This is a genomic window from Rhizobium giardinii bv. giardinii H152, from assembly GCF_000379605.1.
GTDB lineage: Bacteria > Pseudomonadota > Alphaproteobacteria > Rhizobiales > Rhizobiaceae > Pararhizobium > Pararhizobium giardinii.
Window position 1 is genome coordinate 111,755 of record NZ_KB902602.1, and the last position, 56,031, is coordinate 167,785.

Consider the following 56,031-nt stretch of genomic DNA (forward strand, 5'->3'; position numbering starts at 1 on the left):
CGATGTTGGATTGTCTCATCCTTCGCTCCGTCAGATCGTGCTTGAGTCTTGTACGCCCGGCAATCAGCGTCGCAGGGAGACCCCGCAAAACGCAGTCAGGAAACGGGGCGGCCACCTTGTTTGAAAGGCGACCGCCAACCGCCGGGAGGTACGGTTTTTTTACTTGCGGTAGCCGAGCTTCACGAGCTCAGCTTCGGCTGCGGTGGCGGCCTGGTCCAGCGCGTCGTCCGGCTTGATTTCACCGACGATGGCTTTGTAGATGAACGGCGCGACGACCTGCAGAACCTGCGAGTGGAACGGGAACGGCGGAGCACCGGCGAAAAGCTTTCCATCCTCACGCATCAGCGTGTAGTAACCGTTCATCTTCTTGTCCTGCTCGACGATCTTGGGATCGTCGTAGGTCGAGTTCATGACGATGCGGGAGCCGGCCAGCGCCCAGTCGGTCTGCACGGAAGCCTGCCCGATATATTGCAGGAAGAGCAGCGAGGCGTCCTTGTTCTTGGACGAATGCGGGATACCGAAGGCGCCGCCGTCGTAGTAGCCGATATATCCCTTGCCGGATTCGGCCGCTTCCATCACTCCCGCCTCAACCGGAGGCAATGCTACGCCCACCTTGCCGACGACAGTCGATTTGCTTGAATCGGTCGCGATCCAGGCAGCGTTTTCACCGTAGACGAGGCCTTGGGCTGCACGACCGGCGGCAAATGTCCCGGCGACCTCGTCCCAAGTGGACGACGTCGATTCCGGCGGCGCGTATTTCAGGAGGTCTACCCAGTAGTTGAGCGCCTTCTTCGCAGCGGCGGAGTTCATCTGGCCGCCGTTCACTTCGGTGGCCGCGAAGGTCGTGCCATCGATGCCCCAGTTGTACACGCCGAAGGTCGGCGCGACCGATTCGAAGAATTCGTAGAAGGCGGCGGGGTGGCTCGACGAGGCCTGTACGGTGGTTCCCCAGAGCTCCTTGTCTGCGCCGTATTCGGTGAAGAACTTGGCGATTTGGGTATATTCTTCATGTGTCGTTGCGGGCTTCAGATCCGCACCCGTGGAATCCTTGTAAGCTTTCTGGATCGCCGGATCGTCGAAAAGGTCCTTGCGGTAGAGGTAGGGCTTGATGAATGCTTCCATGGGGACGCCCATGACATTGCCCGACTTCGGATCCTTGAAATAGTTCAGAAACGTGGTGAAAGTCTCCGGCTTGAAGTCCGGCGAAGCGATCTTCGTGTTATCGGCGAGCGACTTGGTGATATCGACGAGGAAGTCGCGGGCCAGATACGTATAGACGATGTCCTGCTCGATGTAGACGAAGTCATAGATGCCGGTATTGGCTTCCATGTCCTTGATCGCCTTGTCGTACATCTGGTCCCAAGACGTGGCTTCGAATTCGACCTTGATGCCGGTCTCTTCCGTGAATTTCGGACCGAGTACCTGCTCGACATATTTCGATGCGGGGGTCGATTCCGAAATGCCCCGGATTGTCGCGCCCTGATAGGGCTGGGCGGCAGTTTTCCACCAGGAATCCTGAGCAAGAGCGGTCGAGCTCCAAAGGCCAAGCGAGATGAAGCCGACGCCCACGGCTTTGACGAAACTGTTCATTGATCTCCTCCATTTGGATCGCAAAATCGGTCCGGTTGTGCGTGCTAAACTCTCCTCCGGCACGCTCAACGGACCTCAATAGTTGAGGAAAGAAGGGGTGGACACAAGCGCGGCCGTTGCGCGATACTGATACTCTTATGCGCGAAATGCCGAAAATATCCATGAAATCGTGTGTGCATTGCACAATCTAATATTGATTGTCGGTGCAACGAGCATGCCGGGAAGCAGGGGAGGATATCTGCAATGTCGATTATTTCGCCAACGGTCGCGAGATTTGAATATGTCTTGACAGGCGCGGAGGAGTCCTTCCTGTGGCGCCGGGACGACTACCCGTGGGAACGCAATGTCTGGAATTTCCATCCGGAGGTGGAGATTCACTACATCCCCAACGCCAGCGGCGTTCTGCTAGCGGGCGATCACGTCGGCGCGTTCACACCTGGCCATATTTCGGTCATCGGCAGCAATCTGCCGCACGACTGGGTGACGCCACTTGGGGCGGACGAGCGCATTCCGGGACGCGACATCGTCATCCAGTTTCTGCCGTCCAAGCTGGAGCAGGCTTCGGCCTTCCTGCCGGAACTGGCGGGGCTGTGTGATTTTCTCACCCGCGCGCAACGGGGCCTCTCTTTCAAGGGCCGGGCGCGGGAAAGGGCGGAGGCGCTGATACTCGACATGGAGTTTCAGACCGGCTCTGTGCGGCTTTCGACCTTTCTGTCGTTGCTCTCGCTACTGCGCGATACGGACGAGTTCGATACGCTGTCTTCGGAAGCCTATGTGCCGGACCTGAGCTATGGCTCGCTCGAAGCCCTGCAACAGGTCTTCGCGTATCTATTTGCCAACCTGTCGGAAGATATCCGGTTGCCGGATATGGCGCGCATGGTCGGCATGAGCAACAGCGCTTTCTCGCGGTTCTTCAAGAAGAACAGCGGCCACAGCTTCACCGACCACGTCAATAAGCTTCGTATCTGGAAGGCAGGTCAGCTCTTGACCGATACCTCTATGCCGATAACCGACATCTGTTTCGAGGTGGGCTATCGCAATTTATCAAATTTCAACCGGGTGTTTCTACGCCACCACAATTTAACGCCGACAAGGTACCGGAGACTGTCCACCAACCGCAGAACCTTTCCATTACCTCAGACGGTGATAGACCGTATGCGTGTGTGACCAGTGCAGAAGGTAGATTTTGAGCTCTCGTCCGCTTATGTGTTGTCGACGCCTGAAAATTGCCATTCCGGTCTCGTGAAGAGTTTCGGGCGCCGGCAGGCGTACGAAAGTCCCCGAGGAAGGAACCCGCGGGCCACAGTTGAAGGCTATGGAGATTTCAATCTGCAGCTTATATCCGCGATCGCACGATCGCAGCCAGTGAGCAGGATTATGGACACTGACAGGCCGCTTCGTTGTACGTATGCGTGGTTTTTCTGACCTGTCACTACTTTCGTCACGACCCTGTCGGCGGCAATGATCGCCGCCGCCCGGAACGATCATGTGCACATGCGGATGGTGCGTCATCGCCGATCCCCAGGTGTGGAGCACGGCGGTGATGCCGATGCGCGCGCCGAGATGCTTGCGATTGGCGGCGATGGTCAGCATCGTCTCCGCCGCCGCCTTGAACAGCAGGTCGTAGACGAGCGCCTTGTTCTGGAACGCTATGTCGGCGACCTCGGCCGGCAGCGTGAACACGACGTGGAAATAACCGACCGGAAGCAGATCGGCCTCGCGTTCGGCAAGCCATGTCCGTGCCGCTACGCCCTGGCACTTTGGGCAGTGCCGATTGCGGCAGGAGTTGTAGGCGATCTGCCATCGGCCGCAGTCCTCGCAGGCCTCGACGTGACCGCCGAGGGCCGCAGTGCGGCAGTTCTCGATCGCCGACATCACCTTCAGTTGCGGCAGGCTCATATGTTCTGCATGCGCGCGCCGGTACGCCGCGCCGGCAGCACGGAAGATGTCGGCGACCTCGATCGAGGCACGCAAGGCTCAACCGTCGGGGAAGGACTCTTCCGGCTTGAACAGGCCGAGCTTGTCGAGCGGACTCGTAACTGTGCGGACCGTCCTGGTCGCCACCTTGGCGTAGAGGGCGGTGTTGTTGAGTTTTGCGTGCCCGAGCAGGACCTGGATGATCCGAATGTCCGTGCCGTCCTCCAGCAGGTGGGTGGCGAAGCTGTGGCGCAGCGTATGCGGCCGACCCTCTTGGCGATGTCGGCGGCCTGGGCCGCCTCAACGACGATCCGATAGAGCCGCCGCGTGCTGATCGGCTTCATTGCGTGCTGGCCAGGGAATAACCAGCCGTCGCGAGGCATAACACCCTGCTGCCGCCCCACCTTCCACCACTGGCGCAGCAGGGTAGCAGGCCCTCCGAAAGCATGGCATTGCGATAGCGCCCGCCTTTGCCACGTTCGACGCGCAGCAGCATCCGCTCGCTGTCGACGTCGGCGACCTTCAGCATCGACACCTCCGCAACACGTAGGCCGGCGCCATAGGCCACCGACAATGCTGCCTGGTGCTTGAGGCAGGTGGTGGCATTGAGTAACCGGGCAACCTCGTCGCGGCAGGCGCCAAGGTCATTGTTATCGGTTCCGACGAGGGCCGTGCCGAGCGTGCGGCTATCGACAACGGTCTTCATGGCTGGCACGCTGCTGACGTTACGAATAGCGAAACGATCCATGCTGCTCTAAAGGATATTGAGCGCGTCGATCATCTTGTTTTGCTCGCAGGTTCGTTCGTCGCCGAAAAGATCGTGGACAGCGATGTCACTATTTGCGCAGAGCCTTCGACGAACGGGTAGGCCTGCGGTCCACGCCATACGCGCTCTTGGAGACAGACTTGCCGAGGATGGCGCGATCACTCTGATCTCTGGTGCGTTGGCCGATCGTCCGAATGCCTATGGAACCGCCTTTCTCGCAACCGCTTCCGCTGCCATGGATGCCCTTGGACGTGGACTCGCGCTTGAACTTGCGCCACGTGCGGGTGAATACGATTTCGCCAGGGCCCAATCGACACGCCCATTCTGTCGAAGACACTTAGGCCTGAAAAAACTCCCCCTGCATCGTTCTGGGCACGGCTGCTGAAGCCGGAGCCGCGGTTGTCTTCCTCATGGAGAGTTGCTGGATGAACGGCACGACCCTCAATGTCGATGGCGGCTCGCGCCTCGTCTGATAAGCGCGTAAGGGTTCACTAATGACCACTTTGTTCGATCCCAGCGAGGTCGGTGCGATCTCCGCAGCCAGCTAGCGCGACTAGGTGAGGAACCCATGCGCAAGACTATAACGATAAGGCGCTGTGATTTGAGATCGTGCCTTTGATCCGTGCTCTTCCTAATGCGCTGGCCGGCGGCTTAGACCACATCAAGATGCCGCCCTCCTCTTTAGCCAGCTTGGCACAGAATAAGACGCACCTGATCAGGCCTTGCAAAGCGTCCGTCGGGTGCTGGACCGGCAAGCGCCGGAGTATCGTGATTGACCCGATGAGAGGCGATGCATCTTGAATCTCGCCTTTCCTCTCTTCTCCGAGTCAGGGCGTTCCTTTCAGCAGCGGCGAATTACCCAGTGTCGCGACCATATGTTCGATGAAAGCACGAACACGGTGGGGCAGGGGGCCGCCGCCTACATAGACGGCATGCACTTGCTCAAGGTCGCCCGGATTGAAGTCTTCGAGCAGTGGAACTAGCCGCCCAGTCGCAATCTCATCGGCCACGTGGAATAGGCCCACTCGGGCCACGCCGGCACCTGCCAGTGCCATCTGCTTCATCGTCTCACCGTTGTTCACCACGATGCTGCCTTTGACCGGTTGCGCTATTTCCCGGTCTCCGTCGCGAAACGGCCAGGACGGCCTTGCGCGCCGGAAATTGAATGTCAGGCAGTCGTGATGCTCAAGAGCCGCGGGAGTTTCCGGGGAACCTCGGCGCGCCAAGTAGTCGGGAGACGCACAGACCACGCGCCGACTCTGCCCGAGCTTTCGGGCGATCAGCCCACTATCCGGCAGGTTACCCATGCGGATGGCGACGTCGGTCTTCTCCGCAACCAGATCGACAATGCCGTCGGTGAAGCTGAGATCGACGATCAAATCGGGATTGCGCGCTATAAAATCCGGCATGGCCGGTGCCACGAACATGGTCCCGAAGGGTATCGTCGTGTTGATTCTGAGCCGTCCGCGAACCGCTCCTCCCGCAGCCTCTTGATCCGCATCATTCAACTCCTGCAGAATCCTTAGGGCCGCATGGTGATAAGCCTCGCCCTCCTCCGTTAGCGTCAGAGCGCGGGTTGTCCGCACCAGAAGGCGTGTGCCAAGCCTGGCTTCCAGACGTGCGATCAGTTTGCTGACCGCCGACGGGGTGATGTAGAGATTACGGGCGGCGGCAGAGAAGCCACCGTCTTGTACAACGCGTGCAAACACTTCCATCTCACCGGAGCGCTCCATCAGGATACGGGGCATTGATGATCCTCATTCACAGGTGCATGTCTTTTGCGGGCAATAGTGCTCCGTGCTCCTAAATCATAAATTGTCTCCAGCAACAATCTGGAGATAGACATGGATCTGCAACTCAAAGGCAAGACCGCCCTTGTTACCGGCGCCACCGCTGGCATTGGGCTCGAAATCGCCCGCACGCTCGCGGTGGAAGGCGCGCGTGTCATCATCACAGGACGCGACCGCGCAAAGCTCGCCAGCGCGATCGCTGCCGTCGGAGCATCGGGCGGATCGGATATCACGGGAGTTCTGGCAGACGCTGCTAGCGCCGAGGGCGCCGCGATCATCGTCAAGGCCGAACCTTCGGTCGACATCCTAGTCAATAATCTCGGCATCTACGAGAGCAAGGCCTTCGGAGAAATATCGGATACCGACTGGAGCCACCTGTTCGACGTCAATGTCATGAGCGGCGTACGCCTGTCACGAGCCTATCTTCCAGTCATGCTGGAACGAAACTGGGGCCGGATCATCTTCATCTCCAGCGAAGCAGGTCTCGCCATCCCCTGCGATATGATCCACTACGGAATGAGCAAGACGGCGCAGCTTTCAGTTTCGCGCGGTTTGGCGCAGATGACCCGCGGCACTAACGTTACCGTCAATTCCGTGCTGCCTGGACCGACCCGCTCGGAAGGGATCGAGGCTTTCCTGCGCAGCCAGGCAAGCGACCCGTCCGCAACGATCAATCAGATAGAGGCTGAATTCTTCGCCAAGGCCCGCTCTGCTTCGATCCTCCAGCGCATGGTCGAAGCGGAAGAGGTGGCAAACCTCGTTGCCTATCTCGCCAGCCCCCGCTCATCCGCCACGAATGGTGCAGCGCTGCGCGCCGAAGGCGGCCTTGTCAACACCATCGCCTGAGAAGGTTTTCCCATGTCAAATACGCCTCTGACCATCATCGCCATTACCACTGCCAAACCCGGCAAGGAAACGGCGCTTGGTGCCGCACAGGAAAAGCTGGTTGCGGAGACTTTGGTGGAAGACGGCTGCCTTCGTTACGAGCTGCATCAGTCGCTCGATGATGGACGTGTTCGCATCTTCGTCGAGAACTGGGCAAGCGAACAACAGTGGCGCGCCCATATGCAGGGTGAAGCCATGCAGCGTTTTCAGACGAGCGGCGTGGGCGAATACTTCGCTGACTTCGCACTGCACCGGTTGATCAAGGTCGCCGGGTGAATTGCGCCCGTTTTTCATTTTCAATTTTCTCACATTCGGGGATAAGCCCATGAAATTTCTGCGCAGTCTCGCTATTGCCCTCGCGCTCGGTGCGAGCACCATCAGCGCCCAAGCTGGAAACGTGCTGATCGTCCTGTCCGACTCCGATCGTCTCGACCTGAAGGACGGTAAGGTGTTCGAGACCGGCTTCTATCTGAACGAGCTGATGCAGCCGGTGCAGGCACTGCTCGATGCCGGACATGAGATCACGTTTGCGACGCCGAAAGGTACAGCGCCATCCGTCGACAGAACCTCCATTGACAAGATGTATTTCGGCGGTGATGAGGCCGCCATGAAAGCCAGCGAAGCACGGCTGGCGAAACTCAACATCCTGTCGCGCGAAACGTCGCCGGTCATCAGCCTCGCTGGCGTCGAACAGATCGGCTACGACCATTTTGACGCCGTCTATGTTCCGGGTGGGCATGCGCCCATGCAGGATCTTTTGGTGAGTTCCGAACTCGGCAGGTTGCTCACCCATTTCCATGAACTGGGCAAGACGACAGCCTTGGCCTGTCATGGGCCTATTGCATTGCTTTCGACGCTCGCTGATGCGCCCGGATTCGTTGCGGCATTCGAGACGCAAGCAACCGCGAAGGTGCAATCCGACTGGATCTATGCCGGCTACAAGCTGACCGTCTTCAGCAACCGCGAGGAGGAAATGGCGAAGGGATTGTTGAAGGGTGGCGAGATGAAGTTCTATCCACAGGATGCGCTTTTGAAGGCAGGTGGTGAGTTCAGCCAGGCTGAGGTTCCTTTTGCCAGCCACGTCGTCGTCGATCGCGAGCTGATCACCGGCCAGAACCCCGCGTCGGCGCTCGCCGTGGCGCAGGAGTTGCTCCGCCGGCTGAAATAGCACGGTAACGAGACGGCAGAATCTGAAAACGGAGGCCCTCCGTGTGTCGAGATGCGGAGGGTTCGGAAAATGAGGTGCGGCGCCGGACAAGCCATCGCCGGCGCCGGGCGCCACCGCGCGATGACGCCTCGATCTCGCCTACCGCGCCTTCCTCGTCGCCAGCCAGGTGAACACGGTGGCCATGTCAGGATAGCGCACATCAAGCACTTCATGGTTGCTTCCGACGTTCGAGATTTCTGAAGTGAGTCAATAGACCAGTTGCGCTAAACGCGAGGAAGACCAGGACGGACGGTCGTTTGCCCAAAGCCTATATAGAAATCGAAGATGCCGACCTCTTCGCTCAGTTAAATGAAATGCGGGATTATACACCAAAGAAACGTCGGCATGACATTGAGTCTCACACGGCTCCAAGCAGTTGAAGTTGTCGACCATTCCCGCTTTGGACGATGGCAGCCTATGACACGACGTTACGAACGAACTTGACTAGTTCTGAATGCTTGTTGATGTAGGAGTATTCCTGAGCGGACTGATATATGGCGAACGTTCCCGCGGGAAACTCCTTCTCGCTTCCACTCAATACCAAGGTCAGAACACCCTCGATGACTAAAAGCATTTCATGCCAGCCTTCTGGATCTGGCTCAGCGTCGTAACGTTCGCCACTTTCCAGTGACCAAATCCACATCTGGGTCTCGTGTCGGGCGGGGGCGGTTCCCAGAAAAACACCTTTGCTGTTCGGTCCGCTTCCCCGCCATGCAATTTCACTGACATCGATTGACGACTGTCTTGACGGATCTCTGACAAGGTCAACGAAACTCACACCCATCGCTGCAGCCAGCTTGTCCAAGCTGGACAGGCTGATGTTCGCGTCACCCGCCTCGACTGCGATAATCATCCGCCTGCTTACGCCTGAAGCATTGGCGAGCGCTATTTGACTCAAGCCCGCCCTCTGTCGGAAGCGCCGAAGATTTCCCGACACATGGGCCAGGACACCATCTCTGTCGTCGCTGTGCAATATACTGCTCATATTTTCTCATCGCGCGGTTGACTGTGCATTATATTGCACATATGATCCATCTACTCCTAACGGGCAGACTGTTCAATAGCGAATTCCGCCGCGTCTCACGGACACGCCGCTGGTCCCCTTCGTCTCGATTCTGCCCTGCATGTAACGGCGAGGTACTCAATGATGGAACCGATCGTTTCGACGAACCAGCGTCGAGCCGGGAACGACCCTCCTTCTTCCTGTCCATTGGATTAGGACTCGAGGACATCGCCGCAGTCCTTGCCACCCCGCGTGCCTGAGCCAAACCACCGAGGAAAACCACATGAAAATTCGTGATTTCGGCGTTGAAATTTGGATGAACAAATATGAGACGAAGTGCGAACTCAATCTAGCCGAAACCTGCGTCGAATCCCTGACCGTCGCAGAACTGCTGGACATGGCGGGCACGAACGATATCGCCGAAGAAATCCGTCCTCTCAAGCTGACATATGGCGAAATCGAGGGGAGCGTGCGTCTGCGTACGCTCATCGCCGGCATGTACGAGAAACAGCAGATCGAAAACGTCATCACCACCCACGGTGCAATCGGTGCGAACGCGCTCGTCCATCAGACGCTTGTGGAACCCGGCGACCGGGTGATCTCCGTACTTCCGACATATCAGCAGCACTACTCCATTCCGGAAAGCGTCGGCGCGGATACCCAAATCCTCAAACTGACGGAGAAAACCGGCTTCCTGCCTGATCTGGAGGAATTGAAAAATCTTGCGGTCACCGGAACGAAACTGATCGCGATCAACAATCCCAACAATCCGACCGGTTCCTTGATGAACCGCGCGTTTCTGGAGAACATCGTCGAAATCGCCCGCAGTTGCGGCGCCTGGATTCTCTGCGACGAGGTGTATCGCGGGACCGACCAGGACAGCCAAACAGGTATGACAGTCTCGATCGCGGACCTCTACGAGAAAGGCATCAGCACCGGCAGCATGTCGAAGACGTTCTCCTTGGCAGGCCTTCGGCTCGGTTGGATCGTCGCACCTGCCGAGTTGATCCATGCGGTTTCCATCCACAGGGACTACAATACGATTTCCGTCGGAGTGCTCGATGACTATTTCGCGTCGATCGCACTGGAGAGCAAGGACAAGATCCTCGAACGCAGCCACAAGATCACCCGGACGAACTTGGCGATCGTTTCCGAATGGCTTGACGGCGAATCATTGCTCTCCTGGGTCAAGCCGAAGTCCGGCACGACAGCTCTTCTGAAGTACGAGCTGCCGATCTCATCGGAGGAATTCTGCATCCGTCTCCTCGAAAAGACGGGCGTGATGCTCACGCCCGGCAGTGCGATGGACATGGAAGGTTATCTCCGCATTGGCTACACCAACTGCGAAGAGATTCTTCGTGAAGGCCTGAAACGGATTTCGCATTTTCTCAAGGAAAGCGCCGCTTCGGCCGCCTGACTCCCATCCATTCATCTCCAGGAGTTCATGGTCGCTCCTCCCGGAGCGGGCGGCGAGGCTCTTTGCATCGGCACCAGCACTGACGACCAGCCATGGGAATCGCTCGATGCCAGCGGTGGTGCGCAGCGGTTCGTATCCTATCAACAGCCTCAGTATTCGCGTATGGTCGCGGCTGCCGAGGTCCTCTTAGGTGGCATTTTGTCATTGGCGAAAACCCTATAATGCCACAACTCGGTTACCAGGGTTGGGGCCGTCCTTCAGACGGATAAGCGCGTTGGGCAGATCGCCGAACTCTGCGATCTCGATGACTTGAGGATCGAAGCTCCCGCAGGCGATCTTCTTCGCGATCTCGTTCCCAGAAGCGACGAGGCGGCCCCATTGGCGGTCGCAGGCGTGAGCGTGCATCGCGTTCAGGCCTACTTCGTGCAGTGAGATCGTTGTTGAAAAGGCGGGAAGCGGCGCAGTTTCCTGCCGATCCTGAATACAGACCAGATGGCCGTTTGCGGTCAGGAGCGGCGCAAGGCTGGTCGCGTGGGCGCCGCTGACCATGTCGAAGACCGCGTGCAGCGGCTGATTCTTCGCCCGCCGCGCCCAGCCCTCTTTCCAGTCCTCCGTGCGGTAATCCGTGACCGTTGCGGCGCCGAGGCGATGCAGGCGCTCCGTTTGCGCGGCCGCACCGACGGCATGGATGACCCAGCCCCGTTCGCACGCAAGCTGAAGCAAGGCGCCGCCGACTGCGCCGGAGGCACCCGTGACCAGAACATGCGCGCCCGGCCAGAGCGCGACCTTGTCCACTGCCTGCCGCGCCGTCAGGCCGGGGCAGGGGATTGCGGCGGCAGCGGTAAAGGGCAGGGTGTCCGGCAGGGGAATGGCGGCGCGCGCCGGAATCACCGTATACTCGGCGAAGGAGCCCGGTTTCAGCAGGTCGTTGTGATAGGCGACGCGCGCTCCTGGGGCGATGTTGACAACGCCGTCACCAAGTGTTTCCACTTCGCCCGCACCATCGACGCCGGGTATGTGCGGCCATTCCCAGGCATGGTGACCCCAGAGAATGAACTTCCAGTCCACCGGGTTGAGGCCGATCGCGCGGTTACGGATCAGAAGCTCGCCCCGGCCCGGTTCCGGTTTCGGCCGGTCGCGAAGCTGCAGGACATTCGGATCACCGGTCTGTTCGTGAATCCAGGCCTTCATCTCATTTCTCCTCAGCAGATCGAATAGCCGCCATCGATGGGGATCATGGTGCCGGTCACGTAGCCCGCGTCGTTCGACAGAAGGAAGCGGACGACAGACGCCACTTCAGCGGGTTTGGCCCAGCGCCCCATTGGAATGCGGGCGTTGATGCGCTCGGCCCGTTCGGCATCGGTGCGGGCCCTTTCCGAAATGCGTGTTTCCACCCAGCCCGGTGCGACGGAATTGACGCGGACCCCGCGGCTTGCCCAGGCGACAGCCTGGGAGCGGGTGACGGCCGCTACGGCCGCCTTGCTGGCGGTATAGGCCGGCGCGCCGGGGGAACCGAAGATGGCCCACATGGAGGCGACGTTGACGACCGCGCCCCCGACCTGTTCGAGCCGGTCGACAAGGGCGTTGGCGAGCGCGAAGCCGGCGGTAAGGTTGACGCGCATGACCTGTTCGAAGGCGTCGGTCTCCCACTCCTGCTGGTGCCGAAGCATGCCTGCACAGTTGACGAGCGCCGAAACGGGCCGCCCCTCCGGCAGGGCCGCGACACTTGCCGCCGTCTCAGTAATATCGACGGTGTGGAAGGTGATGGCCACGGGCAGATCGACATCGCGATCCAGACCCAGCGCAACCACCTCATAGCCGCTTTCGGTCAGGAGTTGCGCGACGGCACGGCCTATCCCGGTGCCGCCTCCGGTCACGACTGCAAGGGGCGTTTCCCTGTCCTTGTTGGGCATTTTGTATTCCTCCTCAGTTGGTTGCGGCAGGGCGCCCAATGGCCTCCGCCTCGATGGCGAGCATGGCGTCCACCAGATCATCGACGGTCAGCGGCCTTGGAAAATTGAGGATGTGCGGCACGGCGATCGACGCTTGCGCCATGTCGATCAGCTGCGATCGGTCGATCTCGGTGGCCGTCAGGTCCGAAAGACAAAGCGGCAGCCCCGCATGGTGGTAGAGCTCGACTAGCGCGGTGGGCATGGCTTCACCGAGCAGCCGGTGGTGGACGACCAGCCCATAGGCGACCTGCAAGCCGTGGGGCCGCGATGCGATGCCCGGCAGCAGCGACAGGCCGCGTGTCAGCGCATGGGGTACGGAAAGGCCGCCGCTTTCAAAGCCGAGGCCGGCCATCAGGATCATGGCTTCGACGGCGGCTTCAAAGGATTCGGTCACCTCCCCGGTGCCGGCGGCGTCATAGGCGGCCCTGCCGTGCGCGATGAGCGTGTCGTAGCATGCCGCAGCAATCGTGCCTGCAAGCAGAGTCGGACGCGACCTGAACATGGTGACGCCCTTGCCAGAGGCGCAGGCAAGCGCTTCGGCCCTCTTGGAAAGTGCATCGCCAAGCCCGGCGGCGAACATCGATTTTGGCGCGCCCGCGAGAATTGCGGTATCGGCGATCACGAAATCCGGGTTGCGGGCAAGATGCCGGACCTCGAGAAGCACCTCGTGCTCGTCGTAGAGCACATAGTTCTTGCTGGTCGGCGCATCGTTCGAGGCGACGGTGGGAATTGTGATCAGCCGCAGGGAGCGCGTATCAGCCAAAGCCTTGCCCGCGTCGATCGCCCGGCCGCCGCCCGCCGCCATGACGATAACAGGCGTCTCCTCGCCGAGCATGGCAGCAAGCTCGCCGCCGGTCAGCGGACCCAGGCGCCCCTTGAAGGGGAGCACAACGAGGGAAACGCCGTGCTCCCGGCAGGAGCTACGAATGGTGTGTTCCACGAGCGGCAGGATGTAGGCGTCGGCCACCAGCACCGCGCTTCGGCCGATCTGGCGCGCGAAGCCTCCGATGCGGTGAAGGATCGCAGGCCCTTGCACATAGCGGCCTGGACCCCCGAAAACCTTGAGTTCGGCGTCGAAAATATTCAAAGGGGAGTTCATGTTCATGTCTCTATGGATATTTCATATATCATATATTATGTAGTTCGGCGTGCAAGCACCTTCTTTGTCATTTTAAGGATTTCACCCATGATTACCGGTTACACCCGCTTCGTTCCTCTGCTCGCCCATCCCTGCCGCCATGTGCGCACACCACCGCTGTTCAATGCAGAATGTGAACGTCAGGGCGAGGACATCGTCATGGTGCCGCTCGATGTCGCGCCGGATAGGCTGCGGAACACCGTCGAGAGCTTCCGGGCGATCGAAAACGTCGCTGGCATGGTGATCACCATTCCACACAAGGGCGCGGTGGCGGCACTTTGCGACCGCCTTACCGGGGCGGCCGAGCTTGTCGGCACCTGCAACATCGTGCGCCGGGAGAAGGACGGCAGCCTCACCGGCGGCATGTTCGACGGCGAAGGGTTCGTTGCCGGTCTTTTGCAGCGGGGACACGATCCGGCGGGCCGGCGCGTGCTGCTCGTCGGTGCAGGCGGCGCGGCGGGCGGCGTCGCGCATGCGCTGCTCGGAGCGGGTGTGGCGAGCCTGACGATCGCGAACCGCTCGCCCGAAAAGGCCGAGGCGCTGGCGGGCCGGTTGCAAGGTATCTTCCGCGATGCCCAAGTGGAGGTCGGCGCGCCTGATCCGCGCTGTTTCGATATCGTCGTCAATGGTACCGCCCTCGGCATGCATGCGGGCGATGCGCTGCCGGTCGATATCGACAGGCTCGACGCGGGAACGGTTGTTGCCGAGGTGGTGATGCAGCCGGACGTGACGCCGCTTCTTGCGCAGGCAGAGGCGCGGGGATGTGTCGTTCACAAGGGGATCCATATGATTGAGCAGCAGGTGCGCCTGCTCGTTGATTTCCTGAAATGAAAGAAGGTCCGCATCGCCAAGCGATGCGGACCAGTTGCGCGGGCGGGGGGATCACACGCGTCGCTTCGCCCGGGCGCCGATGCCCTGCATCAGCACCGCGAGAATGATGATGACACCCTTGATGATCTGCTGCGGATATGCCGGAACGCTCATCAGGTTCATGATATTACCGATCAGGCCGAGGATCAGCACGCCGATCATCGTATTCGTCACGGTACCCCGGCCGCCCGACAACAGCGCGCCGCCAATGACGCAGGCCGCGATCGCATCAAGCTCAAGGCCAATGCCGGTGACTGGTGTGCCGACGGCGGTGCGGGACGTCACGAAGATGCCGGCGAGCGCCGAGAGGGCGCCGCAGAGCGTGAAGGCGAGGAACTTGTAACGCCAGACGGGCAGGCCGGCGAGGCGGACAGCGTCCTCGTTGCTGCCCGTGGCGACCGTCAGCCTCCCCCAGTTCGTGCGGCGCAGCAGGAAGACGAAGAGCACGATAACGACCGCGACGGCGAGAACCGGCCAGGGCAGGCCGATGCCCGGCAGGCCCTTGCTGCCGAAGCCGGTGAGGATCTGCGCGGTCGGCAGGTCGCGGGGAAAGCGCACCGGCTGGCCGTTCGACAGCATGTAGGCAAGGCCGCGGGCCATGGTCATCATGGCGAGCGTCGCGACGAAGGAGGCCATGCCGAATCCTGCCACGAGCGCGCCGTTGATGGCGCCGAGCAGCGCGCCGAAGAGCACCGCGCCGAAAACGCAGATCGTCAGCGCCGCGACGCCGTCGAAGGGCAGGGCTGGCATTGCCATGGCGACGCCCATGCCGCCGATCGCCGCGACGGAGCCGACCGAAAGGTCGATGCCGCCCGTGAGGATGACGAGCAGCATGCCGATGGAGACGAGGGCGAGCGGTGCCAATTGTCTCAGCAGGTTGAAGAGGTTCTGCAGCGTCAGGAAATGTTCCGACAGCAGCGTGGAAATGACCACCAGTGCAATCAGCATGATGTAGGTGTTGTAGGAGACGAGGATGGAAACGAGGCTTGGTGCCTTCGGATTAGTGGACATGCTTGCGCCCCATTGCCAGTTCGATGATGCCTTCTTCGGTGAGCTGCGGCCCGGAGAGTTCGCCGGCGAGGCGACCAGCGCGCATGACGATCACCCGGTCGCACATGCCGATCAACTCGAGCATCTCCGAGGAGACCATGACGATGGCAGCGCCATTGGCTGCCAACTCGTTGATGACGCGGTAGAGTTCGACTTTCGCGCCGACGTCGACGCCGCGGGTCGGCTCGTCGAGAAGCAGGATCTCGCAGCCGGACACGAGCCATTTCATGATCGCGACCTTCTGCTGGTTGCCGCCTGAAAGCGTCCCTGCCTCTGCGTCGATGCTTGCGGCCTTCAGGTTCAGGCGGGAGCGCAGGGCTTCCGTCGCGCCGCGCTCGCGCGCATCGCGAATAAGGCCGAGAAAGCCGAGATGCGGATTGACGGGCGTCAGCATCGCATTGTTGAGGATCGGCATATGAAGCAGGCACCCCTGCTGCTTGCGATCCTCCGGTACAAGGCCGATCCCCGCACGCACCGCGTCGCCGGGCGAGCGGATGGAGCGCGTCTCTCCGTCGATACGTATCTCACCGCGGGCGATCGGATCCGCGCCGAAGATCGCGCGCAGCACCTCGGTTCGTCCCGCGCCGACGAGACCGCCGATCCCCAGCACCTCCCCGCGACGTACGTTGAAACTGATGTCAGAAACGAGTGCCCCTGCCGCAAGCCCGTCGACTTCGAGCGCCACAGCGCCGGGAGTGGCGTGGCGTTCTGGAAAGAAGTCCTTCAGTTCGCGACCGATCATCAGGTTGACCAGCGTCTTGTGATCGAGCACCGCCGTCTCCCACGTTCCGACTGTCGCGCCGTCCTTCAGGACGGTCACGCGATCGCAGAGGCTAAAGATCTCGTCTAGGCGGTGCGAAATGTAGATGATGCAGACACCCTGATCACGCAGCCGCCGCACGAGATCGAAGAGCTTTTCCGTCTCGTGGGTGGTGAGCACCGCCGTCGGCTCGTCGAGCACGAGGATCGAGCAGTCGCGCGACAGCGCCTTGCAGATTTCCACCACCTGCTGGCGCGCGATGGTCAGCCCGCCGGCGATCTCGCCGGGTTGGATGTCGTCGAAACCCATCCGAGCGAGGAGTTTCTCGGCGCGCGCATCCATCGCCTTCCGATCGACGAACAGGCCGTGCCCGAGCGTCTCGATCAGGATGTTTTCGGCAACCGTGAGGTCGCGGGCGAGCGAGAATTCCTGATAGATGATCGACACGCCGTTGCGGATCGCATCCTGCGGGTTCATTATGCTGACGGCTTCGCCACCGATGCGGATCTCGCCGCCATCATGGGTATAGGCACCGGCGAGGATCTTCATCAGGGTCGATTTGCCGGCGCCGTTTTCGCCCATGAGGGCGTGTACTTCGCCTGCGCGTGCTGAAAATTCGGCACCGCTAAGCGCAGCGATGCCGCCGAATTCCTTGGAAATCTGCCGCATGTCTAGGCGGTTCATCTCTGCCTCCCTCCATTGCGGCGGACCGCGCAAGGCCCGCCGCTCCTCAGTTCGTGGTGGCGATCAGCTCCTGATGTCGCCGATCGTCTTGAAGGCCGGGACCGTGTAGCGGAAGAACGGGTTCGCCGTGTCGGGATCGATGAACTCGTCGGCGTTCTCTTTCGTCACGACCCGCGAGGGGTAGTAGGAGCCGAGCGGCAGGTTGTTGGCATCGAAACCCTTGTCGAAGATCTGGTTGATCAGGGTGATGACGCCTTCCCCGGTATGCGAGCCGGAGCAAAGGCCGGTCACCAGCATGTCGCCGGACTTGACGAGATCGAGCGCGGTGCGAAAGCCGTCCGCCGCATTCGCGACTTGGATCTTGCCCTTGAGCCCCTGGTTTTCGAGCGCGCGCAGCGCGCCCATGCCCATGAAGTCGTTCTCGGCAAGGATGATGTCGAGCTTGGAGGAATGCGCAGTCAGGATATCCTCCGCCGCATCGAGGCCGCCTTCCTCCGTCCAGAAGCCAACGCCCATCGAGACGACGCTGAACTTCACTTCCGGATAGTCGAACGCACCGCCGGTCTTCAGCTCCTGGAATTTGTTGAAGCCGGCGAGCATGGCGTCTTCCTTGGAAAGGTTGAGGCCGAGCTGCTGGGCACGTTCGTAAATGATGCCTGTGATCATGCCGTTGACGCGGCTCTCCGAGGTGGAGTTGCCAACGGTGCCAAGGATCGCGGCCGCCTTGATCGGCTTGTCGGCGCCATAATGCTGCGCGACGAAGCGCCCCGCCTCGAAGCCGTTGCCGTAGGGGTTGAAGAGCACGGTGGTGACGATGGGGCTGTCGTCCGGCACGGTGCCGAGCGCGATCACCGGAATGCCAGCATCAACCGCGCGCTGCGCGTCCGCCGCGGCCGCCGCGAGGTCGGTCGGATCAAGCACGATGACATCCACCTTCTTGGCGATGAAGGCATCAATCTGTGCCGACGTCTTGGCCGGATCGCCATCGGCGACCTGCACGTCGAGCTCGTATCCATATTCGGCAGCCTTGGCCTTCGCCGTGTCAATGACGCTGACGAACCAGGGATTGCCAAGCGTGATTTCGGACCAGCCAATGACGAGCTTCTTGCTCGCGTCGCGCGGTGCAGTCGGCAACGCCTTGGCGATGCCCGAACGGTCGGCCATTTCCGGATCGATGACGCCCGAAAGCGCCGAATTCGGCAGGAGTTTGTAGATTTCGTGCTTTTCGGCGGCATTTGCTGAACTGGTCATGATGGCCAGTGCGGCCGTACACAGCATGAGCGATGCAGATTTCAGAAACATCATGGTCTCTCTCCCTCTTTTAAAGCGTGGTCATGAAGGCTCCGCCCGGACGGGCGAAGCCGGATGCACGCGCCCTCCCGGCGCGTGATCTCAGTGCGTCAGCCGATGATTTCGCGGACGACGGATTCGATGCCGGCCTGGTCGAGCCGATAATGGGCGTAGAGGTGCGTCGGCGGGGCGATCAGCGCGTATTCGTCGCGGATGCCGTGGCGAACCAACCTTGCCGGGCCGCCTTCCTCCGCCAGCACTTCGGCAACGGCGGAGCCGAGGCCTCCGAGAATATTGTGCTCCTCGATCGTCAGGATGACCTTGGAGCGCGCGGCGGCGGCGAGGATCGCTTCGCGGTCGATCGGCTTCACCGTCGGCATGTCAATAACGCCGACGCTACGGCCTTCCGCGGCGAGCTTCTTTGCGACCTGCACCGATGGATGCACCGGCAAACCACAGGCGATGATCGTCACTTCCTCGCCTTGCGCATGTTCGATCGCCTTGCCGAAGACGAAATCGGCCTTCGGATCGTAGAGATCCGGTTCGCGCCCACGACCGGTGCGGAAATAGATCGGCCGGTCGTGATCTACCGACGCGCGGATCGCCGCCTCGAGCTGAGGCCCATCGGACGGCGAGACGATCGTCAGGTCGGCGATCGAACGCATCGTGCCGATGTCTTCCGTCGCGTGGTGCGAGGTGCCGTAGAAGCCCATGGAAATGCCGGTGTGGTGACCGATCAGGCGCACGGGCAGGGCGCAATAGGCGACATCCATGCGGATCTGTTCGCAGGTCAAAAGACCTAGAAACGAAGCGAAGGTCGCGACGTAAGGCATCATGCCTGTGGTGGCGAGACCGGCCGCCGCCGACACCATGTTCTGCTCGGAAATGCCGAAGCTGACATAGCGGTCCGGATAGCGGGCGGCGAAGCGGTTGAGGCCGTTCGAATATTGCAGGTCGGCGGAGCCTGCGACGATCGGATGGCCGGCCTCAGTCAGCGTGATCAGGCCGTTCGACAGGTGGTCGAGGCCGGGGTTCTTCATGTTCAGTTCCCGGTAGTGCCAGGAATTCGGCGAGTTCGGCCGCAGATTGGGGTGGGTCATCTCAGATCACCTTGGAAAGAATTTCTTGACGGGCGGCCTCCGCGTCGGAGGGGTCGAGATAGCCGAGATGCCAGCCGGGCTCGGTTTCCATGTAGGAGACACCTTTGCCCTTCAGCGTGCGCGCGATGATGCAGCAGGGTCTTTCGCGGGACGCGTCGGCCTTGACGCGGCGCAGCAGCGCGGTCAGCTCGGCGATGTCATGGCCGTCGACGACGTGCACCTCCCAGCCGAAAGCCCGCCATTTCTCGTCGAGCGGTTCGATGCCCATGACATCGTCCACAGCGCCGTCGAGCTGGTAGCCGTTGCGGTCGATGATCGCGACGAGGCGATTGAGCTTGTGGTGGGCGGCGCCGATGGCTGCCTCCCAGACCTGGCCTTCCTGCATTTCGCCGTCGCCGAGCATGACAAAGGTGGTGAAGTCACGGCCCTGCATGCGTCCGCCGAGCGCCATGCCGAGGCCGTTCGACAACGCGTGACCTATCGATCCGGACGAGAAGTCGACGCCCGGAACCTTGCGCATGTCCGGATGGTCGCCCAGCGGATTGCCGAGGCGGGTATAGCCGTTCAGCACCTCCGTCGGGATGTAGCCGTGTTCGGCAAGGATCGGGAACAAGCCGACGGCGGCATGGCCCTTGCCCATCAGGAAGCGGTCGCGGTCGGGCCATTTCGGGTCCGCCGAAAGCGACATGACGTCATAGTAGAGCGCGGCAAAGATCTCGGCGGCCGAAAAGACCGAGGTGTAGTGGCCCACCTTCGCGATCTCGATGAGCCGGATGGTTTCGAGCCGCACGAACTGCGCGCGGTCCCGCAGGCGCGCGATTTCGGAGTTCGTGGGTCGTAAATCGTTTCTCACTGGCGTTGTCACGCGTTCTCCTCCCGTCGTGTGCCGATCGACCGGCAACAAGTGCTTGCGATGAGGCGATCTAACATGATATATGATATATGTCACGAACAAAAATGGAGGAGACGACGTGAATCTTGCACTGACACAGTCGGATGTGACTGCCATCCGGAGCCGGCTTGCCATCAGGGGGCAGGCCTTCATCGATGGCCGTTTCGTCGATGCGGCATCGGGGGAGACGTTCGACGACATCTCGCCACGCGACGGCAAGGCGATCGCGCGCGTCGCCGCCGGCGATGCCGAAGATATCGATCGGGCGGTGAAGGCCGGGCGGCGCGCCTTCGAGGCGGGCGTCTGGCGCGAACGGTCGCCAAAGGAGCGCAAGAAAGTGCTCCAGCGCTTCGCCGCACTGTTCGAAAAGCACATGGACGAGCTTGCCGTGCTTGAAACGCTCGACATGGGCAAGCCTGTTTCCGAGAGCCGCAACATCGATGTGAACGTCGTGCTCGATACGCTGCAATGGTATGCCGAGTGCCCCGACAAGCTCTATGACGAGATTGCGCCCACCGGTCCTGGCCAGCTCGCCATGATCACGCGCGAGCCGATCGGCGTTGTCGGTGCGGTCGTGCCGTGGAATTTCCCGATGCTGATGGCGACATGGAAGTTCGCACCGGCGCTCGCCATGGGAAATTCAGTCGTTCTGAAGCCGGCGGAGCAATCGCCGCTGACGGCGATCCGGCTGGCCGCGCTTGCGTCCGAAGCGGGCATTCCGGACGGTGTCTTCAACGTCGTGCCCGGCTTCGGCCCGACGGCTGGCAAGGCGCTCGGCCTGCATATTGACGTCGATTGCCTCGCCTTCACCGGGTCCGGCGAAGTGGGAAAACTGTTCCTGCAATATGCCGGCCAGTCGAACATGAAGCGGGTTTTCCTCGAATGCGGTGGCAAATCGCCGAACATCATTCTCGACGACGTGCCGGAGCTCCGGGTCGCGGCCGAGCGGGCGGCCACCGCGATCTGCTTCAACCAGGGGGAAGTTTGCGTGGCCCCGTCACGACTGATTCTCTCCAAACGCATCCAGGAGCAGTTCCTCGACATCGTGGTCGAAACCGCGAGGTCGATCCGCCCCGGTGATCCGCTCGATCCTGCGACGAAGCTCGGCGCGCTGGTGGAAAGCAGTCATCGCGATCGTGTCGAAGGCTATATCGCCAAGGGCAAGGCGGAAGGCGCGCGGCTTGTTCTGGGTGGCGACCGGCCGGACGATACACCGGACGGCTACTACCTCAACCCGACCATCTTCGCCGATGTCAGCAATGACATGACCATCGCGCGCGAGGAGATTTTTGGTCCTGTCCTTTCCACCATCACGGTGGAGGACGACGAGGAGGCCGTGCGCGTCGCGAACGACACGTCCTACGGCCTTGCCGCCGCGGTCTGGACGCGCGACCTGTCACGCGCCCACAAGATCGCGCGCAAGCTCCGGGCCGGCACTGTCTGGGTGAACTGCTACGATCACGGCGACGCGACCGTTCCTTTCGGCGGGTTCAAACAATCCGGCAACGGGCGTGACAAGTCGTTGCATGCGTTGGACAAATACACGGAACTCAAGACGACGTGGATCGAGCTTTGATCGTTACGGGGCGGCTTCGGCCGCCCCCTTCGCTTCCAGCCAGTCGACCATGACGACGCCCACGCCGATATCGGCCTGGATGGCGCGCCGGGCGGCATCCGGGTCGCGGGCGGCGAGCGCGCGCAACACGTCGTAGTGCCCATGCTTGCCGCTGACGAGGACGCGGGGAGGGGTATGGAGGTGATAGAGGTGGATAAGGGGTCCCATCTGCGCCCACATACCTTCGATGGTCGAATAGAGCATCGGCATTTCCGCCGCCTCAGCGAGCTTGAAGTGGAATTCGCGGTTGATGCGAGAGGCTTCCAGTGGATCGCTTGCCGCGGCATTGGTGAAATCGGCCTGCAAGGCTTCGAGCACGGCCAGACCCTTGGATGATATCTTCACGGCCGCCTGTGCCGCCGCTTCGCCCTCGAGATGGTGGCGGATCACCTGGATCTCCCGCAGTTCGGAAGGTGTGAGGCTGCGGACCTGAATTGAGGTCGCAGCCCGCATTTCCAGCGCTCGCTCGGTGACGAGACGGAAGATCGCCTCGCGGACAGGCGTGATGGAAACACCGAGCTGATCGGCAAGGCTTGCGATCGTCAACCGCTCGCCGGGCTCGTATCGCCCGTCCATCAGGGATGCGCGAATGGTGCCGTAGACCTGCTCGGAGAGATTTCCCTTGTTGATTTTCGGTAGCTGGCTCATCCGACGACCTGTGACGTTTCCGCGAATCCGGCGCTCAAGCGCCCGCCTGACACATGCGCATCAAGCGTTCGATGGCGCAAGCGGCTCCAGTCCACGTATGATATCCGAAGCCTTCTCTCCGATCATTATCGCTGTCGCGTTGGTATTGCCCGAAATCAGTGTGGGCATGATGGAGTTGTCCACAACTCGTAGATTGCGCAGGCCGTGCACGCGGAGTTCCGGATCGACCACCGACATCGCGTCGCGGCCCATCCGGCAGGTGCCGACCGGGTGATAGACCGTCTTGCCCTTGGAGCGGATATAGGCACCGAGCGCCGCATCGTCGTCGACAGCCTTGCCGGGATAGGCCTCGCCATCCTCGACGAAGCCGGCGAAGGAGGGTTGTGCGAGAATGTTGCGGGCGAGCTTTAGCGCCTTCACGGAAAGCCGCATGTCCTCCGGCGCCGTGAGGTAGCGCGGATCGACCAGGGGATGAGCGACCGGGTCGGTGGATTTCAGGCGGATCTCGCCGCGGCTTTCTGGTCGCAATACGCAGGGGTTTATGGTGGCGCCGGCGCGTTTCACTGACTCCTGGTCGCTGTCCATGAAGACAATGGGCACGAAATGCATCTGGATGTTCGGTTCGGCCTCCATGTCGTCAACGTTCACGAAGGCGCAGGCCTCGGTAACGTTCGACATGACCGGGCCGGACTTGAAGAGCAGGTACTGCAGCCCGTTCTTGATGGAGCGGAAGAAACTGTCTTCCCCGTAGTAGCCGTACCGGCCGGTGCAGAACCGGATGGCCGGGAATTCGAGATGATCTTGCAGGTTCTGGCCGACACCTTCCAGACGGTGCTTCACCGCAATGCCGTGCCGGCGCAGTTCCGCTTCCGGGCCGACGCCGGACAGCATCAGGAGTTTCGGCGTCTGGACCGCGCCGCCCGCAAGGATGACCTCCTTGTCCGCCTCGACCGTCTCGATCTTGCCGTTGCGGGCATATTCGACCCCGCTTGCGCGATCGCCGTCGAAGAGGATGCGGGTGACGAGGCAGCCCGTGCGGATCTCGAGATTGCCCGATTTCACGGCCGGACGCATATAGCCGACGGCAGCGCTGCATCGGCGACCATTGCGAGTCGTCGTCTGGTTGAAGCCCACGCCGCGCTGACGTGTGCCGTTGAAGTCGGACGTGTAAGGAATGCCGGCCTCCTGTGCGCTGCGCACGAAGGCGCGCGTCAGGTCAGTCACCTGCCGGAGGTCCGATACACCAAGCGGGCCGCCGGTGCCGTGATAGGCATCGGAAAGCCGGTCGTTGTCTTCCGCCCGGCGGAAATAGGGCAGGACGTCACTGTAGCCCCAACCGTCGGCGCCAAGCCGTGCCCAGTCGTCATAGTCGCGGCGCTGTCCGCGAATGTAGATCGCCGCATTGACCGAACCGCCGCCGCCGAGCACTGCGCCTTGGGGCATCACGGGTGCGCGACCGTTCAGCGCCGGCTGTGCCTCCGTCTTGTAGTGATAGAGAAGGTCGGAATCGAGCAGCTTTACGAAGCCGGCCGGAATGTGGATCAGCGGGTTGCTATCGCGCGGGCCTGCCTCGATCACCAGCACCTTGCCGGCATTTCCGAGCGCCAGGCGACCGGCCAGCGCACCGCCCGCCGAGCCGCCCCCGACAACAACATAATCCACCATTGTTTCCTCCAGTTCCGTACCATAATATATCATATATCTATTGATCTTGCGAAGTGCCGTCAATGTGTGGGGGTGGCGCTTGGCTATTTTTCGATCAGTTGGCGACGGGAGCAGGCGCACGTTGCGCTATGCAGAACGGGCCTTCATCGCGTGCGGAGAATTCGGCTCTCGAGCTCCGCCATCGAGGACAGCCAAAACACGCCTTCCGGCGGGGCGCTGTGGCTGTGCGGCACGAAAACCGTTTCGATGCCGGCTGCCAGCGCTGCGGCAGCCCCGCTGCCGCTGTCTTCGACGATCAGGCATTCGCTGGGCTCGACGCCGAGCAGGTAGGCCGCCCTGAAATAGCCCTCCGGATGCGGCTTGCCGAGGCGGACGTCGTTGCGTGCGACGGTGACGAGCCCCGGCCGCACCAGCCCTGCTGCGCGCAGGTTGACGTCGACAATGGCGCGGTCGCTGTTTGAGACCACAGCCTGGCCCATGCCGGCAGCGGCGAGGCGATGCCAGGTCTCGACGGCGTCATCATAGCCACGCAACCGCTCCGACGCGCGAAAGTAATGGTGATGCTTGCGCCGCTCCCATACCAGCGGATCGGCCTCGAGCCCAAAATCCCGCACGATGATGTCGTAAATTTCGTCGGCCGAGCGGCCGACAACCCGCTCCTTGAGGTCCGGGGGAGGCAGCAAGCCTGCTTCCTCCATAGCGCATCCCAGGGCCTCGACAGCGATGTCTTCGCTGTCGACGAGCGTGCCATCCATGTCCCACAAGACTGCTTTGATCATATGTCGATGTCGCTTTCCAAGAGAGCAGGAACGGGTGTCAGGCGAGGCCGCGTTGCAGGCGGCGTGGTGCGTCCGGGCGGGATTTCTCTCGATCGCCGACGCAGAAAATAAAAATCATTTTTTTTGGTATTGCGCAATAACGAATTTCATTCTATTTGTTGGCCACGGTAGGAAATTCGATTGGAGGGACGCATGAATTTGACTGGGGCGGAGGTTGTTGCCCGGATTGCAGCGGCGCGCATCTTGCCCGTCGTCGTGCTGGAGCGAGCCGAAGATGCGGTGCCTCTGGCCCGTGCGCTGATGGAGGGCGGTCTGCCGGTAGCGGAGGTGACCTTCCGCACGGCGGCAGCGGCAGAATCGCTGCGGCGCATCCGCCTCGAGGTTCCCGACATGCTGCTGGGCGCCGGCACGGTTCTGACGGGCGAGCAGCTCGATCTGGCCAAGGCATCCGGCGCGCAATTCATTGTCACACCGGGCTTCAATCCCGCAATCGTCGCTGCGGCTCAGGCACTGGGTCTTCCGATTGTGCCCGGCATCAACAATCCGACCGGCGTCGAGCAGGCCATGTCCTTCGGGCTGGAGGCGGTCAAGTTCTTCCCGGCCGAGCCGAGCGGCGGCGTGCCCTTCCTCAAGGCGTTGACGGGGCCTTATCCGACCATGCGCTTCGTGCCGACGGGTGGCATCGGTCCCGCAAACCTGGCGAACTACCTCGCTCTTCCCGCGGTTCTCGCCTGCGGCGGATCTTGGATGGTGGATGCAAAACTCGTCCAGGAGGGGCGGTTTGCCGAAATTTCCAGGCTAACAGGGGAGGCCGTCGGCCTCGCCCGAAGGGCCTGAAACGGTTTCATCGATAATCTGAACGCGCCTCGAGAGGGGCACAAAAACGGAGGTTCCAATGCCCAGTAACACCCTGTCGGAGGGGCTATCCCTCAAGGGGAAATCCTGCATCATCACCGGTGCAGCGTCCGGGATCGGCGAAGCCGTCGCCCGCATCTACGCCCAGAACGGCGCAAAAGTAGCGATGATCGATTTCGATCGAGAGCGCCTGGCTCGCGTCGCCGGAGAGATCGAGGCTGAGGGCGGCACGGTGCTGCCGATCTACGCCGATGTTTGCGACGAGGACACGGTCCGCGCGTTCTTCAAGCAGGTGCATGAAGTGTTCGGTTCCGTCGACGTCGTCGTCAACTCTGCCGGGCGCGATAGCCTTGCCCCGCCCGTCACTCGCGTGACGCTGGAGGAATGGAACAAGACAATCGGCCCGAACCTGACGGCCGTCTTCCTCTGCTGCCGCGAGGCCTTCATCTACATGGAACAGCAGGCCGAGGGCGGCCGCATCATCAATATGGGCTCCTCGTCGACCCGTGTCGCCTCCGGCCCCGGACACAGCCCCTACCGCGCTTCCAAGCACGGCATGCTGGGCTTCTCGAAAAACATTCTCCTCGAAGGCAAGGACAAGAAGATCGGCGTCACCGTTCTCAATCCAAGCCACGTGAAGACGCCGATGACCGAGATCATCGACCAGGGCCTCTACGATGGCAATCTGGAAGCCTATGTCGACGGCTGGCTCGACGAGAAGGAAATCAAGGAAGGCATCCATGCCTCGTGCATCGATGTCGACAACGTCGCCTGGCTCGCCCTCTATGTTGCGACCCGCACGCCTGACGTCACCATCCCGACCATCTCGCTCTATCCGACCCACAAGGTGCACCGCTACGGGATGGAGGTATAAACCTATGAAGGCCGCCGTGTATCAGGGCAAGGGCCGGATCGCTCTGGAAGAGCGCCCGCGCCCGGTGCTGCAGGATGACGAAGTTCTGATCCGCGTTTTCGCAGCCTCGATCTGCGGCACGGACCTGAAAGTCCTTCGCGGCGGCCATTTCCGTGTCGGCGAAAACGATACGCGCGTCCTCGGCCATGAGCTTGCCGGCGAAATCGTCGCGGTCGGCCGTCATGTCGGGCACTGGAAGAAGGGGCAGCGGGTTTCGGCGGTGCCGAACATCGGCTGCGGCCATTGCGAGATGTGCCGCCGCGGGCTCAACAACATGTGCCCGGACTACGAGGCGTTCGGCATCGATATCGATGGCGGCTTCCAGCAATATATGACCGTCACGGCCAAGGCACTTTACGGCGGCAACCTCTTCGAGATACCGGCCGGCATGAGCTACGAAGAAGCCTCGCTCGTCGAACCGCTCTCCTGCTGCTTCAACGCCTGGAAAGACCTTGTCGTGACGCCGGAGGACCGCGTCCTCATCCTCGGCACGGGTCCGATCGCCGGCCTGTTCCTGCAGTTGGCGAAAGCCTACGGTGCAAGGCAGGTCATCGTGGTGGGCAGAAGGGCGGAGCGCCTGGCGGAAATCGCGCCGCAGGGTGCCACCGATACGGTGGATTCGAGCCGGGTCGACGTGGTGGAGGAGGTGCTGCGGCTGACGGGTAGCCGTGGCGTCGACGTCGCGCTCACCTGCGCACCGGCGCCGGAGCTTCAGGTGCAGGCGATCGCCTGCCTTGCCCGTCTCGGCCGCGTGAACTTCTTCTCCGGCCTCAACAAGGGAACCAAGGTCGAACTCGACACCAACAAGGTTCACTATTGGGGTCTGAAGCTGCTCGGCTCGACCGGGTCGAGCGTCGAGGACTATGCCCGGGCGCTAAAATTGGTGGAGACCGGCAAGATCCGGGTGACCGACGTCGTTACCCATCGCTTCGGCATGGCGGAGGCTGTTGACGCGTTTGACCATGCGCTTTCGGGCAAGGGCTTGAAGACTATCATCTACCCTCAGGAGGAGAGCCTGCAATGAAGGCGGCTGTATTGCATGCACCGGGGGATCTTCGCGTCGAGGACGTGCCCGTGCCGGAGATCGGACCCGACGAGGTTCTCGTCGAGGTGAAGGCCGCCGGCATCTGCGGCTCGGATATCGGCCGCGTCATGACGACCGGCACCTATCGTTTCCCCACCATTCCGGGCCACGAGTTCTCCGGCAGGGTGGAGCGGGTCGGTTCCGACGTCTCCCATCTCAACGCCGGCGACCGCGTGGCGGTGGCACCCCTTATGCCGTGCCGAACATGCCAGTGGTGCGAGGCTGGCAAGTTCCACCTCTGCGACGACTACGATTTCATGGGCTCGCGCAGCGACGGCGCCTTTGCGCAATATCTCTGCGCGCCTGCAACGAACGTGCTGAAGGTGCCCGACAGCGTGTCCTACGAGGTCGCTGCGACGATCGAACCGGCGGCCATCATCCTGCACGGCATCCACAAGCTCGACATGAAGCTCGGCGATGCGGTGGCGGTAATCGGCTGCGGCGCGCTCGGCTATTTTGCGCTGCAGTTCGCGAGGCTTTCCGGTGCGCGGCCGTTGATCGCCATCGATGTCGACGACGACAAGCTTGAGTTGGCCCGCAGCATCGGCGCCGATCTCTGCCTCAACCCGACGCGCGACGACGTGCTCGCCCGAGTCCGCGAGGCGACCGGCGGCCGCGGAGTTGCCGTATCGCTGGAATGCGCGGGGTCCGCACCGGGGCGGGATCTTTCGATCATGGTAGCGGCCAAGCAAGGCGCGGTGATGCTCTACGGTACCGCCTATGGCGACGTCACCTTCGCGGAAAAGGCCTTTGCCAAGATCGTGCGCGAAGAATTGCAGGTGGTCGGCTCGTGGAACTCCTATTCCTTGCCGTTCCCCGGCAAGGAATGGTTTGACATCATTGGTTTGCTTGGCGACGGCCGCCTGACGGTCGAGCCGCTGATTACCCACCGGGCGACGCTTGAGGAGGCGCCGTCCATTTTCAAGGCACTGAAGGACCGCAGCTTCGGCAGGTATCACAAGATCCTGTTCAAGCCGAACGATTGACGCATGCGGGGAGGAACGAATGGTTGAGCGTTATGTCATGGCATTGGACGAGGGAACGTCCAGTGCAAGGGCCATCCTTTTCGATCGGGGAGGCAACATCGTCTCGCTCGCGCAGCGCGAGTTCCGGCAGATCTATCCGCGGCCCGGCTGGGTAGAGCATGATGCCAACGAGATCTGGGCGACCCAGCTTTCGGTCGCCCGCGAGGTGATGCAGAACGCCGGCATTTCCGCCGCCGAGGTGGCTGCAATCGGCATCACCAACCAGCGTGAGACATGCCTTGTCTGGGACCGCAAGACCGGCGTGCCGCTGCACAATGCTCTCGTCTGGCAGGACCGGCGCACCGCCGGCATCTGCGATCAGTTGAAGGCGAGGGGGCTCGAACCCTATGTGAAGGAGAACACGGGCCTCGTCATCGACGCCTATTTCTCTGGCACCAAGCTGGCCTGGCTGCTCGACAACACGCCCGGCGCCCGCCGCCGCGCCGAGCGTGGCGAACTTGCTGCCGGCACCATCGATACCTGGCTCATCTGGAACCTGACCGGCGGCCGCGCCCATGTGACGGATGCCTCCAACGCTTCGCGCACGCTGCTCTTCAACATACGCACCGGTGACTGGGACGACCGCCTGCTTGAAGAACTCAACGTGCCCCGCGCAATTCTACCCGAGGTGCGCGACTCCTCCGACGTCTACGGTTTCACTGATCCGGACCTTTTCGGCGGAGAGGTTCCTGTTGCCTCATCGATCGGCGACCAACAGGGCGCGCTCTTCGGCCAGTCCTGCTTCGAGACGGGCATGGTCAAGGCCACCTACGGAACCGGCGGCACGCTGCTGATGAACACTGGAAACCAAATCCGCTCGTCCGACAACGGCCTGTTGACCACGGTCGCCTGGCGGCTCGGCGGTGAACTCGAATATGCCCTTGAAGGCACCCTGTTTTCCGTCGGTTCGGTGGTGCAGTGGCTGCGCGACGAATTGAAGATCATCCACAGCGCGTCGGAGACCGAAGCGGCGGCGATGGACGTGCCTGATACCAATGGCATCTACATCGTGCCGGCGTTCACCGGCCTCTCCGCGCCGTTCTGGGATCAATATGCCCGCGGCACCATTGTTGGCATCACCCGCGGAGCGAACCGCAACCATCTCATCCGCGCCTCGCTGGAATCCATGGCTTACCAGATTCGCGACGTCATCGACCGCATGGAGGCCGATTCCGGCATCGCGCTCGCGGAACTGAAGGTGGACGGCGGTGCAGCGATGAACAATTTCGTCCTGCAATTCCAGGCCGATCAACTGGGTGTGCGCGTGTTGCGCCCGAAGGTTATCGACACCACCGCTCGGGGGGCTGCGTTCCTCGCAGGTCTTGCCGTCGGCTACTGGAAGGACAAGGCCGAACTTCACACCGCCTTCGCGCTGGACAGGGAGTTCACGCCATCAGTCGAACGGGCGATAGCGGACACACTTTACCGCGGCTGGTGCCGCTCGGTGGACCGGTCGCGGGACTGGGCCGAACACGACTAGGGAACGCCTGTCATGACTTACACACCAGCAAGCCGGCGCACGATGTATTTCATCGGCGTAACCACCGGCAAGTCTTCGATCATGAAGGTCTTTCCGGCTTGGTCAGCCCATCTCGGCCTGGATGCCGAGATGAAGGGCATCGACTTCGCGCCAAACTCGGATCCTGCCGCCTATCGGCGCGCCGTGGCGTTCATCAAGCGCGATCCCCTATCGCTCGGCGCGCTGGTGACGACCCACAAGGTGAACCTGCTGAAGGCGTCGCGCGACCTGTTCGACGACCTCGATCCCTATGCCGAAACCCTGCACGAGATCAGTTCGATCTCCAAGCGCGGTCATCGTCTGGCCGGCCACGCCAAGGACCCGATCACGGCCGGCGCGAGCTTCGAAGCGATTGCGCCGGAAGGGCACTGGGCCGCGACGGCGGCGACGCTCTGCATCCTCGGCGCCGGCGGCTCCTCGCTCGCGCTGTCGCTCTACCTGCACAACAAGAAACGTTCCGGTGGCGACACGCCGCAACGGATCGTCGTGACAGCGCGGCGGGAGGCCTCCCTTGCCGAGATGCGCCATGTGCATGGCGAGATCGGGTTTTCCATTCCCATCGAATACCGTCTGGCACCAACACCGGCGGAGGCGGACGCAGTGGTCGCAGCCCTGCCGCCGGGCTCCATGGTGGTCAACGCCACCGGCCTCGGCAAGGACGGGCCGGGCTCGCCGCTCACGGACGCGGTGCAATTCCCGGAGGACGGCCTCGTCTGGGAATTCAACTATCGCGGTGACCTCATCTTCCTCGATCAGGCGCGCGCCGCGGCCAGGGATCGCAACCTCACAGTCCACGATGGATGGGTCTACTTCATCCACGGCTGGACCCGCGTGATCGCGGAAGTCTTCGACATCGACATCCCCATGTCCGGGCCGGCCTTCGACCAACTGAGCCGTATCGCCCGCGACGCCACAGCCTGAAAGGAACAGGACATGACCGTTTTGCCAAGCCTGCACGAATTCAACCTCAACAACGGCCTGAGCTCGACCCGCGAGCCGATCCGCCGCACGCTCTCCAAGATGAAGGGCATGTTCCACGACGAGGCGGCCTTCGACGCTGAACTCGCCAAGGGCGATAGCCTGCTCTACGAATTCTACGACATGGGCGTTCCCGACAGCGAGAAGGACGTCGCCTACGGCACATCGATCACCTATCCAGGCAAGGTGGGCGACGAGTATCACATGACCAAGGGCCATTTTCACACGGTCATCGACACCGCCGAGGTCTATTACTGCCTGCGCGGCCACGGTTACATGATGATGGAAACGCCGGAAGGCGAGACCCAATGGCTCGAGTTCCTGCCGGGCAAGGCCGTCTACGTGCCCGGCCGCTGGGCGCACCGCTCTATCAACGTGCACCCGACCGAGCCGCTCGTCACCTTCTTCGCCTTTCCAGGCAACGCGGGCCACGACTACGGCACGATCGAGAGCAAGGGTTTCCGCAAGCTGATGGTCGAACGTGACGGCAAGCCGACCGTCATCGACAATCCTCGTTGGAACGGCTGAGCGGGCAAGCACGATGACCGGTAAGATTGCCGTCACACCACGCTCGCTGTCCGGCGCGGGCCACCCTGTCCTGTCGCGCCTGATGGAGCGGGGGTTCGAAATCGTCTATCCTGCGCCGGGCAAGATGCCGTCGGAGGAAGACCTGCTTCGCAGCATTCCGGGTTGCGTCGGCTGGCTGGCCGGCGTCGAGCCGATCAGCGTGCGCGTGCTCGATGCGGCAAGGGGCCTCCGGGTCATCAGCCGCAATGGCACGGGCGTCGACAATATCGACATTCCGGAGGCGCAAGCCCGCGGGATAACGGTCGAGCGGGCGACAGGCGCCAATGCCCGCGGCGTAGCGGAGCTTGCCATCGGCCTTCTGCTTGCCGCCTCGCGCCATATTCCTTGGTCGCATCAGCACCTCAGCCAGGGAGAATGGCGCCGGCGCATCGGTTGCGAAGTAAAGGGCCGCGCGCTCGCGGTCGTCGGCTGCGGCGCAATCGGCCGAGAGGTGATCGACATGGCGCTCGGCCTCGGCATGGAGGTCGTGGGCTATGACCCGTACCCCGATGCCCGGTTCGTGCGCGCTGGCTTCCGCTATGCAGGTCTGGAGGAGGTGCTCCGCGATGCGGACGCCGTCAGCTTCCATTGCCCGCCCGGCGAAAAGCCCATTCTCGACGAGGCGATGCTGGCGAAGATGCGCAAGGGCGTCATCGTGGTCAACACGGCGCGCGCCGAGCTCATCGATGACGGTGCCATGCTGGCAGCACTCGAAAGCGGGCAGGTTTCCACGCTGGCGACCGATGTCTTCCACAACGAGCCGCCCGCAGCCTCGGCGCTGCTGAGCCACGAACGCGTCATCCTCACGCCCCATGCCGGCGGTTTTACCGAAGAGAGCGTCGACCGCGCGACCAGCGTCGCCGTCGACAATCTTCTGAAGAACCTGGTGTGCCCATGACGATCCTGGAGACCCGCCCGCTTGCCGATGTCGGCCGGCTAGAGAGAGGCGACGGCGCAACGCTTACCTGGCTCGGGCAGGCGGGTTTCCTGATTGCACAAGGCGGATTGCGTATCGTCATCGATGCCTATCTCTCCGATTTTCTTGCCGAGAAATACCGCGGCACGCGTTTTCCGCACACCCGCATGATGCCGCCGGTAGTCGCGCCCGGCGACCTCACCGGCATCGACTGGCTGCTCTGCACCCACGGCCATACGGACCACATGGACCCCGGCACGATCCCGACCTTGCTTGCCGCTAATCCCGGTGCGCGCGTGCTGGCGCCCCGGACAGAGCGGGCGCGCGCTATCGAACGCGGCGTAGCCGAGGACCGGCTCGTGCTGATCGATGCGGGCGAAACCGTCGATCTCGGCGGCGTGCTGGCGACCGCCACCCCTGCGGCCCACGAAGACCTGCGCAGGACCGAAGACGGCTACCTGTTTCTCGGCTACGTGCTCACCGGCGGCGGCGTCGCGCTCTGGCATTCCGGCGATACGATCCCGTTTCCCGGCCTTGCGGAATGGCTGATGCCGTTTCGCGTCGATCTTGCCCTGCTGCCGGTCAACGGCCGCGACGCGGAGCGCGCGGCAAACGGCGTGCCCGGCAACCTGACGCTCGAGGAGGCGGTGGAGCTTGCCGACGCGATCGGTGCTCGCGCCATGCTCGGTCACCATTTCGGGCTTTTCGATTTCAACACGCTCGATCCCTTCGACGGCGCGCGGCGCCTCGCCGGCCTTTCTCCGCGCGCGGACGTGCGTCTTGTTGAGATCCATACCGCGTATCGCATTCCCCCTGTCGTCCGTCCGCCGCTGTCGGTGCTGATCGTCTGTCGGGGCAACATCTGCCGATCGCCGACGGCCGACGGCATCTTGCGCGCCGCCTTGCCGGATCACCGGATCGACAGTGCAGCCATCATGGACTGGAACGTCGGCAAGCCGCCGCACGGCGAAACCATGGCGGTTGCGGCTGGCAGGGGTATCCGTCTCGACACGCTGGTTGCGCGCCAAATCCAAGAGACAGACTTCGAGGAATTCGACTTGCTCCTCGGTATGGACGACCACAACATGGCGGCGATCCGCGCGTTGCAACCCGCAACGGGCAGGGCGCGGATCGGACGGCTCGGCGCCTTTGCGGCGCCTGGCGAGGAAACCAGCATCATCGACCCGTGGGGCGAACCCCGCGCGACCTTCGAGGCCGTCTTCGATCAGATAAAGACAGCCTGCGACCGGCTTGCGCAGTTCGCCCGCACGGGCATCACGATCAACAGGGAGAGGGAATAGGACCATGGATTTCGGGATAAACGGCAAGATTGCCATCGTGACAGGCGGCGCAACCGGCATTGGTTATGCCATCGCCAAGACTTTTCATGACGAAGGTGCGGTTGTCGTCATCAACGGTCGCGATCAGGCCAAACTGGACAAGGCCTGTGCCTCCATCGGTCCGCGTGCCCATGGCGTCGTTGCCGACCTGATGACGGCGGAGGGCGCGACACGGCTTTCGGACTTCGCCGGGGGGCTCGGCCCGGTCTCCTTCCTTGTCAACAATATCGGCGTTTTCGACGTCAACGACTTTTTCGAGGTCAGCGACGAGCGCTGGATGGAGTATTTCCAGCACAACCTGATGACGGCGATCCGCATCTCCCGCATCGTCATGAAGGACATGCTGACGCGCAACGATGGCAGCATCGTCTTCATCTCTTCTGAAGCGGCGATCCGTTCGATCGGCAACATGGTGCCCTATTCAACGACGAAGACGGCCATGCTCGGCCTCAGCCGTTCGCTCGCCGAATTGACGCGCGGCACGAATGTCCGGGTGAACAGCTACATGCCCGGCAGCACGGCGACGGAATCGGTCGAGACCTATTTCGCCGACCTCGCGGCCCAGCAGGGCAAGACGGTGGAGCAGGCGCTTGCCGATTTCTACCGTGACGTCCAGCCGTCAAACCTCACGCAGAAGCTGATCGATCCGGCAATGCACGGACGCGGCGTCGTGCAGTTGATGACGAACCAGGCGATGAACGGTCTCTGCCACCGCGCTGACGGCGGCACTATCCGCTCGATTTTTGGCTGATCGTCTGAGGGGGGAATACATGAGCGGTAAACTCGGCATCCACAGTCTTGTCTTCACCGATGACTGGTCGCCCGCGGCAGCGGAGGCGAGCTGCCGCGCGGCGGCCGAGATCGGCTTCGAACTGATCGAGGTGCTGCTGTTCGACCCGGCCGCCCTCGACATTCCGCTAACCAAGCGGGTGGCGCGGGAGGCGGGGCTGGAGCTTCGCCTCGGCATGGCGCTCGGCCTCGATACGGATATCGCCTCAAGCGATCCGGATATCGCCGGGCGGGGCGAGGCCAGCGTCGCGCGCTGCCTGGAGATCGCCGCGGAACTGGAGGCGCCCGCCGTCTCCGGCATCACCTATGCGGCCTTCGCCAACTATTCGGCGCCGGCCACGAAAGAGCAGCGCACCCAGGTCGCCGCAAGCCTTGCCCGTCTCGACCGGCGCGCCGGCGAACTTGGCGTGCGCCTCGGTCTCGAGCCGGTCAATCGCTATGAGAGCTATCTCGTCAACACGCTGGACGAGGCGGCGGACCTGATCCGCGCGTCCGGCGGTTCCAATCTCTTCATCCACATGGATACCTTCCACATGAATATCGAGGAGGGGGATATCGCGGCGGCGATCCACCGCAACGCCTCCCTGCTCGGCTATGCCCATGTCGCCGACAGCAACCGTGGCCTGCTCGGCGGCGGGCATTTCGACGTGCTCGGCTATTGCCGTGCACTGGTATCGGCCGGCTATCGCGGCGACCTGACGGTCGAGGCGTTTTCTTCCAAAATGCTCAGGGAAGGGCTCGTCGGCGGTGTGCGGTTGTGGCGGGAGGCGTGGCGGGATTCGCTGGTGGCGGCAAAGGCGGCCTATGACGTCCTGCGCGTGGCGCGGGCAAGCGCACGGGCCGGATGCACTGTCTGGTAACAAAAAAGAATTTCATTTTCCTTCCGTTGCCGGTTATAGAATTGCGACGACGCAACCGGAGTGATGAGCCGATGGACAGTTCAACGGACAACAGGCAATCCATCCTCATGCGGATTCGCTGGAAGGCGGGCTACATGAACCCCGCGCTGCGCCGCATCGCTGACAGGGTGCTAAAGGCGCCCGAGGAGATAAAGTCGATCTCCATCAAGGATCTGGCGCTGCAATGCGACGTGTCGGAATCGACTGTGACCCGCTTCGTGCGCGAAATCGAGGTTCCGAGCTTCCAGCAGTTCAAGATCCTCATCGCCGAGGAACTGTCGCAGGGCGCGGCGGTGGTCCAGCGGCCCTCCGAACGCCACGTCTATGAAGACATCACTGCCGAGGATGATGTTGCTTCGGTGCTCTCCAAGGTGGCTGCCCGCTATGCAATGACTGTCTCCGACACGCGGGCTGGGCTCGCCGAAGGGCAGTTGGAGCGTGCGGTGACGGCCATAGAGGAGGCGGACGTGCTCGGCTTCTTCGCTATGGGTGCATCTCTGATCTGCGTGGAAAATGCGCTGCTGCGGTTCATGCGGGTGGGCAAGCGCTGCCTGTTCTTCCGCGATCTCGGTATCCGGCAGATCTCCACCTCGACTCTTGGGCCAAAATCGCTCGCCATAGGCGTCTCCAATTCCGGGCGGACGATCTCGACGGTTGACAGCCTCCAGCAGGCGAAGCTGCGGGGCGCGACGACGCTCGCGATCACGTCCTTCCCCGATTCGCCGATCGTCCGGCACGCGGATATCTGCCTCTTCACGCCCACGATCACGGGCGTCGTCGGGCCGGGCGAATACCACGAATCGATGGTGTCGAAGATTGCGCAGCTTCAGGTTGTCGATGTGCTCTACTCGCTTTATGCCGTACGCAACTTCGGCAGCGCCATCGAGGGTCTGGAACGGACCTCCGACGTGACCGCCCTGACCCGCTACTGAAGGGAAACCTGATGTCCGACGCCTTGTCCGCCGACCAGCTAAAGCTGCGCCTGGCCATGGCCGAACGCGCCGCGCGCGAGGCAGGCCGCCTGCTGCTCGCCCACTATGGCCGTCGCGATCGGCTTGCCATCGAGCAGAAGGGGTTGAACGACTTCGTCTCCAACGCCGACCGCGAGGCGGAAGAGGCGATCGCCGCTATTCTCACGCCAGCCTTCCTGAAGGACGGATTTCTCGGCGAGGAGACGGGGGCGTCCGCGGTCGAAGGCGCCGAATTCGTCTGGTGCGTCGATCCGCTCGACGGTACCACCAATTTCCTGAAGGGTGCCCATAATTGGTGCGTGTCCATTGGTCTCTGGTCGAAGGGCGAGCCCGTTCTGGGGGTGATCTACGATCCCCTGCGCGATGAACTCTTTACCGGTGCGCAAGGGGTTTCGACCACCGTCAACGGTGTGCCGGTTGCGCTCAGCGCTATCGACAGACTCGACCGGACAAGACTTGGTATGGGCCATAACCACCGCGTGCCGCCGGCGGATTTTGCTGCCGATGCTGAGCGTCTCTTCACGGCTGGCGGCAGCTTCTCCCAGGTCGGCGCGGGCGCCCTCATGCTGGCCTATGTGTCGGCGGGACGCGTGGACGGGTATTTCGAGCGCCACATGTGGCCCTGGGACGCGGTTGCGGGTCTCGCGCTCATCAAGGCGGCGGGCGGGCGTTTCACGGCCTATCCGGCTGGCCGTGCGTCGCTTGCCGCGGGCGGCCTTGTGCTGGCGAGTGGGGCAGGCCTGTTCGACCCGCTGTCCGCCCTGTTCGGGATGGCCTGAACGCGCGCTCCCTCTGAAGGCAGTCTTTCGATAATCCGAAGACTGTCGCTCGTCTCCCCATGGTATTGATCCGACTGGCTTTTCAAGCCAACCACGGCGCTCGCGCGCCATCGGATCAATGGGAGAGACTTCATGAAGGACGGAATGTTTGTCTTTGATGCTGCGGTTCATTGTCAGGATTTCAGCGATGGTCAGATCAAGGACGGAAGCGATGGCAGGCGTGTGCGCATCCTGCGCGAACAACTGACCGGGTTCATCAACCTTACCGGACGCCGCGGACCTCCGCCGGAAACCGAGACCTTTTCCAACCCGGATCTCGACTGGGCCGTCGACATGCTGTTCGGCAAGGCCGACACGGACATGGCCTGTGCATGTTCGGTGCCGCTGTTTTCCCATTGGCGTGCCGGCCTCGGTCCCGTCGAACTCAGCCATGCGCTCGCGCAAAAGGACCCGGCCCGCATCGTGCTGACCGGAGGCGTCGATCCGGTCTATCACGGCCTCGGCCCGGCGCTGAAGGAGATGGAGCGGCAGGTGCACGAACTCGGCGCCGTCAGCTTCAAGTTCTACCAGTACCAGTCGCGGGGCTGTGCCTGGCGCGCCGACGACCGGGACATCGCCTATCCGCTCTGGGAAAAGGCGCTGGAACTCGGCATCAAGATGGTGCAGTTCCACAAGGGGTTCCCGCTGGAACTCGGCCCGGTCGAGGCCTTCAAGCCGAACGACATCCAGTATGCCGCCGCCGATTTCCCGGACCTGAATTTCGGCATACACCACCTGGGCGACCCCTATGTGGACGAAACCATTTCCATCGCCAGCCGCTTCGAGAATGTCTACCTGATCCTGCCGCTCTGGTTCAACCAGTACTACCTGCAGCCCTACAAGATGCTGGAGCGCCTTGGCGAAGCGCTGCTCTACGTCGGCTCGGAGCGCATCTGCTACGGTTCCGAAGCGTTCATCTGGCCGCATGTGCAGACCTATATCGACACGCTGGCCAATCTCGTCATGCCCGATGAGCTTCAGGAAAAATACGGCTATCCGGAAATCACCCGCGAGATGAAGGAAAACATCCTCGGCAAGGCCTTCGCCCGCGGCATCGGGATCGATCTGGAAGCCAAGAAGCGCGAACTGGGGCTTGTCTGATGATCGATCCGCACGCTCTTGAAGTCGCGCTCGATCGGGCGCGACCGCTTGTTCTCGGCCATGGCGGCGATATCGAGATCACCGACGTTACCGGGGAGGGCGTCGTGCATGTCGCCCTCTCGGGCGCCTGCCGCGCCTGTCCCAATCTTGCCATGACCTTCATTGGCCCGGTGCGCAGCTATCTCATGGCGGTGCCGGGTGTGTCTGAGGTCCGCTGCGAACAGGTGAAGGCGGGGCCGCGCGCCCTGGCGCGGCTTGCTGGCCTTCTGCACGCGCATCCCTATCCCGCCAACTGACGGGGCGGTGCCGCCTATCCCGAATACGAAAGCCCGGAAGATCAATATGCGATCTTCCGGGCTTTTCGTGTGCTGGCCCCAAAGCTCAGGGGATGATGCGTTCCGCGCGAAGGCGGTCGAAGACGTCGACAAAGGACTGTTCGGTGTCCTGGAAGTCGGTGAAGCCGTGTGTGCGGCTCTTGGCCATGGAGTGCAGGCATTCCATCGGGCGGCCGAGATCGAGATCGGTGTGCCAGGGGGAGGCCAGCCGATCGAGCGGGTTCGGCTGCAGTCCGTGCTCCGCGACAAGCGCTTCCCAGTGCGGGCCGAGGCTGCTCATTCGCTCCGTCAGCGAGTTGTAGTGACCGGGATAGGTGGCCTCAACACCAAAATAGTCGGCGATGCGCTCCCACAACTGCTCCCAGCGGAAGACATCGCCGTTTGTGGCATTGAAGGCCTCGTTGCGAGCATTGGGCTCCGTGGAGGCCCAGACGATGTGCTTGGCGAGCAGGCGCGCGTCGGTAATGTCGTTGATGCCGTGATAGGCGGTGGGCGTGCCGGGGAAGACGAAGGGTTGTCCGGTCGCCTTGCAGATCGAGGCATAGGTGGCAAGCGTCGCGCCGATGTTCATGAGATTGCCGACCGCGTAGCCGATGATCGTGTGCGAGCGGTGGACCGACCAGCCAAAACCATGGCGTGCGGCATAATCCATCGCTATATCTTCCAGCTCGTAATAGAAATTCTTCTTTTCGAGCCGCGGGGCATCCTCCCGGAACGGCGTGACCGGGGTGACCTTGCCGTAATCCTCGAAGGGGCCGAGATAGTGCTTGGTTCCGGTGACGACCGCGACATGCTCGACGGTGCCCGCCGCCGCCACGCCGTCCAGCAGGGTGCGTAACATGCCGCCGTTGAGCCGGATGTTTTCGTCCTCGTTGCGGCCGAGCGTCCAGGTGCAATAATAGATGTGGGTCGGTTTCAGTTCGGCGAGCGTTCTGAGGGCCGCCTCGCGGTCGAGAAGGTCGATGGCGATCGAGCGCATGTAGGATGCGCCGGCTGGCGGACGGCGGCTGAGGCCGGTGATTTCCCAACCGCCGATGTCGTGCAGGTGTTCGGCCACGTTGAGCCCGACAATGCCGGTGGCGCCGGCGATGAGTGCCCGTTTCTGATACATGCTGATATTTCCTCCAAAAATGTCCATCTCGTGTCTGTCATTTCCCGCTTGTGTCTGAAAGTCAGGCGCTGTCATAAGTGAATTGACAAAGTTTCATGAATGGAGATGGCAGTGGCCGGCAGGATTTCCGAAATCGAGGTCTTCGTGAAGGTGGTGGAAACGGGCAGCTTCACCGCCGCCGCCGATGCACTGCATCTTTCACCCTCGGCTGTCAGCAAGATCATCGCCCGCATCGAGGCGCGGCTTGGCCTGCCGCTCGCCGTACGCTCGACCCGCAAGCTGCGGCTGACGGCGGAGGGCGAGGATTATTTCGCCCGCGGCAAGCAGATCCTCAAGGATATTTCCAGCCTTGAGCGCGGCGTCAAGGAGAGCGCCGGTCAGGTCGGTGGCGTGCTGCGCGTCAGTTGCAACGTGCCCTTCGGGCTGCATTGCGTAACGCCGCTCGTGCCCGGCTTCCTGGAGGCGTACCCGGAAATTAGCCTGGAGTTCTCGCTCTCCGACAGCACCACCGATCTTATCGGCGATGGCATCGACGTCGCGATCCGCACCGGCGTTCTAACGGATTCGACCATTCACGCCCGGCGTATCGTTGCCTCGCCGCGGCGGGTCGTGGCTTCGCCGGCCTATCTCGACAAACACGGTGTCCCAGCCGAGCCGCGGGACCTGCTGAAACACAATTGCCTGACCCTCGGCTTCAGCCGCAGCTACGGCAAATGGCCCTTCCGCATCGAGCACGACGGCATACCCACCCAACTCGATCTTGCAGTGAAGGGCAATCTCAGCCTCGACAATGGAGAAGGCCTGCGGCGGTTCGCGCTGGATGGAGTGGGGTTGGCGCGCCTCTCCGAGTTCCATGTCGGCCGGGATCTCAAGGAGGGTAGACTGGTCGCGGTGCTCGACACCTTCAATCCGGGGGACCGCGAACCGGTCTCGATCATCTACGCCGACCAGTCGCCGCTGGCGCCACGCATCCGCGCCTTCATCGATTATTTGGCCCGGTTTCTTGTCACTTAGGATTTGTGACAAAAAGTACAGGATCAAATGACCATATTTCATCGCACCCTCCCGGGCTGTGATGTTACTCCTTGTCGCGAGGTTACGAATGCCCGCAAGGAGGGCGCCCCGCCGCGGGCGCCGGGTATCGGAGCCGCCAGGCAGATATGCCTGATAGGAGGATCCGGAATGAATGGGTTGGCCGATCTCAGAATGTTTTCGGAAATCGCCCGCTCGCAGAGCATGGCGAGCGCCGCAAACCGTCTCGGCATGGCGCCGGCGACGATCAGCGGGCGGTTGAAGGCACTGGAGGATCACTATGGGGTGGCGCTGGTGCGGCGCACGACACGCTCGCTGCTGTTGACCGAGGAGGGCAAACTGCTGCTGGAGCGAGCAAGGCCGGTGCTCTCCGGCTTTGCCGACCTCGAGCGCGATATGGGCGGGCGCCGCACTGCCGTTTCCGGCGGTCTCGTCCTTTCGTGTGCGACCGACATAAGCCGCGTCCAGTTGCTATCGCTTGTGCGCGCATTTTCGCGCGCCCACCCGCATCTGCAGTTTTCGCTGCGCTTCGATCCGCCGGCCAGTCTGCATGAAATTCCCTTCGATGCTGCCCTGCGGGTCGGGCCGGTGCGGGATTCGAACCTGACGATCCGGAAATTGTTTTCGATGGAAACGGTGACCTGTGCCGCGCCGGCCTATCTGGCGGAGCACGGTGTTCCCCTGCGACCGTCCGACCTCTGTCGCCATGAATGCCTGCGGCTCGACGGTTCCGCCTTCGCCGGCGATGACTGGGCTTTTCCGGGAGGTGCCCTGGGGGTTGGCGGGCGTTTTCGGGCGAGCGACCCGGCGACGCTGAAAAACTTTGCCGTTCAAGGCCTTGGTATCCTGCGCATGGCATCAGCGGATGTGCAGGCGGAGTTGGCGGCCGGTGTTCTTGTGCCGGTGCTCGATGACTTCGAGCCGGAGCCGCAGACTGTCTGCCTGCTCTGCGAAAGCCGGCGCCGGTTGCCGGCCAGGACCTCGGAGTTCATCGATTTCGCTCAGGCGCATGTCCGACCCCAGCCCACGGGAAGGTGTGCCGAAGGCCTCGACGGTGTGATATCTGTAAAATAATGTAAAATTTATTTTCTTGCAAAATCTATGAAAAGAAATTAGTTCTATTGGCCGAGGCAAGTTCCTTCCGGCCGATAGGGCAGGCGGCCAAGTGGCCGCAGGGAGGAATGAACGGATCGTCTGGAGGGATGGTCCGCTGGGGTTCGATCCCCGGTTGCCATGGGAGGTTTGGGCAATGGATTATGGACTGAAGGGCAAGCATGTGCTGGTCACCGGCGGCGCAACGGGCATCGGTCTTGCGGTGGCGGAGGCCTTTGTCGCCGAGGGCGCGCGTGCAACGGTCAGCGGTCTTGCCGAGGCGGAGGTTGCCGCGGCAGTCGCCAAGCTCGGAGCCGAGGCGCGCGGCATGGCCTGCGACCTTACCGTCGCCGGCGAGGATCGCCGTCTTGCCGATTTCGCGCGGTCCGCCGGTACCGTCGATTTTCTCATCAATTCCGTCGGCATTTTCGAAGTGCGGCCTTTCTTCGAAACGCGCGACGATGATTGGTTCCGCTTCTTCGACGTCAACGTCATGACGGGGGTGCGCATGTCGCGGCTGTTGCTTAAAGACATGCTCGCGCATGGCGAGGGGTCCATCGTCTTCATCAGCAGCGAGAGCGCGGTGAAGCCGCAAGCCTGGATGCCGCACTACGGCGCCATGAAGGCCTGCCTTCTCGGGGTTTCGCGGGCACTCGCCGAATTGACCCAGGGCACGCGCGTGCGTGTCAATGCGATCCTGCCGGGGCCGACCGACACGCTTGCCGTGCGGCGCTACCACGAGGAGATCGCCCGCGAGAAGGGCGTCACCCGAGAGCAGGTGGTGTCCGACTACTTCGACGAAACCGAGCCGACGTCGCTCATCCGGCGGATGATCGCGCCGGAGGAGGTCGCCGCCAGCGTCGTGCATCTTGCGGCTTCCCCCGCGCTGAATGGCATGGCGATGCGGGCCGAAGGCGGCACCATTCGCGCAATTCTTTGATCTTCAATCGGAAAAGACAATGGCTGATCTTCAGATCGACAACCTGGCAAAGACATTCACGGGCGGCTTTGAAGCGGTGCGCGGCATATCGCTCGATGTAGCCGACCGCGAGGCGGTCTTTCTGCTCGGTCCGTCCGGCGCGGGCAAGACCACAACGCTGCGCCTCGTCGCCGGACTGGAAGAGGCGGGAGCCGGCCGCATCATGATCGGCGGACGCGACGTGACACGATGGACGCCGCGCGAGCGCAACCTCGCCATGGTCTACGACAAACATTCGCTCTTTCCGCATCTGAGCGTCTTTGAGAACCTCGCCTATCCGCTGCGCATCCGGAAGATGGCGGAGAGCGAGATCCGCCGCCACATCGCCGGCGTCGCCGAGACGCTGCAGATCGAGAAGCTGCTGGAGCGCCGGCCGAACCAGCTCTCCGGCGGCCAGATGCAACGCGTCGCCATCGGCCGGGCGCTTGTGCGCGACGCGGATGTCTTCCTGCTGGACGAACCGATTTCCCATCTCGATGCGCAGCTGCGCGCCCGTATGCGCGTCGAGTTCAAGCGTCTCCAGCGCGAGTTCAAGGCGACGATGCTCTATGTCTCGCACGACCAACTCGAGGCGATGACCATGGCCGATCGTATCGTCTTGATCAACAAGGGCCGGATCGAGCAGATCGCAGCACCTCAGGACCTCTTCGACCGGCCGGAAACGCTGTTTGCAGCCACCTTCGTCGGAGAGCCGCCGATGAACGTCATGAAGGCCGTCATTTCGCACGCCAACGGCTGCCATTCGCTCCGTGTCGGCGACGCCTATATCGAGGTCGACCACGACTGGATGCAGGACGGCGAGGCGGTGAAGCCCGGCGGCAATTACGTGCTGGGGCTCCGCCCACAGCAGCTTTGCCTCAATCCGCCCGATGCCGAACATCCCTGCCGCGTGCAGGGCAAGGTCTTCGCCGTCGAGACGCTGGGCTCGCGGGTGGTGTTCGATATCGAGGTGGAGGGGCAGGTGATCCGCGCGATGACCACGCTCGACGCAGCGCTGAAATATCCGCGCACGATCGGCGCACCGATCGCATTCCGCATTGATCCCGACTTTGTCTACCTGTTCGACGCCGATACCGGCCGCACCGTGCGGCAGGCGCGCTTCACGCGACAAAAGGCGGCAAGATTCCACGCCTGACCGGGCGTGGCGCCGGATACGCATGCACTATCAACGGAGGAGGAGAGAATGAACATCGTGAAATTGAGTGCCGCCACGGCGGCCGGGCTGTCGCTATTGCTGCTGGCCCTTCCCGCCCATGCACAGACGGAGGCGCAGAAGGCGCTGGCGGGCAAGACCGTCCACTTCCTCGCCCCGTCCATGCCGCAGTTTGCGGCGCTGGCAAAGTTCTTCCCTGAGTTCGAGGAGAAATACGGCATCAAGATCGTCGTCGACGAGGTGCCCTTCGAGAACTACAGGCAGAAGTCGCTGGTCGAAATGCAGCAGGGCACCGGCACCTACGACTTCTTCGCGGTCGATGTGATGTGGCTGGCCGAATATGCCGCGGCCGGCTTCCTGGAACCGCTGATGCCCTATGTCAAGAATGGCGACCTGACCGACGCCGACTATGATATCGACGACTTCCTGCCGCGCGTCATCAGCGGCACGGGCGTCTTCAACGACACGCTCTACACCCTCCCGATCGGCGCAGGACCGGTCGGTACTACTTTCCGCGCGGACGTTGCGGAGAAGGCCGGCTTCAAGCTGCCGGAGCGCTTCTCGCCGGAATTCACCACCAAATACATGTATGACGCGGCCAAGAAGGTGAACAATCCCGAATCCAACATGATCGGCTTCGCCAACATCCCGGGTCGCTGGTTCTGGGGCGTCACCTATCTGCCTTACCTGTTCGCCTTTCAGACGCCCGAGACCAAAGGCGACGAATATGTCGACAAGGACTGGAAGATCACCATCAACAACGAACGCACCATTGCGTCGATCGACTACTTCCTGAGCCTCAAGGAGTTTATGCCTGCCGACAGCGCCAACTGGGGCATCGGCGAGGCGACCGCGGTCTACCAAGCGGGCAACGCTTTCGGCACATGGAACTATCAGGACTTCGTCAAGGGCTTCTTCGAGGATCCCGAAACGCAGGCGAAGGTCGCCGGCAAGAACGTGCACCTGCACACGCCCGCCGGTCCCAGCGGCGTGATCGATCCGTGGTTCGGCGCCTGGTCGCTCGGCGTCTCCAAGGATTCCAAGAACAAGGAAGCCGCCTGGACCTTCATGCAGTGGGTGACCTCGAAGGACGTGCAGGAGCGCGCCACCCAGTACGGCGCCGGCCCGTCGCGCCACTCGACCTACAAGAGCGAGACGCTTGCGAAGTATCAGCCCTGGTGGCCCGGCGTCTACGATTTCATGTTGAAGGAAACCAACCCGGACGAGCGGGTGCGCGTGCCGGAATGGGCCGAAATCTCCGACATCATGGGCGAGGAGGGCAACCGCGTCTGGATCGGAGAGATCGACAGCAAGACGGCGGCCGCCAACATGGAAAAGCGTATGACCGACGCGATGCGCAAGGGCGGTTACTACATTCCCGGCCGCAACGACCTGCCAAAGCAACAGTGGCGCGACCTGACCTACTACGATCGCCTTCCGTCTGAGTGGAACTGACTTCCGAGGGCATCCGGGCATGACGTCATGCCCGGATGCCGGCTTCCTGCTCCAACCGTAATTCAAAGGGACTGAGATATGTCGATCTCGGAACGTACCACAACAGCTCCGCCGATGACGCTCGGCCAAAGGGGCATCCTGTCCCGTTTCGGCCCTTCGAATCGGGCGGTCTTTCCCTGGGTGCTGATGGCGCCGACGCTGATCATCCTGTTCGCCATCGGCATCTATCCGTTTCTCTATTCGCTCTACATAGCGAGCCACAACGTCATCCTGTCGAAACCGTATCTGCCGCGCATCTTCGTCGGGCTCTACCAGTACCAGGCGCTCATCCAGGATCCGGAATTCTGGCATGCGCTGCGCAAGACGCTGATCTTCACGGTGCAGGCAGTGTTCATCGAATTCTGGCTTGGCCTCGGGCTGGCTCTGTTGTTTCAGCGGCAGCTGGCCGGCATCACCTTCATGCGCGTCTTCATCCTCATTCCGATGATCCTGCCGCCCTTGGTCGCTGCCCTCATCTGGCGCTACATGTTCTATCCCGGCGCCGGCCTGATGACCTATTACGTTGGCGGCATTACCCGGGCTCTCGGCTTTGGCGAAATTCCGTTCCTGTCCGATCCGGCTGTCGCCTTCCAGACGCTGGTCTTCGTCGATGTCTGGGAATGGACGCCGTTCATGTTCCTGATGCTCTCGGCAGGCCTCGCCTCCATTCCCCGCCAGCCCTACGAGGCGGCGGAAATCGATGGCGCCAGCTCCTGGCGGGTGTTCTGGACCATCACGATGCCACTGCTGCGCCCGGCGATCCTGATCGCTGTCATCATCCGCACCATGGATGCCTTCCGCACCTACGAGCTGATCGTGATCATGACCCGCGGTGGGCCTGGCAACGCCACGACAACCCTCAACGTCTTCCTGACGAAGACCGGCCTTGAATTCTTCGACGCGTCGAAGGCTGCCGCCCTGTCGTTGATCATGATGATGATCATCATCGTGATGAGCTTCGTGTTCATCCGCGTCTTCCGGTCAAAGACCGAAGTCGCCGAGTAAGGAGAGCCGCCATGAAGAAATTTGCCCACAGCATGGAATCGCCCGCGGCACCCTCGGTGCAGCGCAACTGGTGGGTCTACGTGGTGCTCATCCTCGTCTGCCTGGTCAATTTCGTGCCCTATCTCTGGGTGGTCATGACCGGCTTCATGGATGGTGCGTCGGCCTCCTCCGCCACACCTGCCTGGTTCTTCACGCCCTCCCTCGAAGCGTTCCACTACCTGATCGTCGAGAAGGACATCATGAAGAACTTCTTCAACAGCGTGATCGTTTCGCTCGCCTCGACCTTCTTTTCGGTGACGATCGGCATGTTCTGCGCCTATGCGCTGGCGCGCTACGATTTCACCGGCCGGGATGACGTATCGTTCTGGGTGCTGACGAACCGCATGATGCCGCCGGTCGCGGTGCTCATCCCGATCTTCGTCACCTTCCAGACGGCCGGGCTGCTCGACACGCTGGCAGGGCTGATCCTCCTCTACACGGCCATGCAGTTGCCGTTCGTGGTGTGGATGCTGACGGGCTATTTCCGCGACATTCCGCGCCGCTACGAGGAGTCCGCAATGGTGGATGGTGATACGTGGTTTTCCGCCTTCCGCAAGGTCACGCTACCCCTGATGATGCCGTCAATCACGGCCACCTCGATCTTCGTGATGATCCTGTCCTGGAACGAGTTCGCCTTCGCGACCTTCCTCACCAGCACCCAGGCGAAGACCATGCCGCCGGCGATCATGGCCTATTCGATCGGCGCGGACATTCGCTGGAACGTGCTCGGTGCCGCCGTCGTGTTGATCACGGCGCCGCTCATCCTCTTTGTGCTGTTGCTGCAACGCCAGCTGATCAGCGGCCTCTCACAGGGCGTGGTGCGCAAATGATCCGCTTGCGCCAACGCGTCGCCAACAAAATGGAATACGATCATGGCTGATATCGAAATCAACAGTCTCATGAAGCAGTTCGGCACGTTCAAGGCCGTCGATGACGTCAACATCACCGTGAACGACGGGGAGTTCGTCTTCCTGCTCGGTCCCTCCGGCTGCGGCAAGACGACGACACTGAGAATGATCGCCGGCCTCGAAATGCCGAGCAGCGGGCGCATCGCCATCGACGGACGCAACGTCACCTTCCTCCGGCCCCGCTATCGCAATGTCGGCATGGTCTTCCAGGATTACGGCCTGTACCGCCATCTCACGGTTTTCGGAAACATCGCCTATCCGCTGGAAGTACGCCGCCTTGGCCGGGCGGAGATCGCAAGCAAGGTCGAGGCAGTCGCCCGTACCATGCAAATCACCGAGGTACTTCAACGCAAGCCCGACCAGCTTTCGGCGGGCCAGCTGCAGCGTGTGGCGATCGCCCGCATGCTAGTGCGCGATGCCGACGTCTTCCTGATGGACGAGCCGATGTCGCATCTCGATGCACAGCTGCGCGGGCAGATGCGCGCCGAGCTGCGTCACATCCAAAAAACGGTCGGCGTCACCACCATCTTCGTGACGCACGATCAACTGGAAGCCATGACCATGGCCGACCGCATCATCGTGATGAAGGACGGCGAGATGCTTCAATTCGCCACCCCGCGCGAAATCTTCGAACGGCCGGCTACGGAATTCGTCGCTACCTTCGTGGGGGAGCCGCAGATGAACATCCTCGACGCGCGCCTCATCCGCCTCGAAGGCAGGATCGTCGCCATGACCGAGCACTTTGCGGTCCCGCTTGATACGGACTGGGCGGAAAGCAATGGGCTGGTCGCCCGGCTCGAGACGCCGGTCCGCGTCGGCATCCGCCCGGAGCATATCGCGATCCGGGAAAAGCCGGATGCCGATCACCGCATCGTCGCCGAGCTCTACTCCTTCGAGCCGACCGGCGCGGAAAATCTCTACGTGCTTCAGTGCGGTTCCGTCATGGTGACGACCCGCAGCTCCACCACCGAGACGGCCCATCTTTCAAAGCAGGAAGGAAGTTCGCTTGCGGTCCGCTTCGATCCGAACTGGATCTACCTGTTCGATCCCGCAACGGGTCGCACCATCGCGCAAGCAGCCGGCAGTGATGTTTCGAAAGAGGACATCTGACATGAACAGATCCAACGTCACCCTTCTCTTTATCCTGGCTCTGCTGCTGGGGTCGTGTACCGTCATGGCAGGCGATGCCTCCCATTGGCCGGCCTCGCTGATCGCCGTTATCGTGATCGTCTCGCTCAAACTGTGGAACGACCGGGCAAAACTTCTCGCCTGGCCGATGGAGTTCCTGCTGGCGGCGGGCGTGTCGATGATCGTCATCAATCTGGCCCGGCTCTACGTGACGCCGCTACCCTATTGAGAAGGACCGGTCCCTTGGCCATCCATGCCCTTGCCGTGTATGCCCTTTCCAAGACCTTCGGAGCCAAGCGCGCCGTGGAGGATGCCACCTTCGCGGTGACGCGCGGCGAGATCGCCGGCTTTCTCGGCCCGAACGGTGCTGGAAAGACCACGGTGATGAACATGATCGTCGGGCTTACCGAGCCGGATGCCGGCGAGATCGAGCTGCTTGGCGTCCGCCGGGGCAACCGCCGCCGGGAGCTGCGGATGCTCGTCGGCTACCTGCAGGAAAAGCCGCGGATCTATCCCGAAATGACTGCGCGGGGCTATTTGCGCTTCTTCGCCGATCTCTATGGCATTGTGGATTCAGGCAGCCGAGTGGGGGAGGTGATCGAGCGCGTCGGACTTGCGTCTGCGGCGGACAGGCGGCTCGGCAATTTTTCCCGCGGCATGCAGCAGCGAGCCTGCCTCGCCAGAGTGATGCTGCACCGGCCAGAACTGCTCATCCTCGACGAGCCGACGCTCGGCCTCGACCCGAACGGCATCGCCGACATGCGCGCAATCTTTCGCGAGATGAAGGCAGAAGGCGTGACGCTGCTGTTTTCGTCCCACCAGTTGGCGGAGATGGAGCGGGTCTGCGACAGCGTCGTCTTCATGCGACGGGGGCGCGTTCTCGCCGCCGGCCGACCGGCCGAGCTTCTTCCGCCCGGCGTTTCCACGGGCAGTCTCGCGGTCGAGTTATATGAGCCGGCGGCACATTGCCTGGAACACATTGCCGGTTTGCCGGAGGTGGAACACGTGCGCCAGACCGCACCGCACCGGGTGGAGCTCGTCCTGGGCGGTCGGACCGCGTGCGGGAGGGATGCGCGGGCGCAGGCTGCACGGCTCTTCTTGCGGGCAGGGTACACGGTTCTCGCGATCGATGCGGCAGCCCCCTCGCTGGAGGACGTCTTCATCAGTTTGACCCGGCCGGAAAATCCGGTCCGGCAGGAGCCCGCAGGGCTCGTTCATTGAAAGGGAATTGATATGGATCTCGGTTATCGGGGCAGGCGCTGCCTGATTACAGCCTCCACTGGGGGGCTCGGATTTGCCATTGCAAAGGCCATGGCGCGCGAAGGGGCGACCGTGGTCATCAACGGCCGCAGCAAGGAGAGCGTCGCCAAGGCCGTCGAGCGCCTCAGGGCCGAGGTGCCCGAGGCGCTGCTGGAGCAGGCCGTCGGCAATTCCGGCACGAAGGAGGGTTGCGACGAGCTCGTCGCGAATTGCGGCGATGTCGATGTGCTGATCGTCAATCTCGGCATCTACGAGGCTATCGACATCTACCAGGCCGGAGACGATCGCTGGTACGAGCTGATCGAGGTGAACGTGATGAGCGGCGTCCGGCTCGCAAGGTACTACCTGCCGAAGATGCTGGCGCGCAACAGCGGTCGCGTGGTGTTCATGGCAAGCGAATCGGGCATCAATCCCGCGCCGGAAATGCCGGCCTACAGCGCCACGAAAACCATGCAGCTGTCGCTTGCCCGTAACCTCGCCGAGACGACCAAGGGCACCGCCGTCACCGTCAATTCAGTGCTGCCCGGTCCGTGCAGCACCGAAGGCGTGGCGGCTCTCATCGCAGGGCTCTATCCCGGTGTTCCGACACCGGAGGCGGAGCGCCGCTTCGTCGCCGAAAACCGCCCGACTTCGTTGATCCAGCGCCTGTCGAAGCCTGAGGAAGTGGCCGATTTCGTCACCTTCCTCGGCAGCACGCGCACCGGCATCGTCAATGGTGCGGCGCTCAGGATCGACGGCGGCCTGATCCGCACCGTGATGTGACCGGCCGCGCCATGGAACATGTCCGGCCCCCTTACGTCTCCGCAGGACTGCGCCCCCCCGGATTGGGGCGTCAGGCCTTCCTGCTGGTCCGCCGCGAAACTGCCGCCAAGTTCGCGTCGTTGTGGTTCTGGCTGGTCGCCAGCGCGCTCTGCCTCATGGCTTATGTCTACGGGTCCGGCTTTGCGCAGACGTTTGAAACCGAATCCGTCCTTGTGACGGCGGATCCGCTGGCCGGGCTAAATATGCTGGTGGTGGCTTTTCTCGGCCTCGTCCTGGGGCTCAGGCTCGCGGGCGGGCTCAGCTGGGAGCGCGAACACCACACGCTGGAGGTGCTGCTGGTCGGCCCAGTCTCGTCGAGCGTGGTCGTGCTGGCAAAATATCTGGCGGAACTGGTGGTCCTTGCTGTGCTCGTTGCCGTCTACTGTTTCTATATCGTGGCCGCGCAGCCCCTTGGAGCCGGTGTGACCGGCGCCGGCGATTTCGCTGCCATCCTCGCGAACGGTTTGTTCGTGCTGCCCGTGATGGCAATGGGGCTTGCCGTTTCCGCGATGACGGGGTCGGTGCGCATGGCTGTCCTCATCTATCTGGCGCTCGTTGCGCTGCTCGCCGCCTATGAAGTGGGGCTTGGGCTGCTGCGGGCGCTGCCTGCGGAGACTATGAGTCTGTTTTCGCTCTATTTGCAGGCGCTGCTGGAAGCCGGGGCACCCCTTTTCCACGCGCTGTCGCCTGTCGCGGGCATTGCTTTTCTGGCCGAACGTCTTGTGACGCAGGAGGCGCCTTCGGTGCCCCAGTCGCTGGGCGTCATCGCGTTGACGGCTGGACTCGCACTGCTCTCCTGTTACATCGCCCGCCGGAAGGGAGCCTAGGCATGTGGAGAACTCTTGCCGTACTCCTTCTTTGCCTCCCGGCCGCCACCCCCGCGAGAGCGATTGAACCCGAGCGAAAAAACGCCGTCATCGTCACTGGCCGTGTCTGGGATGGCTTCGGCTTCAAGGACATGTTCCTGCCATCGCGCTCGCCGACGCTGCATCTCCTGTCCGGCGAAGATAGCGCCATTTCCTTCGTGGAGACGCAGGAATATTATTGGCCGCTTTCCCGGCAGGTCTATGTCGATCTTGAGAAGAAACGTCAGGACGTCCATGGCGTCCTCAGGATCACGCAGAACGGCACGATCGTCGCGGAGCTCGAACCTTCGCCCTATGTCATCGTCTATCCAGATGGGGTCCTGAACGGCAGTGGCCAGCTTCTCTGGGGCGTGGACGCCAACGAGGCCCACAGTGCCTATCAGCGGGAAGAACGCACCGCCGCCCGTCGTTACGTCGCAGCCGCGGTGCAGCAACGCGCCTACGAGCGCAAACTCCTGGAAGCCGGGGCCGCGCGGCTTAACGGTGCGCCGGTCGAAATCATCGAGCCGCCCGATCCGCTACCCAAGCCAAGTCTGCGGCTCGTGACGGAACCCGCAACTGCCTATCGTCTCGCTCTCAGTGCCGGGCAGTACGAGATGGCACTCATCGTCAGCGGAAAGCCTGTGTCCGACACGCGGCGCCGCCTCGACGTGGTCGACATAGCCGGTCGCCGCGTCACCGTCGCGGAGGTGGTGCCCGAGGAGCGCTGGACGCGGCCGATCGCCACGAACGGCGAGCATATGCGCATCTTCGCCAGGCCGGGCTCTACCTTCTATCTGATGCTTTCGCAGGCGGATCGTTTCGACGAGTCGGAGTACCTGCCGGTGGTCTCGCCGCAACAGGATGTGGTTGCAGGGCGGAGCCTCTGGGTCAGACGCATGCCGTCGCCGGTCGACAGCCTTGCTGTCAGGTTCTCCCAGAATGGTGATGCACAAACTGTTCCGCTTGCCCGATTGAAGGTGACGCAGACGGAAGGCTCCGGTTTCGGCTACCAGGTACGAGCCGCCAAGACAGGCGAAACAGAAGACCTGACGGCCTTCGCCGTCTCCGTCCCGGCGGGAGCCGGCGTGTTGCAGGGCGTAGTCCGGTCGGGCGGAGAGGGCATCGGAGCTTTTCGACGTGACGTCGTCGTGGTTCAGCCGCGCAGCGATGGTCTCGCCCTCGGCCTCGCATTGCTCCCGCTGCTCGGCTGGCTAGGCCCGAAAATTATCCGCCGGACGGCGGCAAGTGCGGTTGCGGACAGCTAACCGCCAAGCAATCCCGAACATTTCTCAAACAGGAAGGCCGGCTGATTGCCGGCAGAAGAAAGGCTTTGACATGAAGATAGGTGCCCCAAGGGAGCTTTGGCCGGGTGAGGCGCGCGTTGCGCTGACGCCGGAGTCAGTGCAACAACTGCAGAAACTTGGCCATGAGTGCCTGGTGGAGACAGGCGCAGGGCTTGGGGCGGGCATTTCGGACGATGCCTACCGTGCAGCGGGCGTGAGCGTCGTGGCGGATGGCGCAGCGCTGTTTGCGGCCTCGAACGTGATCGTCAAAGTGCGGCCGCCGACGGGCGATGAAGTTGCTCGCCTTTCAGACGACAAGACGTTGATCTCCTTTTTCTATCCAGCACAGAACCCGGAGCTTCTGGATCAGGCCAGGGCGACGGGCGCAAACGTCATCGCGATGGACATGGTGCCACGCATTTCGCGGGCGCAGAAGATGGACGCGCTCTCGTCGATGGCCAATATAGCCGGCTACCGCGCCGTCATTGAGGCGGGCAACAATTTCGGCCGCTTCTTCACCGGCCAGGTGACGGCGGCCGGCAAGGTTCCGCCGGCGCGAGTGCTGGTGATCGGCGCGGGTGTCGCGGGGCTTGCGGCTACTGGCGTCGCCGTGTCGCTCGGCGCGCAGACCTATGCCTTCGACGTGCGGCCCGAAGTCGCCGAGCAGATCGAGTCGATGGGCGCCGCGTTCGTTTACCTCGATTTTGCGGGCGGCCAGCAGGATGGTGCTGCGACCGGCGGCTATGCCGCGCCGTCTTCGCCGGAATTCCGCGAGACACAGCTTGCAAAATTCCGCGAACTTGCTCCGCAGATGGACATCGTCATCACCACCGCGCTTATCCCCGGTCGTGATGCGCCAAAACTGTGGCTGGCCGACATGGTCGCCGCCATGAAGCCCGGCTCGGTCGTGATCGACCTTGCCGCTGAGCGCGGCGGCAATTGCGACCTGACCGTTGCCGACCAGCGCGTCGTCTCCGACAACGGCGTCGTCATCATCGGCTATACCGATTTCCCCAGCCGCATGGCAGCGCAATCCTCCACCCTCTACGCCAACAACATCCGTCACATGCTGGCGGATCTGACGCCGGGTAAGGATGGCGTGATCGTCCACAATATGGAGGACGACGTCATCCGTGGTGCGACCGTTGCCTTCGACGGTGCGATCACCTTTCCGCCGCCACCGCCCAAAGTGGCCGCGATTGCCGCGCAAAAACCCCGGGAGAAGCCGAAGGAGCTGGCGCCAGCGGAAAAACGCGCGCAGGAAACCGCCACTTTCAAGGCGCAGGCCAGAAGCCAGGTTGCCCTGCTCGCCATCGGCACCGTGCTGATGCTCGTCGTCGGCGCCTATGCACCCTCGACCTTCATGAGCCATTTCATCGTCTTCGTGCTTGCCTGCTTCGTCGGCTTCCAAGTGATCTGGAACGTGTCACATTCGCTGCACACGCCGCTGATGGCCGTCACCAATGCGATTTCCGGCATCGTCCTTCTCGGCGCGCTGCTGCAGACCGGCTCGCAGAGCGGTCTGGTGAAGGTTCTCGCCGCAATCTCCGTGCTGATTGCCACGGTCAACATCGTCGGGGGTTTCCTCGTCACACGGCGCATGCTCGCCATGTTCCAGAAGTCGTAATCGGGAGGAATTTATCATGACGATCGGTATCGTTTCGGCCGCCTACATCGCGGCAGCTGTTCTCTTCATCCTGTCGCTCGGCGGACTGTCCGGCCAGGAAAGCGCCAAGCGCGCCGTCTGGTACGGCATCGTCGGCATGGCGCTCGCAGTCATCGCCACGGTGTTCGGGCCGGGCGCCGGCAACGGCGTCGTGGTGGCGCTGATGGTCGCCGGAGGGGCAGTGCTCGGGTCTTACGTGGCAAGCCGCGTGCAGATGACCGAGATGCCGCAGCTCGTTGCGGCGCTGCACTCTTTCGTCGGCCTCGCCGCAGTGTTCATCGGCTTCAACGCCCATATCGAGGCGACGCATATTGCCGGTCTCGATGAAACCGCCCGCACGAGGCTTGCCGGCTTTGCCGCGATCCTCGCGCACAAGACTCCTGCGGAGCTGTCGATCATGCAGGTCGAGGTTTTCGTCGGCGTGTTCATCGGCGCGGTTACCTTCACCGGCTCTGTCGTCGCTTTCGGCAAGCTTGCCGGCAAGCTCGACGGCAAGGCGAAGAAACTGCCCGGCGGCCATATGCTCAATGCGGTGGCGGCACTCCTGTCGCTCGTCCTGCTGGTGCTCTATCTCAATAGTGCCGGCGTCTGGACGCTTGGCCTGATGACCCTTCTCGCCTTCTTCATCGGCTATCACCTGATCATGGGCATCGGCGGTGCTGACATGCCGGTGGTGGTGTCGATGCTGAACAGCTATTCCGGCTGGGCGGCCGCCGCGATCGGCTTCACGCTCGGCAACGACCTTTTGATAGTCACCGGCGCGCTGGTCGGGTCCTCAGGTGCGATTCTGTCCTACATGATGTGCAAGGCGATGAACCGGTCCTTCGTCTCGGTCATTCTCGGCGGCTTCGGTGCGACGGGCGGCCCGCAGATGGAGATTGCCGGCGAACAGGTGGGGATCGACGTCGACGGTGTCGCAGCAGCGCTGAAGGACGCCGACAGCATCATCATCGTTCCGGGCTACGGCATGGCGGTGGCGCAGGCGCAGGGTGCGGTCTCGGAACTGACCCGCAAGCTGCGCGCCGACGGCAAGACCGTGCGCTTCGCCATCCATCCTGTCGCCGGTCGCCTGCCGGGCCACATGAATGTGCTGCTCGCCGAGGC

At 62.4% G+C, this 56,031-nt stretch carries 53 protein-coding genes and 2 pseudogenes (2 of these 55 only partly in view); 37 read left to right on the top strand and 18 right to left on the bottom strand.

Features of this window, described 5'->3' with window-relative positions; translation table 11 throughout:
* Both A3AY_RS0109425 and A3AY_RS0109430 read right to left on the bottom strand, forming a co-directional pair.
* Positions 1-19, bottom strand: the beginning of a protein-coding gene (locus A3AY_RS0109425; protein ID WP_018325430.1) for a carbohydrate ABC transporter permease. It extends 860 nt beyond the left edge of the window; the window shows 19 of its 879 coding nt (coding positions 1-19); its start codon is at positions 17-19; its stop codon lies beyond the left edge, outside the window.
* A gap of 140 nt (positions 20-159) precedes the next feature.
* On the bottom strand, positions 160-1,590 hold the full coding sequence (locus tag A3AY_RS0109430) for an extracellular solute-binding protein (protein ID WP_018325431.1): 1,431 nt from the start codon (positions 1,588-1,590) through the stop codon (positions 160-162).
* A 243-nt stretch (positions 1,591-1,833) separates the two neighbouring features.
* On the opposite strand from A3AY_RS0109430, the gene A3AY_RS0109435 reads away from it, so the two are divergent.
* On the top strand, positions 1,834-2,757 hold the full coding sequence (locus tag A3AY_RS0109435; protein ID WP_018325432.1) for a helix-turn-helix domain-containing protein: 924 nt from the start codon (positions 1,834-1,836) through the stop codon (positions 2,755-2,757).
* A 300-nt stretch (positions 2,758-3,057) separates the two neighbouring features.
* Here A3AY_RS0109435 and A3AY_RS34910 read toward each other — a convergent pair.
* The 3 genes and pseudogenes from A3AY_RS34910 to A3AY_RS0109455 all read right to left on the bottom strand — a co-directional run.
* Positions 3,058-3,564, bottom strand: a pseudogene (locus A3AY_RS34910) (IS91 family transposase); the annotation flags it as partial.
* A gap of 3 nt (positions 3,565-3,567) precedes the next feature.
* Positions 3,568-4,138 (bottom strand): annotated as a pseudogene (locus A3AY_RS41045) (tyrosine-type recombinase/integrase); the annotation flags it as partial.
* A gap of 962 nt (positions 4,139-5,100) precedes the next feature.
* A complete protein-coding gene (locus A3AY_RS0109455; RefSeq protein WP_018325435.1) occupies positions 5,101-6,021 on the bottom strand; it encodes a LysR family transcriptional regulator in 921 nt (306 codons plus the stop codon).
* A 96-nt stretch (positions 6,022-6,117) separates the two neighbouring features.
* On the opposite strand from A3AY_RS0109455, the gene A3AY_RS0109460 reads away from it, so the two are divergent.
* The 3 genes from A3AY_RS0109460 to A3AY_RS0109470 are packed head-to-tail and all read left to right on the top strand — an operon-like array spanning position 6,118 to position 8,116.
* Entirely contained in the window at positions 6,118-6,909 is a 792-nt protein-coding gene (locus tag A3AY_RS0109460; protein ID WP_018325436.1) for an SDR family NAD(P)-dependent oxidoreductase, read from the top strand.
* Positions 6,910-6,921: 12 nt separating this feature from the next.
* The gene (locus A3AY_RS0109465) at positions 6,922-7,224 is read left to right on the top strand and encodes a putative quinol monooxygenase (protein ID WP_018325437.1); all 303 of its coding nucleotides are present in this window, start codon (positions 6,922-6,924) and stop codon (positions 7,222-7,224) included.
* A 49-nt stretch (positions 7,225-7,273) separates the two neighbouring features.
* Entirely contained in the window at positions 7,274-8,116 is an 843-nt protein-coding gene (locus A3AY_RS0109470) for a type 1 glutamine amidotransferase domain-containing protein (protein ID WP_018325438.1), read from the top strand.
* A 454-nt stretch (positions 8,117-8,570) separates the two neighbouring features.
* Here the strand turns inward: A3AY_RS0109470 and A3AY_RS0109475 are convergent, their stop codons facing one another.
* Positions 8,571-9,140: a helix-turn-helix transcriptional regulator gene (locus tag A3AY_RS0109475; RefSeq protein WP_018325439.1), complete on the bottom strand. Its 570-nt coding sequence runs from the start codon at positions 9,138-9,140 to the stop codon at positions 8,571-8,573.
* A gap of 301 nt (positions 9,141-9,441) precedes the next feature.
* Between A3AY_RS0109475 and A3AY_RS0109480 the strand changes: the two genes are divergently transcribed.
* Entirely contained in the window at positions 9,442-10,575 is a 1,134-nt protein-coding gene (locus A3AY_RS0109480; protein WP_018325440.1) for an aminotransferase, read from the top strand.
* A 216-nt stretch (positions 10,576-10,791) separates the two neighbouring features.
* On the opposite strand, the gene A3AY_RS0109490 is transcribed toward A3AY_RS0109480, so the two are convergent.
* From A3AY_RS0109490 to A3AY_RS0109500, 3 genes are read right to left on the bottom strand one after another with little or no spacing between them, the layout of a single operon-like run.
* A complete protein-coding gene (locus A3AY_RS0109490; RefSeq protein WP_018325442.1) occupies positions 10,792-11,766 on the bottom strand; it encodes a zinc-binding dehydrogenase in 975 nt (324 codons plus the stop codon).
* A gap of 11 nt (positions 11,767-11,777) precedes the next feature.
* A complete protein-coding gene (locus tag A3AY_RS0109495; RefSeq protein WP_018325443.1) occupies positions 11,778-12,488 on the bottom strand; it encodes an SDR family NAD(P)-dependent oxidoreductase in 711 nt (236 codons plus the stop codon).
* Positions 12,489-12,501: 13 nt separating this feature from the next.
* Positions 12,502-13,626, bottom strand: a complete 1,125-nt coding sequence (locus A3AY_RS0109500; RefSeq protein WP_051108331.1) for a glycerol dehydrogenase — start codon at positions 13,624-13,626, stop codon at positions 12,502-12,504.
* A gap of 87 nt (positions 13,627-13,713) precedes the next feature.
* On the opposite strand from A3AY_RS0109500, the gene A3AY_RS0109505 reads away from it, so the two are divergent.
* Positions 13,714-14,496 carry a shikimate dehydrogenase family protein gene (locus A3AY_RS0109505; RefSeq protein WP_018325445.1) on the top strand — a complete coding sequence of 261 codons (783 nt, stop codon included), beginning with the start codon at positions 13,714-13,716 and terminating at the stop codon, positions 14,494-14,496.
* A gap of 51 nt (positions 14,497-14,547) precedes the next feature.
* On the opposite strand, the gene A3AY_RS0109510 is transcribed toward A3AY_RS0109505, so the two are convergent.
* The 5 genes from A3AY_RS0109510 to A3AY_RS0109530 all read right to left on the bottom strand — a co-directional run bounded on the left by A3AY_RS0109510 (position 14,548) and on the right by A3AY_RS0109530 (position 20,284).
* The gene (locus tag A3AY_RS0109510) at positions 14,548-15,546 is read right to left on the bottom strand and encodes an ABC transporter permease (RefSeq protein ID WP_018325446.1); all 999 of its coding nucleotides are present in this window, start codon (positions 15,544-15,546) and stop codon (positions 14,548-14,550) included.
* A complete protein-coding gene (locus A3AY_RS0109515; protein ID WP_018325447.1) occupies positions 15,536-17,029 on the bottom strand; it encodes a sugar ABC transporter ATP-binding protein in 1,494 nt (497 codons plus the stop codon). The genes A3AY_RS0109510 and A3AY_RS0109515 overlap by 11 nt, the downstream gene beginning before the upstream one ends.
* Before the next feature lie 63 nt (positions 17,030-17,092).
* Positions 17,093-18,334, bottom strand: coding sequence for a sugar ABC transporter substrate-binding protein (locus A3AY_RS0109520; RefSeq protein ID WP_018325448.1), 1,242 nt, complete (start codon positions 18,332-18,334; stop codon positions 17,093-17,095).
* 95 nt (positions 18,335-18,429) lie between these two features.
* Entirely contained in the window at positions 18,430-19,419 is a 990-nt protein-coding gene (locus A3AY_RS0109525) for a transketolase family protein (protein WP_018325449.1), read from the bottom strand.
* 1 nt (position 19,420) lies between these two features.
* Positions 19,421-20,284, bottom strand: a complete 864-nt coding sequence (locus tag A3AY_RS0109530; protein ID WP_112864675.1) for a transketolase — start codon at positions 20,282-20,284, stop codon at positions 19,421-19,423.
* A gap of 70 nt (positions 20,285-20,354) precedes the next feature.
* On the opposite strand from A3AY_RS0109530, the gene A3AY_RS0109535 reads away from it, so the two are divergent.
* Positions 20,355-21,887, top strand: coding sequence for an aldehyde dehydrogenase (locus tag A3AY_RS0109535; RefSeq protein ID WP_018325451.1), 1,533 nt, complete (start codon positions 20,355-20,357; stop codon positions 21,885-21,887).
* 3 nt (positions 21,888-21,890) lie between these two features.
* Here the strand turns inward: A3AY_RS0109535 and A3AY_RS0109540 are convergent, their stop codons facing one another.
* The 3 genes from A3AY_RS0109540 to A3AY_RS0109550 all read right to left on the bottom strand — a co-directional run bounded on the left by A3AY_RS0109540 (position 21,891) and on the right by A3AY_RS0109550 (position 25,018).
* Positions 21,891-22,574 carry a GntR family transcriptional regulator gene (locus A3AY_RS0109540; RefSeq protein ID WP_018325452.1) on the bottom strand — a complete coding sequence of 228 codons (684 nt, stop codon included), beginning with the start codon at positions 22,572-22,574 and terminating at the stop codon, positions 21,891-21,893.
* A gap of 60 nt (positions 22,575-22,634) precedes the next feature.
* A complete protein-coding gene (locus A3AY_RS0109545) occupies positions 22,635-24,239 on the bottom strand; it encodes a GMC family oxidoreductase (protein WP_018325453.1) in 1,605 nt (534 codons plus the stop codon).
* Between the two features lie 143 nt (positions 24,240-24,382).
* Positions 24,383-25,018 (bottom strand): HAD family hydrolase, encoded by a 636-nt coding sequence (locus A3AY_RS0109550; RefSeq protein ID WP_018325454.1) that lies wholly within the window; start codon positions 25,016-25,018, stop codon positions 24,383-24,385.
* A 192-nt stretch (positions 25,019-25,210) separates the two neighbouring features.
* Here A3AY_RS0109550 and A3AY_RS0109555 point away from each other — a divergent pair, with 192 nt between their 5' ends.
* The 15 genes from A3AY_RS0109555 (at position 25,211) to A3AY_RS0109625 (ending at position 39,089) form a co-directional block, all read left to right on the top strand.
* A complete protein-coding gene (locus tag A3AY_RS0109555; RefSeq protein WP_018325455.1) occupies positions 25,211-25,855 on the top strand; it encodes a bifunctional 4-hydroxy-2-oxoglutarate aldolase/2-dehydro-3-deoxy-phosphogluconate aldolase in 645 nt (214 codons plus the stop codon).
* Between the two features lie 58 nt (positions 25,856-25,913).
* Positions 25,914-26,747: an SDR family oxidoreductase gene (locus A3AY_RS0109560; protein WP_018325456.1), complete on the top strand. Its 834-nt coding sequence runs from the start codon at positions 25,914-25,916 to the stop codon at positions 26,745-26,747.
* Between the two features lie 4 nt (positions 26,748-26,751).
* The gene (locus A3AY_RS0109565) at positions 26,752-27,810 is read left to right on the top strand and encodes a zinc-dependent dehydrogenase (RefSeq protein WP_018325457.1); all 1,059 of its coding nucleotides are present in this window, start codon (positions 26,752-26,754) and stop codon (positions 27,808-27,810) included.
* A complete protein-coding gene (locus A3AY_RS0109570; protein ID WP_018325458.1) occupies positions 27,807-28,856 on the top strand; it encodes a galactitol-1-phosphate 5-dehydrogenase in 1,050 nt (349 codons plus the stop codon). Before A3AY_RS0109565 ends, A3AY_RS0109570 begins: the two co-directional genes overlap by 4 nt.
* A 19-nt stretch (positions 28,857-28,875) precedes the next feature.
* Positions 28,876-30,375 carry a glycerol kinase GlpK gene (gene glpK, locus A3AY_RS0109575; RefSeq protein WP_018325459.1) on the top strand — a complete coding sequence of 500 codons (1,500 nt, stop codon included), beginning with the start codon at positions 28,876-28,878 and terminating at the stop codon, positions 30,373-30,375.
* A gap of 12 nt (positions 30,376-30,387) precedes the next feature.
* Entirely contained in the window at positions 30,388-31,335 is a 948-nt protein-coding gene (locus A3AY_RS0109580; protein WP_026203272.1) for a shikimate dehydrogenase family protein, read from the top strand.
* Between the two features lie 12 nt (positions 31,336-31,347).
* On the top strand, positions 31,348-31,920 hold the full coding sequence (locus A3AY_RS0109585) for a glucose-6-phosphate isomerase (protein WP_018325461.1): 573 nt from the start codon (positions 31,348-31,350) through the stop codon (positions 31,918-31,920).
* 13 nt (positions 31,921-31,933) lie between these two features.
* On the top strand, positions 31,934-32,857 hold the full coding sequence (locus A3AY_RS0109590; RefSeq protein ID WP_018325462.1) for a phosphoglycerate dehydrogenase: 924 nt from the start codon (positions 31,934-31,936) through the stop codon (positions 32,855-32,857).
* Complete coding sequence (locus A3AY_RS0109595; RefSeq protein WP_018325463.1) at positions 32,854-34,176, top strand: arsenate reductase/protein-tyrosine-phosphatase family protein; 1,323 nt, start codon at positions 32,854-32,856, stop codon at positions 34,174-34,176. Before A3AY_RS0109590 ends, A3AY_RS0109595 begins: the two co-directional genes overlap by 4 nt.
* A gap of 4 nt (positions 34,177-34,180) precedes the next feature.
* Positions 34,181-34,966 carry an SDR family NAD(P)-dependent oxidoreductase gene (locus A3AY_RS0109600; protein ID WP_018325464.1) on the top strand — a complete coding sequence of 262 codons (786 nt, stop codon included), beginning with the start codon at positions 34,181-34,183 and terminating at the stop codon, positions 34,964-34,966.
* A gap of 19 nt (positions 34,967-34,985) precedes the next feature.
* On the top strand, positions 34,986-35,864 hold the full coding sequence (locus A3AY_RS0109605) for a sugar phosphate isomerase/epimerase family protein (protein WP_018325465.1): 879 nt from the start codon (positions 34,986-34,988) through the stop codon (positions 35,862-35,864).
* A gap of 71 nt (positions 35,865-35,935) precedes the next feature.
* The gene (locus A3AY_RS0109610) at positions 35,936-36,835 is read left to right on the top strand and encodes a MurR/RpiR family transcriptional regulator (RefSeq protein ID WP_018325466.1); all 900 of its coding nucleotides are present in this window, start codon (positions 35,936-35,938) and stop codon (positions 36,833-36,835) included.
* Between the two features lie 11 nt (positions 36,836-36,846).
* On the top strand, positions 36,847-37,653 hold the full coding sequence (locus A3AY_RS0109615) for an inositol monophosphatase family protein (RefSeq protein ID WP_018325467.1): 807 nt from the start codon (positions 36,847-36,849) through the stop codon (positions 37,651-37,653).
* A gap of 132 nt (positions 37,654-37,785) precedes the next feature.
* Positions 37,786-38,793, top strand: coding sequence for an amidohydrolase family protein (locus tag A3AY_RS0109620; RefSeq protein WP_018325468.1), 1,008 nt, complete (start codon positions 37,786-37,788; stop codon positions 38,791-38,793).
* Complete coding sequence (locus tag A3AY_RS0109625) at positions 38,793-39,089, top strand: NifU family protein (protein ID WP_018325469.1); 297 nt, start codon at positions 38,793-38,795, stop codon at positions 39,087-39,089. The genes A3AY_RS0109620 and A3AY_RS0109625 overlap by 1 nt, the downstream gene beginning before the upstream one ends.
* An 85-nt stretch (positions 39,090-39,174) precedes the next feature.
* Here the strand turns inward: A3AY_RS0109625 and A3AY_RS0109630 are convergent, their stop codons facing one another.
* A complete protein-coding gene (locus tag A3AY_RS0109630; protein ID WP_018325470.1) occupies positions 39,175-40,239 on the bottom strand; it encodes an SDR family oxidoreductase in 1,065 nt (354 codons plus the stop codon).
* A gap of 105 nt (positions 40,240-40,344) precedes the next feature.
* Between A3AY_RS0109630 and A3AY_RS0109635 the strand changes: the two genes are divergently transcribed.
* From A3AY_RS0109635 to A3AY_RS0109705, 15 genes are all read left to right on the top strand, one after another.
* Positions 40,345-41,253 (top strand): LysR family transcriptional regulator, encoded by a 909-nt coding sequence (locus A3AY_RS0109635; RefSeq protein ID WP_210312516.1) that lies wholly within the window; start codon positions 40,345-40,347, stop codon positions 41,251-41,253.
* 168 nt (positions 41,254-41,421) lie between these two features.
* On the top strand, positions 41,422-42,345 hold the full coding sequence (locus tag A3AY_RS0109640) for a LysR family transcriptional regulator (protein ID WP_018325472.1): 924 nt from the start codon (positions 41,422-41,424) through the stop codon (positions 42,343-42,345).
* A 175-nt stretch (positions 42,346-42,520) separates the two neighbouring features.
* Positions 42,521-43,303 (top strand): SDR family NAD(P)-dependent oxidoreductase, encoded by a 783-nt coding sequence (locus A3AY_RS0109645; protein ID WP_018325473.1) that lies wholly within the window; start codon positions 42,521-42,523, stop codon positions 43,301-43,303.
* Positions 43,304-43,322: 19 nt separating this feature from the next.
* Positions 43,323-44,477 (top strand): ABC transporter ATP-binding protein, encoded by a 1,155-nt coding sequence (locus A3AY_RS0109650; RefSeq protein WP_018325474.1) that lies wholly within the window; start codon positions 43,323-43,325, stop codon positions 44,475-44,477.
* A 48-nt stretch (positions 44,478-44,525) separates the two neighbouring features.
* Positions 44,526-45,950: an ABC transporter substrate-binding protein gene (locus A3AY_RS0109655; RefSeq protein WP_018325475.1), complete on the top strand. Its 1,425-nt coding sequence runs from the start codon at positions 44,526-44,528 to the stop codon at positions 45,948-45,950.
* A gap of 78 nt (positions 45,951-46,028) precedes the next feature.
* Entirely contained in the window at positions 46,029-46,994 is a 966-nt protein-coding gene (locus tag A3AY_RS0109660; RefSeq protein ID WP_018325476.1) for a carbohydrate ABC transporter permease, read from the top strand.
* Positions 46,995-47,005: 11 nt separating this feature from the next.
* Positions 47,006-47,863: a carbohydrate ABC transporter permease gene (locus A3AY_RS0109665; RefSeq protein WP_018325477.1), complete on the top strand. Its 858-nt coding sequence runs from the start codon at positions 47,006-47,008 to the stop codon at positions 47,861-47,863.
* A 42-nt stretch (positions 47,864-47,905) separates the two neighbouring features.
* Positions 47,906-49,051, top strand: a complete 1,146-nt coding sequence (locus A3AY_RS0109670) for an ABC transporter ATP-binding protein (protein ID WP_018325478.1) — start codon at positions 47,906-47,908, stop codon at positions 49,049-49,051.
* A gap of 1 nt (position 49,052) precedes the next feature.
* Positions 49,053-49,298: a hypothetical protein gene (locus A3AY_RS0109675; RefSeq protein ID WP_018325479.1), complete on the top strand. Its 246-nt coding sequence runs from the start codon at positions 49,053-49,055 to the stop codon at positions 49,296-49,298.
* Between the two features lie 14 nt (positions 49,299-49,312).
* On the top strand, positions 49,313-50,290 hold the full coding sequence (locus tag A3AY_RS0109680; protein ID WP_018325480.1) for an ABC transporter ATP-binding protein: 978 nt from the start codon (positions 49,313-49,315) through the stop codon (positions 50,288-50,290).
* Between the two features lie 12 nt (positions 50,291-50,302).
* Complete coding sequence (locus A3AY_RS0109685; RefSeq protein ID WP_018325481.1) at positions 50,303-51,091, top strand: SDR family NAD(P)-dependent oxidoreductase; 789 nt, start codon at positions 50,303-50,305, stop codon at positions 51,089-51,091.
* An 11-nt stretch (positions 51,092-51,102) separates the two neighbouring features.
* Positions 51,103-51,957 carry an ABC transporter permease gene (locus A3AY_RS0109690; protein ID WP_051108332.1) on the top strand — a complete coding sequence of 285 codons (855 nt, stop codon included), beginning with the start codon at positions 51,103-51,105 and terminating at the stop codon, positions 51,955-51,957.
* Between the two features lie 2 nt (positions 51,958-51,959).
* Complete coding sequence (locus tag A3AY_RS0109695) at positions 51,960-53,243, top strand: hypothetical protein (protein WP_018325483.1); 1,284 nt, start codon at positions 51,960-51,962, stop codon at positions 53,241-53,243.
* A gap of 70 nt (positions 53,244-53,313) precedes the next feature.
* Complete coding sequence (locus tag A3AY_RS0109700; RefSeq protein ID WP_018325484.1) at positions 53,314-54,888, top strand: Re/Si-specific NAD(P)(+) transhydrogenase subunit alpha; 1,575 nt, start codon at positions 53,314-53,316, stop codon at positions 54,886-54,888.
* A gap of 16 nt (positions 54,889-54,904) precedes the next feature.
* On the top strand, positions 54,905-56,031 hold the 5' portion of the coding sequence (locus A3AY_RS0109705) for an NAD(P)(+) transhydrogenase (Re/Si-specific) subunit beta (RefSeq protein WP_018325485.1). The gene runs 307 nt beyond the window's last position; the window shows 1,127 of its 1,434 coding nt (coding positions 1-1,127); it begins with the start codon at positions 54,905-54,907; its stop codon lies beyond the right edge, outside the window.

What these genes read in the sequence shown, in the direction of transcription:
- A3AY_RS0109505 (WP_018325445.1), top strand. Translation starts at nt 13,714, where the DNA reads ATGATTACCGGTTACACCCGCTTCGTTCCTCTGCTCGCCCATCCCTGC.
- A3AY_RS0109585 (WP_018325461.1), top strand. Translation starts at nt 31,348, where the DNA reads ATGACCGTTTTGCCAAGCCTGCACGAATTCAACCTCAACAACGGCCTG.
- A3AY_RS0109675 (WP_018325479.1), top strand. Translation starts at nt 49,053, where the DNA reads ATGAACAGATCCAACGTCACCCTTCTCTTTATCCTGGCTCTGCTGCTG.
- A3AY_RS0109435 (WP_018325432.1), top strand. Translation starts at nt 1,834, where the DNA reads ATGTCGATTATTTCGCCAACGGTCGCGAGATTTGAATATGTCTTGACA.
- A3AY_RS0109560 (WP_018325456.1), top strand. Translation starts at nt 25,914, where the DNA reads ATGCCCAGTAACACCCTGTCGGAGGGGCTATCCCTCAAGGGGAAATCC.
- A3AY_RS0109620 (WP_018325468.1), top strand. Translation starts at nt 37,786, where the DNA reads ATGAAGGACGGAATGTTTGTCTTTGATGCTGCGGTTCATTGTCAGGAT.
- A3AY_RS0109430 (WP_018325431.1), bottom strand. Translation starts at nt 1,590, where the DNA reads ATGAACAGTTTCGTCAAAGCCGTGGGCGTCGGCTTCATCTCGCTTGGC.
- A3AY_RS0109550 (WP_018325454.1), bottom strand. Translation starts at nt 25,018, where the DNA reads ATGATCAAAGCAGTCTTGTGGGACATGGATGGCACGCTCGTCGACAGC.
- A3AY_RS0109465 (WP_018325437.1), top strand. Translation starts at nt 6,922, where the DNA reads ATGTCAAATACGCCTCTGACCATCATCGCCATTACCACTGCCAAACCC.
- A3AY_RS0109625 (WP_018325469.1), top strand. Translation starts at nt 38,793, where the DNA reads ATGATCGATCCGCACGCTCTTGAAGTCGCGCTCGATCGGGCGCGACCG.
- A3AY_RS0109460 (WP_018325436.1), top strand. Translation starts at nt 6,118, where the DNA reads ATGGATCTGCAACTCAAAGGCAAGACCGCCCTTGTTACCGGCGCCACC.
- A3AY_RS0109670 (WP_018325478.1), top strand. Translation starts at nt 47,906, where the DNA reads ATGGCTGATATCGAAATCAACAGTCTCATGAAGCAGTTCGGCACGTTC.
- A3AY_RS0109695 (WP_018325483.1), top strand. Translation starts at nt 51,960, where the DNA reads ATGTGGAGAACTCTTGCCGTACTCCTTCTTTGCCTCCCGGCCGCCACC.
- A3AY_RS0109700 (WP_018325484.1), top strand. Translation starts at nt 53,314, where the DNA reads ATGAAGATAGGTGCCCCAAGGGAGCTTTGGCCGGGTGAGGCGCGCGTT.
- A3AY_RS0109545 (WP_018325453.1), bottom strand. Translation starts at nt 24,239, where the DNA reads ATGGTGGATTATGTTGTTGTCGGGGGCGGCTCGGCGGGCGGTGCGCTG.
- A3AY_RS0109590 (WP_018325462.1), top strand. Translation starts at nt 31,934, where the DNA reads ATGACCGGTAAGATTGCCGTCACACCACGCTCGCTGTCCGGCGCGGGC.
- A3AY_RS0109555 (WP_018325455.1), top strand. Translation starts at nt 25,211, where the DNA reads ATGAATTTGACTGGGGCGGAGGTTGTTGCCCGGATTGCAGCGGCGCGC.
- A3AY_RS0109650 (WP_018325474.1), top strand. Translation starts at nt 43,323, where the DNA reads ATGGCTGATCTTCAGATCGACAACCTGGCAAAGACATTCACGGGCGGC.
- A3AY_RS0109610 (WP_018325466.1), top strand. Translation starts at nt 35,936, where the DNA reads ATGGACAGTTCAACGGACAACAGGCAATCCATCCTCATGCGGATTCGC.
- A3AY_RS0109540 (WP_018325452.1), bottom strand. Translation starts at nt 22,574, where the DNA reads ATGAGCCAGCTACCGAAAATCAACAAGGGAAATCTCTCCGAGCAGGTC.
- A3AY_RS0109580 (WP_026203272.1), top strand. Translation starts at nt 30,388, where the DNA reads ATGACTTACACACCAGCAAGCCGGCGCACGATGTATTTCATCGGCGTA.
- A3AY_RS0109630 (WP_018325470.1), bottom strand. Translation starts at nt 40,239, where the DNA reads ATGTATCAGAAACGGGCACTCATCGCCGGCGCCACCGGCATTGTCGGG.
- A3AY_RS0109595 (WP_018325463.1), top strand. Translation starts at nt 32,854, where the DNA reads ATGACGATCCTGGAGACCCGCCCGCTTGCCGATGTCGGCCGGCTAGAG.
- A3AY_RS0109570 (WP_018325458.1), top strand. Translation starts at nt 27,807, where the DNA reads ATGAAGGCGGCTGTATTGCATGCACCGGGGGATCTTCGCGTCGAGGAC.
- A3AY_RS0109535 (WP_018325451.1), top strand. Translation starts at nt 20,355, where the DNA reads ATGATATATGTCACGAACAAAAATGGAGGAGACGACGTGAATCTTGCA.
- A3AY_RS0109455 (WP_018325435.1), bottom strand. Translation starts at nt 6,021, where the DNA reads ATGCCCCGTATCCTGATGGAGCGCTCCGGTGAGATGGAAGTGTTTGCA.
- A3AY_RS0109615 (WP_018325467.1), top strand. Translation starts at nt 36,847, where the DNA reads ATGTCCGACGCCTTGTCCGCCGACCAGCTAAAGCTGCGCCTGGCCATG.
- A3AY_RS0109500 (WP_051108331.1), bottom strand. Translation starts at nt 13,626, where the DNA reads ATGAACTCCCCTTTGAATATTTTCGACGCCGAACTCAAGGTTTTCGGG.
- A3AY_RS0109660 (WP_018325476.1), top strand. Translation starts at nt 46,029, where the DNA reads ATGTCGATCTCGGAACGTACCACAACAGCTCCGCCGATGACGCTCGGC.
- A3AY_RS0109605 (WP_018325465.1), top strand. Translation starts at nt 34,986, where the DNA reads ATGAGCGGTAAACTCGGCATCCACAGTCTTGTCTTCACCGATGACTGG.
- A3AY_RS0109515 (WP_018325447.1), bottom strand. Translation starts at nt 17,029, where the DNA reads ATGAACCGCCTAGACATGCGGCAGATTTCCAAGGAATTCGGCGGCATC.
- A3AY_RS0109475 (WP_018325439.1), bottom strand. Translation starts at nt 9,140, where the DNA reads ATGAGCAGTATATTGCACAGCGACGACAGAGATGGTGTCCTGGCCCAT.
- A3AY_RS0109490 (WP_018325442.1), bottom strand. Translation starts at nt 11,766, where the DNA reads ATGAAGGCCTGGATTCACGAACAGACCGGTGATCCGAATGTCCTGCAG.
- A3AY_RS0109635 (WP_210312516.1), top strand. Translation starts at nt 40,345, where the DNA reads ATGGCAGTGGCCGGCAGGATTTCCGAAATCGAGGTCTTCGTGAAGGTG.
- A3AY_RS0109640 (WP_018325472.1), top strand. Translation starts at nt 41,422, where the DNA reads ATGAATGGGTTGGCCGATCTCAGAATGTTTTCGGAAATCGCCCGCTCG.
- A3AY_RS0109665 (WP_018325477.1), top strand. Translation starts at nt 47,006, where the DNA reads ATGAAGAAATTTGCCCACAGCATGGAATCGCCCGCGGCACCCTCGGTG.
- A3AY_RS0109600 (WP_018325464.1), top strand. Translation starts at nt 34,181, where the DNA reads ATGGATTTCGGGATAAACGGCAAGATTGCCATCGTGACAGGCGGCGCA.
- A3AY_RS0109655 (WP_018325475.1), top strand. Translation starts at nt 44,526, where the DNA reads ATGAACATCGTGAAATTGAGTGCCGCCACGGCGGCCGGGCTGTCGCTA.
- A3AY_RS0109565 (WP_018325457.1), top strand. Translation starts at nt 26,752, where the DNA reads ATGAAGGCCGCCGTGTATCAGGGCAAGGGCCGGATCGCTCTGGAAGAG.
- A3AY_RS0109520 (WP_018325448.1), bottom strand. Translation starts at nt 18,334, where the DNA reads ATGATGTTTCTGAAATCTGCATCGCTCATGCTGTGTACGGCCGCACTG.
- glpK (WP_018325459.1), top strand. Translation starts at nt 28,876, where the DNA reads ATGGTTGAGCGTTATGTCATGGCATTGGACGAGGGAACGTCCAGTGCA.
- A3AY_RS0109645 (WP_018325473.1), top strand. Translation starts at nt 42,521, where the DNA reads ATGGATTATGGACTGAAGGGCAAGCATGTGCTGGTCACCGGCGGCGCA.
- A3AY_RS0109510 (WP_018325446.1), bottom strand. Translation starts at nt 15,546, where the DNA reads ATGTCCACTAATCCGAAGGCACCAAGCCTCGTTTCCATCCTCGTCTCC.
- A3AY_RS0109470 (WP_018325438.1), top strand. Translation starts at nt 7,274, where the DNA reads ATGAAATTTCTGCGCAGTCTCGCTATTGCCCTCGCGCTCGGTGCGAGC.
- A3AY_RS0109525 (WP_018325449.1), bottom strand. Translation starts at nt 19,419, where the DNA reads ATGACCCACCCCAATCTGCGGCCGAACTCGCCGAATTCCTGGCACTAC.
- A3AY_RS0109495 (WP_018325443.1), bottom strand. Translation starts at nt 12,488, where the DNA reads ATGCCCAACAAGGACAGGGAAACGCCCCTTGCAGTCGTGACCGGAGGC.
- A3AY_RS0109690 (WP_051108332.1), top strand. Translation starts at nt 51,103, where the DNA reads ATGGAACATGTCCGGCCCCCTTACGTCTCCGCAGGACTGCGCCCCCCC.
- A3AY_RS0109480 (WP_018325440.1), top strand. Translation starts at nt 9,442, where the DNA reads ATGAAAATTCGTGATTTCGGCGTTGAAATTTGGATGAACAAATATGAG.
- A3AY_RS0109685 (WP_018325481.1), top strand. Translation starts at nt 50,303, where the DNA reads ATGGATCTCGGTTATCGGGGCAGGCGCTGCCTGATTACAGCCTCCACT.